This window comes from Leyella stercorea, from assembly GCF_019052365.1.
Classification (GTDB): domain Bacteria; phylum Bacteroidota; class Bacteroidia; order Bacteroidales; family Bacteroidaceae; genus Prevotella.
This window is the reverse complement of the sequence record NZ_JAHQUY010000008.1, coordinates 1-57,671: the sequence shown is the minus strand read 5'-3', so window position 1 is coordinate 57,671 and position 57,671 is coordinate 1. Positions and strand designations below refer to the sequence as shown.

Below are 57,671 nucleotides of genomic sequence, written 5' to 3'. Positions count from 1 at the left end.
ACTATGGTAGATTTCTATATCAGTGTCATTAAGCGTTACCGCAAGGAACTTCTTAAACTCTCAACCCTCATAGTTGCAGATGCTTACTTCTCTACAAGTACATTTGTTAATGGGATAAAGAAAGAAGGGTTCTCTTTGATAAGCCGCTTTCGTGACAATGCTTGTCTCTTTTATGTCTATGCTGGTCCACGTACTGGAAAACGTGGTCGCCCCAAGACCAAGGATGGCAAGATTGATATGAAGAATCTTGACCTCACTCGAATGGAGAAGATGGAGATGAAAGATATAGAAGGAACAGCTTATACTTTGATAGCCTATTCCAAGGCACTCAAGTGTAAAGTTAGACTTGTCATCTGGCAGATGCCGAATGGCAAGAAGAAACTATTCTTCTCTACAGACACCTCACTTTCGGGTGAAGAGATACTTCTTTATTATAGAACCAGGTTCCAGATCGAATTTTGCTTTCGTGACGCCAAAGGCTATACTGGTCTTATGGACTGCCAGGCTCGCGATAAGTGGAAACTCGATTTTGCTTTCAATGCTTCGTTCACATCACTAAATGTTGCCAAGGTAACTATGAAGGAGATGGGAATGGAATATTCTATGTCTTCATTCAAGTCACTGATGACCAACATTTATCTGGTGAAACGAATTTTTAAAGCAAGCGGGTACACCCCGAACCGAACTTTAATTAGCAAGATTTTCAAAGATCTCTCGTGCTTACAGCGTATAGCTGCTTAGCACATTATTGAATTATTAACGAACTATTGATATAGAAGTACTTTCGAATATCATGAATCTTCATTTGAAAAGCTAAAGGAAGCTGTCAATAATTACAGGCTAAAAAAAGTAGAACCTTATAATTATGATTTAACAGATGAAAACACTATACTTCGTTTGTATTGCGGTGATAAATTATCAACGTCTGTAGAGTGTTATAATAAAAGAACTAATATTATAGGAGACTTCAAAAAATTAATTTCTGAAATAAAGAAAATGATACCAGAATGGTCGTCTATAGTAGATTTGTGCAAGAAATCTGAGGCACTTAACGATTCACTTTCATCATTGCCTAATACAATTTGTACTACAATATCTTTAAGTGATAAGTTCCTTTCATTTAAAAGTAAAGGTGGTGAATATAAAAAAGTAAAAATAACTTGTAATAGAGATTGGGAATTGCTTGCATTTCCTAAATGGGTAATCGTTTCAAGAAATAATTATGATGAGATTGTCGTAGAGTCTACAAAAAATAATACCTCCCAAAAAAGAATTGGCGAGATAGAGGTTGGATGTTTAGGAGAAGTAAAGAAAATAACTATCTTGCAGAAATAGCCTTATTATTTTAGGCAAACAAAAAAATGAGCTAATAATATACGAAAAAAAATTAAGGACATACCATGCTGTTACCGAAATTCGATATATTAAATAAAATAAAAAAAGAAAGAACCATAACACTTGCAAATGCGATAATTATCGCATTTGCTGCTTTTGTTGTATTTACAGTTTTACAAACATTGGGAATAGTAAATTTATTTCTATTGGGATATACTGTTTGTTCGTGGATTGGCATTTTTATTTTTTCCGTTATGATAACCTGGTGTTTTAATGCTCAGCCTAATATAGTAAGATTTTGCATAACAATATTAATTTTAGGCTTGTTTTTATTTTTATACACCACATTAGCAAGAACAAAACCTAATGTAATTTCCTATATGAATGCATTTGGGCTTGCGATTTTTGTTTCTTTCATCATATGTTTCATCTATATATTTCCTTTTTCATCGAAAAACTCGAATGAAAAAACACAGAATAAAGAATTAGACAAACCTCAAAGTTTAATAATCGCCATCTATCAAGGACGATACAATACAAGAAATGATTTATTCAGATTCTATACAAACTACACAAGTAAAAAAGACACATTTATAGATTTATTGAATGTTATTTGCGAAGTGTGCATAGAATCAATAAACAATCAAGATTTGTCTCAGATAATAAAAGAGCGTTGCCAAAAGGTTTACTCTGTTGTCAAGCCCATATTGGAAGAAGAAAAGGAAGTTGAGTATCTTATGAATGTTACAGGAAAGGAACGAGATTCCCTCATGTATTTACATAATTCTTCCAAAAAATTAGACGTATCAAAGCAAGAGGCTGTTATTCGCCATCTCTCGATTATTGCAGATTCTATAATAATCACAAAAAATAAGTTAACTGAAGAGAACAACCGCAACACACAATCATTAACCCTATCAATGATAGGAATTATTTTAACCATACTATTTTCTTTGTTGTCTTTACTTTCTGCAGAAAATTTTTCTGCACTACATATTTATATGGATTACATAAAATAAATACCATCTATCACATATATATACGTGGTTTATTGTACAACAATGATAAAAAAATTTTTTCGTTCTTAAAAGTTATATACTCTCAATAATTTTCAAAAGGATGGTAGGATTGATACTCTTACCATCCTTTTTGCATGTAAGGTGTAAATGACTACCAGTACTACGACCGGTATCGCCAGTGACACCAACTATGATACCAGGATAAACATATTCTCCTTTACGAACTATGATAGAGGATAAATGGCAATAGCTGACACGATAATTGCCATGTCTCAATGTAACATAGTTGCCAGAACGATTGTCATACCCAACCTTTTCGACAATACCATCCATCATGGCATAGGCAGGTTCGTTCTTCGCACGAAGATCCAAACCGTTGTGCCATGATAGTTTACCTGTAAAAGGGTCACGACGATAGCCATAAGGGCTGGTGATTTTGATTGATATCAGTGGATAAGTGATGCTTGGATAGACGCTTATCCACTGTTTTTGTTTGCTATCCACAGAGTCTGTTTCCTGTTGAAGTAGATTTGCTTGTATAGAATCTACAGGTTGATTGGCAGGAAGTAGAAACTTCTCCTCCACTTTCCTGACTTTGTAACGGCATACGTTATTGCTGACGGTGTTGAACTGCGCCTTTGCACTCGATACCGCCAGACAACCTATTACCCATAATACCACTATTTTCTTTCTCATGGTGCAAAGTTAGGGAAAGAAATCAAGAGTGATTGTCGATGCTATAAAAGTATAACATAAAATAAGATTAAAGTATGATTGAGAGTATGAAATGATGATATAATCATAATAAAACGGAAAAGATTGGGCTGAAGAACGTAGGCTTTCTTGTATTCATTACTCTTGGGCTATCTTTGCATAAGACAAACTGCACTCGGCAATAAGAAAGTAAACTTTCATTGCGCTCGTTTGCATTGTCTTTGCATGGCTATATGCAAAGTATCATTCAAAATATAATCAGAATATGAAAAGAAACTCATTTGAAGAAAGTGAAGTGCCATATCAGACACTCGCTAAGTTTGGACTCACCCATGAGATGATTGAAGACCTTCCGATACATGCCTTGGATGACATCAGCAATGGTCGACCATCGCCAGTACTGCCTGTTAGCATGGAGGTAAACGAGGGTTACAGTATCAAGAGCAGAACCCGATTCGCCTTGATAAGAATGGCGGATGGAAACGTGGATGTGATGTTCTATCCTGTTTTGAAGTACGCCCCATTGGATAACTTCACCAAGGGGCAGCAGGAACTGTTGAAGCAGGGTAAGGCTGTGGTGGCAGATGTGGATATGCCAGATGGCGCACATGTCAAGGCATTCGTGCAGATTGACGGAGAGACCAACCAAGTGATGGCTGTGCCGACACCAGTGATAGGCAGAAACCTACAGGTGTTGTCAGACGAACTCTGTCTTGGAGGAACGGAGCTAAAGAGCATCCAGAATGGCGAGACTCTGACATTTGCCGTAGAAGACGAACCTTTGACCGTAGGCATCGACCTGAAGAGCGATACTGGCATCCGCTTCGCCAACGGCGATGGTGAGCAGTGGCGTAAGGAAGGCAAGCGAGAGTGGGACAAATACACCTTCGGCATCTATGGCTGTTGGGTAATGGATGTTGACGGTAATCTCGACTATGTTCCAGAGGAGGAATATACCGAAGAACTGTGGAATGAGCAAAAGAAAGCTGCCGGAAGACATGCTTCTGCTGTCGCAAGGAAGTAACGTGAAACATCAAATTTAGGGAAGAAATGAGAAAAGGACCATATTATACAGAAAACATCCTCGTGGAGAAGATGCAGAGCGGTGAATACGGTTGGCTTGACTATGTGAACCATTTCAGTGAGGAATGGCAGAACGAGTATCAAGAATACTGCAAGGAACACGCCCTGTGCATCGGCAACGAGAGTGCGGAACAGTTTGTGAAGTACAAAGACGAACTGTTAGAGCAAGGAATGGAAACAGAGAACGCTTAATACAATCATGCTATGGCGATAAGAAAGAACTTGAATCCAAGACAGATGGACATACAACCAGAGATGCGTGACATCCTGATGCGCAATGGCATGCAAGCCCATATCATAGCCAACGGTGATGGTTATCAACTGGCGGTACAGGGACATGACTCCCCACTGCTGACCTATAACCTCACCGAGAAACAGATGTTGGCATTGACCGATTGGGGAACCAACTCTGCCAATAAGAAGGCGTACAATGTCTTTACCAGCATCATCAGCAAAGACTTCTATATGCCGAGAAACCTTGTCCATGCAAGAAATGCCAATGGAAGAGTGGCTATGGGACTGCATGGATATAGGATTGGTACTGGAGAATACGGACGGTTAGGATGGAGTCCAGAGTTTTTAGGTTGGACACCGAGAATGCAGGACGGCTATCATCTACGCAGAGTCGGAGGACAGATGTTCTATGCAGGAGCACCAATGGTAGCGGAAAGACCAGACAGAAGGCTGAAACCTGGTGAGTTAACCTCTGGAGGTTATGGCTTTTACTATAAAGGACAGCAACAAGTAGCATCACAAGCAGATGTATTACAAAACCTGCAAGCCGTGGTGACACCTGTAGAGACACGTCCAAGAAGCAAAGAGCCAGCCAAACCCTACAAGGAACTGATAAGCTCACCTGTATATTTCTCCAACGATCAATGGCAGGAATGCCTGTCTTCACACGGTATCATCATCGATGAGAAGGCAAAGACACTCACCATCCAATCAGAAGGAACCAACAGTGATATGGTGTATGACTTGACTGACGAAGAATTGAAGGCTTTGACCAACAATTCTGTCAAGCAAGTATCTGTAGCCAAACGACTGGAGATACTGAACAATGTCATCAAGGATGATTTCGCAGACAAGATAACAATGGACATGCTCAACAGCAAGGAGCGCATCCAAATCAGTTTGCGTCCAGAGGTGCAGCAGGAGTTGGACGGCAAGATGCGGTTGCAATCTACCGTCGAGCCATTGCAAGTGCAGCAAGAACCTATGAACAATAAAGTAGGTATTGTGGATGGGCAGGACTTGGACGAGAGCAAGGGGTGGTTCCGTGAAGGCAAGCATGGCAGAGAAGTAACTGTTGGTGAGATACGAGTGGAGCCAGCGGAGCAGGAAGGCAAGTACCGCATGACCGCCGTCATCAACGGTGAGCGAGTAAGCCACGAGATAACGCAGAAGCAGTATGACAAGTTCATGGCAGTGGATGACTACCATCGCATGAAACTTTTTTCCAAGATATTCGGTGAGGTAGATATGAAAGACCGTACCAGTTTGGGAACCAAGATTGGAGCTGCACTGTTAGCAGGATTGGGTGTTGCTGCCGAAGTAGGCAGTGAGCTACATCGTCCACATGGCGCACCTGTAGTGATAGTTGACCACCATCATGGTGCAGCACCTGCGCCACCTCGTCCCTACTTCAAGCCAGGAGTAGATACGCCAATGGATGTGGCGGCGAGAAACTTTGAGGCTGCCATGAACAAAGAAGTATTGCATCCTCACATGGGGAAAGGACTATAACGGAATACGCTTATGGCAAACAACGAACTGACATATAATGATTTCTTACAGCGTCTGAACATACAAGAGTTGTTGGTGGACGCAGGCTATCAGTTGAACAAACGAGATGGCTTGCGCTATCCGTCGTATGTAAAGGTGGACAGTCATGGACAGCGAGTGAGGGGTGACAAGTTTATTGTCACTGGCAATGGCAAGTGCTGTTTTCAGCCACCAGAGCAGAAGAACTACAACGTGATAGGTTTCATCAAGGAGCATCCGACGCTGTTTGACGACTATAAGCCAGGGATGTCATTGGACAGACTGGTGAATGTGGTATGCAACAGACTGTTGAATAATCCCATTGATGTGCGTGAAAGCAGAGTGGCTGAACCCAAGCGAGATGCCAAGCCCTTCAACCTGTCAGACTATGACATCTTGCGTTTCAACCCAAGGGAAAAGGACACCCAACGGAAACACTATCCTTATTTCAAGGAAAGAGGCATCAACATGGGGACCCAGTTCGCCTTTTACAAGCATTTCTTCTTGGCGACCAAGCGTCGAAATGAAGGATTGAGTTTTGCCAATCTCGCCTTTCCACTATCCTTGCCGTCCAAGCCGGACAGCATCGTTGGATTGGAAGAGCGAGGTAAACCGAGACGAGAGGACGGCAAGGCATACAAGGGCAAGGCGGAAGGAAGCAACAGCAGTGAAGGATTGTGGATAGCCAACCTGACAGGTAAGCCATTGAAAGAAGCCACAAATATTCTATGGTTCGAGAGTGCCTACGATGCTATGGCAGAGTACCAAATCAATCCAGTGAAGAGCGTGTATGTCTCGACCGGAGGTACACCGACAAAGGGGCAAATAAAGGGAATGCTGGAAGAGACCCGACAAGCGAACCATTATTTGGGCTTTGACAAAGACGAGGCAGGACGTGGCTTTGTGAAGAACTTCAAAGCAATCGCCAAGGAAATGGGATTTGCAGACTTCACGGTGCAAGCCTTTCATCCTTTGGGACAATACAAAGACTGGAACGATGCCTTGCTTGGCAAACGAGACCAACGGTTGATAGACCAAGGAGAGATAGACTTCGACTATTTCGAGTTCGCCAAGGCGCAAGAGGCTGAGAGGCAACAAGAGCAAGCCAAACAGGAGGAAAAAGAGGAACAGACATCGGGCTTCCGCAGATAAAGCACGGTGTCATTATCAAAAAGGAGAATTATGCAGCAGACATATCGGTATAGAAACATCATCATCAAGCCCCATTGGATGCAGTTCGTCATCAACGAGCTGCACTTGCTTGTGCTTATAAGCGTAGGCTTTGTATATGCAGGTATTGATGATGCCGTTCTCTCCACTTTGGTGTTTATCCTCTCGCTCTTGTTTTCCCTATGTTTGGCATATCGAATGGTCTATCTATGCAGGATGCGGTACATCATCAGTAACGAACAATTGGTGTTTGAGCATGGCGTGTTTCATCGGGAAGTAGATTATCAGGAACTGTATCGTGTGGTGGATTTCAATGAGAGTCAGACATTCATGCAGCAACTATTCCGATTGAAAACCGTGAGCATATATTCTGGAGACAGAACGACACCAAGGCTTGACATTATCGGAGTACCGATGAAAGAAGAACTGGTGACAACCATCAGAGAACGAGTAGAAACCAGCAAACGCAGGAGGAGCATCTATGAGATTACAAATAGGTAAGATATGGTTGATGGCAATTATCGGCATAGCAACGGCATCGAAAGCCAAGGCACAATTGGTGTCATCCAATCCCTTGGAATGGATGGCACTGGCAGAAGGCAATGAACTTATCAACAGTGAGATTGAAAAGCAAATCAACGGACAGACCAAGACGGCGTTGTTGCAGAATACAATGGCTGCTGAGTTTAACCAGATACACAAATGGGAGAAGAAGTACAACAGCTACTTGAAATCAGTGAACGGCTATGCCTCTTCGCTGAAAGCATGTACCCATCTGTATGATGATGGCGTGAAGATTTTCATCACGCTCGCCAAGTTGAAGGCAGCTATTGCCAATAATCCACAGGGCATTGTGGCAAGCATGAGTATGAACAACCTGTATATCGAGACGGCAACGGAATTGGTATCGGTTTTCAATCTATTGAACGATGCCGTGGCGAATGGTGGCACAGAGAATATGCTGACAGGAGCAGACCGCTCCAAGACCTTGTGGGCATTAAACGACAAACTATCTGCTTTCAAAAAAAAGCTCAACAAACTGTATCTGAGCATCCGCTACTATACAATGAGTGATGTGTGGAACAATGTCACGGCAGGGATGATAGACAGAAGTAATGGTGAGATTGCTACGCAAGCATTGGGGCGGTGGCGGAGAGCTGCCAAAGTCAGTACACCATAATAATATAAAAACATTTGAGTATGAGAACATGTATATTTTGCTTTGGCATCATGTTGCTTTCCGTCTGCAAGGTGCAAGCCCAGAACGACCCTGTGTTGGCAGGAATGATATACGCCTATACAGACAAGGCTGAAAAGGAGTTGAAGAACCAGGAGAAGGTGATGCTGATGCAGACCACTGGTCATATATGGTTGAAAGAGGAAGTGGAAGGAACCACCAATCTGCAACGAGAGTTCAACAACTACTTGGACTCGTTCCGCTCCATCGTGGTGTATGCTGCACAGGTATATGGCTTCTATCACGAGATAGACCGACTGGTGGATAACTTGGGAGGATTCACCAAACAACTGGATAAACATCCGAGCAATGCCCTTGCTGTGGCACTGTCAGCCAAGCGCAACAAGATCTATCGGGAGTTGATTATGGGCAGCGTGGAGATAGTAAATGACATCAGGCTTGTATGCTTGTCAGGCAACAAGATGACCGAGAAAGAACGAGTGGAAATCGTTTTCGGCATCCGCCCCAAGCTGAAGGTAATGAACAAAAAGCTGCAACGGCTGACCAAGGCGGTGAAGTACACCTCGATGGCGGACATCTGGGCAGAGATAGAGGAAGGTAGCCACGACAAGGCAGACAAGAAAACCATCGTGAAGGACTGCATGAACAGATGGAAGCGAAACGGAAAGATCAAATAACAATAAAAAGATACGACTATGAGTATATGGGCAAAGATAGCAAAGTATGGCGGCAGTGCCTTGAAAGGTGCAGGTAGTGTCGCCAAGCAAGGACTGAAATCAGCAAGCAATACGGCTGTGCATCCCACCCAAGCACTAAAAGGCGCAGGAAGTGCGATGAAAACAGCCGCTGTGGGCAGCGCAGCAGGATATGTGGCATGGCAGAACCTTGTCAACGACAAGAGCATGGTGGAGATAGCCAGTGACGTGGTGGTCGGAAAAGACACCACAGAGAAAATATCCGAAGCCGTGGAAGATGTAAAAGGATTGAAGAACAAAGCAGGGGAAGCCGTGGATGCGGTGAATGGTGCCATGGGCGACATCAACAGCAAGTGGAGCGGTATGAGTAACTTCTTCCGTGGCATCTTCGGAGGCAACGGACTGGAGATGTTCGGCAATTTCTTCAAGAACTTAGGGAAAGGAAACGTGTCTGGACTGAGCCTTGCAGGACTGGTGACAGCAGCGTTTCTCACCTTCGGACGTTTCGGATGGCTTGGCAAGATAGCAGGAGCCATGCTAGGCCTGATGCTCATCGGCAACAATTCCAACATCAAGAACATCGTCAGTGGTGATGGCGGTCAAGGAAGAAATGTGAACGAAGCAGAAACGACCACACGCAGTGGCGGCATGAAACGATAAACATAAAAACGACAACAACATGAGATATACAGAAGAAATGATGCTGCAATCAAAAAGCGGCTTTTGCATGCCCTTTGAGGAGCGAGGCAAGGATGTGGAACTGACACTTGGCTATGGCAAACAGAAGCATCCTGTAACAGGAACCGTGTTCTTCCATCACGGACTGGACTTTGAGGCAAATCACTATCTGCTGTCTGCCTTGGCAAGCGGAACGGTATCGGGCATTGGCAATGATGCGACACACGGCATCTACCAAGTGATACGCTACGGCAAGTATGAAGTGACCTATTCCCATCTTGCCAACGTGTTCGTGAATTTCGGACAAACCGTGAAGGCAGGAAACATCGTGGCATTGAGCGGTGACAGACTGCATTTCGAGGTGAAGTTTGACGGCAAGGAAATCAATCCGATTGATTTCCTGACCATGCTATATGGCAATGTGAAGGCAATGGAACAGACCGGTAAGACAGGTTTTCCTGAGTTTGAGACCTACGACATGAATATAGCCACACAGTATGACAAAGACCAGAAAGAGATAGAAGAATTGATGCTGCGCTTCATGCCATCGTATATGGAAGACCTGTATAAAGGTATGTATGTGACACCGCAACATGCAGAGCAGTCGCTAAGGAACATCTTTACCTTGTCAGCGGCGAAACACTATTTCTATGAAGCTATGCCATCCATCAGCAATCCGTTAGGCATCGGGCAAAGAGCCATGCCATTGGCTTGTAAAGTGCAGAACCTGCTGATAGCAGATTTCTTGAACTATCTGGCATTGCGGCATGGCATCTATCTGTCCACATTGAGCGAAGTCCTAAAAAAAAACTCCATGACGAAGCCGTAAGGACAAGTGGTATCATCGACCCTCTCGCAGAATTGGACATCGATGTGCAGAGCTTCGACATTCCAAGGTTGGTGAGCGTATATCCCGACCGTGCAGGAGTGAGATGGTGGACAAAGGCATGGTTCAACAACCGAGAGGAAGGAGAATGCTCCGTGGAGACAGAACTGCAGCAAGCCATCCTCTTCATCCATGACAGAATAGAGAAAGACGCTTGGCTGGAGGAATACTTTCCAAAGCAGATGGAAGTGTATCACCAAGCCATCGAGCAGACAAGAGAACAGATATTAGGTCAACTAAACGTAACGCTATAATGAGTACTATCAAGAACCCGACACGTTTTGCCGAACTGGAGTATTGCCTTCAAGAATATTTTGACGGCAAGCTGGCACTTGTGATGAAACAGGTGCGAGACGACTTGACGCACAAGCAACTGGAGGAAAGAGGCAGGTACCAGAGCAGTTTGGCAGGAGTGCTTGCTTCTGCCAATCCGTATGCTGACAACACAGACTTTGTGCTGAAACAGACAGGCAAATGGAACAGCAAAACCACAGAGGACTATTTGGAGATGTGCAACCAGAAGATATGGAAGGACAAAAACATCGTGAAGGACTTGGCTCTTCTTGCTGGCGAGTGGCGCAATGCCGTGGTGAAGGAAATTGGACGAAACAAATATGACGCTTTGTCGAAAGCCTGTGGCGAGGACTTGGCATACGCATACGTTGTGCAAAGGATGGAAGACCTGATGATTGGGAAGCTCGTCAAGGACAATACGCCCAAGTCAACGATGGACTACATCTTGCGCAAAGCTGCACAAAACAGCATTTGGGGACTGCAAGAAGAGCTCCTGAAATCACCATTGACGGCAGAGATAGAGGCTCGTGGCGAGAAAGCCTACAAACCGAGCAAGACGGAGAAGTTTGCAGGAAGGGCCACCGCCTCGGTAGTGGATGCCGTGACCATGGGCGGTATCGGTAGTTGGAAGTCATTGGCAACCTTGGTGGGGAGCGACATGGCATTGGGCTATATCCTCGATTCCAAGAAGGGAAACGGCGAACAGCGGAAAGAGCAAGCCATGGAATTGAGCATCAGCAAGGGCGTATTCGGACAGAACGGCAATGCCTTCACTGGTTTTCGCTCACAAGCCAAGAAAGTGAATGCCACCGACAATGGCTATGTCAAGACGCTCAACAGCAAACTCCATAACAAGATACATATCCCACAAAAAGCATTTACACCTATGGCATGGACAGATAACAGTTTTAAGTTTCCTTTCCAAAAAGAGCAAGAGAAACGGAACGATCCGAAATACAAGAATGTACCGCTGATAGTGGCACCCGGCAAGGAAGATGCCTATCTGGAAGAGAAAGCCAAGCACGACGCAGCCAAGGTTGCAGAAGCTGAGCGTATCATCAAAGAAAGAAATGAAACAGAGGCTCTACAAGAAGATGCAGAACAGCAACAATCGGAAGCTACGCAGCAGGAACAGCCAGAGCGTGACAACAGCAACGGATGGGAAGGACTGTTGAAGAACTTCGGACTGGACGGTTTCAGCGACATCGGCAATAACCTCGGCTATGTGATAGCCATGTTGCCCGACATCCTTGTGGGTATGTTCACAGGCAAAACGCAATCATTGGGTTTGAAAGACAACATGATGCCGATAGCCGCCATCCTTGCAGGAATGTTTGTGAAAAATCCATTGCTGAAGATGACACTCGTCGGTATGGGCGGTGCCAATCTGCTGAACAAGGCAGGACATGAAGCATTGGCAAACAAACGGGAAAGCAATGATGGAAATGCTGTATCATACGGTAATACAACAGCACAAGCAGTGCAATATAAGTCCTATCCAGACGAACCGTTGAATCCCCGAATAGCCAACCCTGTGCTACAAGGCAACTGTTTAGTGGCAACCATTGACCGAGTGCCATACACCATCCAACTGCCAGAGCATGTGGTTGGAGCATATCAAGCAGGAGCCTTACCACTCAACACCCTTGCCAATGCCGTGCTTGCCAAGAGTGACCAGATGAGACAGATGGCAGAACGCAACTATGGCGAGCAAGAAGTGAGAAATGTGAGAAACGAGGCGATGGAAAACGCAGAGCTGCGAGAAGGTATCCAACGTTCAAGATAATAAAAGAAAACGTAAAACAATCATACAATGAAAGAGAAAAGTCCACAAGAGAAGAATGCGGCAGAGCGTCAAGTGTCACTGATTACCGAGGCCCTGTCGAAAGCAGCCGACAACAAGGGTGTCTGGCTGAATGAGCAAGGAAAGCAATATCCACGGTTTTACCCAAAGGGAGCGGCAGTGAGTCCGTTCAATGCCCTCGTGATGGGATTGAACTCCGACAAGAACGGATATGCCACCAATCTGTACACGCTGTTTAGTGAAGCCAAGAAGCGAGACGAGTCTGTGATGGCGCATGAGAGAGGTGTGCCGTTCAACTGGTATGCGTGGAACAAGTATGTGAACCGACATAATCCAGAGGACATCATCAGCAGAAAGGACTACCAGGAATTATCGGCTACCGATCAGACACAGTACAAGGGCATACATAATCGGGAAATACGAGTGCTGTTCAATATTGACCAGACCATGCTGCCATTGAAAGACAAGGAGAAATATGAAGATGTGGTGAAGGCGAATGTCGGTGCAAATGAAGATAAGGCATTGCGTAGCCAAGTAAATGACTTCATCCAGAAGATGAAGGAAAACCTGATGGCGGTGCGCAAAGACGGAAGCGGAGTGGCACACTATGACACAGAAAAAGATGCTGTGTATATGCCAAAGCAAGAAAACTTTGAGCATTATAGCGATTATGTGCAGGAAATGCTGCGCCAAGTGGTGAGTGCTACAGGACATCAACAGCGACTGGCAAGGGAGGGCATGGTGATGAAAAACGGCATTGCGCCATCGGAGGATGCCGTGAAGCAAGAGAAACTGGTTGTGGAACTGGCTTCGGGCATCAAGATGATGGAAATGAGTATGCCAGCCAAGATTTCCAAGGAGAATATGGGACTGGTGGACTACTGGAACCGCGAATTGAAGGAAAATCCATGTCTGATAGATGCCATAGAGAGTGATGTGAACAATGCCTTGGACGTTATTCACAAGGCAGAGCGTGGCGAGAAAATAGAATATTCATCCTTGAAGAACGAGCAGCAGACCACCGAGATGCAATCGAAGATGCCCAAGCATTACTTTGTAGCTGATGAGATAGCCAAGCATCCTGACAGCGAACAGAAATTTGTGGTGATAATAAGGGACAAAGAAAACAAGAGTGCCGATGTGGTGTTGCCTGCAGGAGCATCATTGGAAGTGAACAATGAGGTGTCGGGCATGAGCAAGCAGCGCATTGAACATGCCTTGCAGAAGGAAGGTTTTCTGTCTGTCAAGTTCTACAATCCCGATGGTGCATTAGGCTACCATCCTGATGACGGCTATTTTGCAGGAAAGGACATCACCGTTGCAAGACTGAAGAACTGGCAATTGGAAGACATATCCAATATAGACGTAAGCGATGCCGTGAGCCAGAGCAAGCAGGTGGGCTTCGACCGCATACAGATGGTGCAGGATGACAACAAGCGTTGGGCGATGTATATCAAGCCCGAAGGACAGAAGGCTTTTTCCATCTATCCAGACAAGGCAGACCTGAACCGCTTCTTCACAACATTGAAACAAGCGCAGGACACGATGGACAGCCTGAGGGTGGAACTGGCACAGAAATACTATGCGATGGCAGAGACAAAGCCTGACCTGAAGGTGGACTTGTTTGGCAGCGGTCAGCACAACGAGGTGGACATGAACCGCATACAGAAAGTGAACGTGTTCAAGGCAAAGAACGATGTCATTCTGTGTGCAGTCACCATTGATGGCGCAGACAAGTTGCAGCCTCGTGTGGTATCGCCAAGCCAATGGCAACGAATGTGGATTGCCGAAGACAAGAACGAGTACAAAAAGCATCTTGCTGCTACCCTGTTTGCTGACATCCTGCAGAAAGGACAGACGCAGGAGCAGACTGCATCTGAGAAGCAAGTTGAGGAAACCGAGGTGAAGCAAGAAACGCAAGTCTCCACCGATAAGAATGAGGAAGAGCATCGAGAATATCATGAGGAAGAGAACAAGCAAGCTTCCTCTGAGGAAAAGACAGATATTAGGGAAGAGAAGGATGTGACTGTTCAAAGAGATAATAACGCTACTGTGGAAAAGAAGGAAGAAACAAAGGGTAAGCAGAAGGAAGAGACCAAGGACTCTCCCATCATGAAGCAATGGAAGGAGTTGAAAGCCAAGCATCCAGATGCTTTGCTGCTGTTTCGTGTAGGTGATTTTTATGAGATGTATGAACAGGATGCCAAGCGAGGAGCGGAAGTGTTGGGGATAACATTGACAAAGAGAAACACCCAAGCAGGTCCCTACATGGCTGGCTTTCCACATCATGCCTTGGACACCTATCTGCCCAAGCTTATCCGAGCAGGAGAACGAGTAGCTATCTGTGACCAGTTGGAGGCACCCAAGCAGAAGCAAGAGGAGCAAAATACTGAGGAACAGCAGCGTTCTGGCGGTATGAAACGATAATAATGAGGATAAAGACATGAGCAAGAATCAGCAATATGCAGAAAGATATGCTGTCGAGGCGATGGAACAAATGAAGCGATATGGCATCCCTGCTTCCGTCACCTTGGCGCAAGGCATCTTAGAAAGCCGTAATGGACAGAGTGAACTGTCGCAGTTGGGCAACAACCACTTTGGCGTGAAGGCTTCGAAAAGTTGGTTGAAGAACGGTGGCGATTATCTTGTCTATACCGATGACAAGCCTAATGAGAAGTTCTGCAAGTATGCCACGGTGGGTGACTCATACGAGCACCATTCCAAGATATTGAAGAACAGCAGCCGCTACAGCCAATGCTTCAAACTCTCTCCCGATGATTACAAGGGATGGACAAACGGCATTGAGCGAGGCGGTTATGCCACCAGTGGAGGATATGCAGCCAGTTTGCAAAAGATTATCGAGATCAATGGATTACAGAAGTATGACCAACAGGTGATGCGAGAGATGAGGGCTGAGGGCAAGAAGTTCGGCGTAGAACAGAATGCAAGGACTTCAGCAACGGTATCGTCTTCGGTATCGACATCCAATAATGACGAAAAGAAGCAAACAGCATCTCAAACAACCAACGACAAATACTCATTCCCTGTGAAAAGGGACGAGTTCTTGTTTGTCACTTCTCCATTCGGTATGCGTCAAGACCCTATGGACAAAAGCAAACAGCAGATGCATAAGGGTATTGACATCAGAGCCAAGCATGATGCTGTGCTGGCTACAGAGAATGGCGGCAAGGTGGTAGCTGTGAGCCACAATGCCAATACTGGCGGTGGCAAGTCTGTAACAGTGGAATACGCAAGATCGGACGGAAGCAAGGTGCAGACCACATATATGCATTTGGACAGTATTGCCGTGAAGGTGGGTGACGAGGTAAAAGCAGGACAGAAATTGGGCGTATCTGGCAATACTGGAACGCGAACCACAGGTGAGCATCTGCATTTCGGGGTGAAGACCATATCGGCAGACGGCAAGACAAGGGACGTGGATCCTGCATCGTACTTGGCGGAGATAGCGCAGAAAGGCAATCTGAAGCAACAAGCATTGTATAACGGCAATGACCTGTTGGCAAAATACAAGGGAAATAGTTCGGCAGTGGACACGAGTCTGTCACCTGACGATTGGATGAAGAAATTGCTTTCATCCGAGGACGCAAGCACAGGATTGTCAAGTGCAGATCCTATTATGGGATTGGTGACTACCATGTATAGCAGTCTGCTTGCCCTCGCTGTGCAAATAGACAGTAAAAGCGAGGAAGAGCAAAAAGCGCAAATCTCAGAAGCTGTAAGCAAAAGGCAGGTGGACTTGAAACCGTTGATGCCGACTATGAAGGAGTGCGTGTTGAGTATTGGCGATAATGGAAAGGCTGTGTTGCAAGCGGACAATGGCACTACCAAAGTGACGAGAGAACTGACCAATGCGGAGTTCTGTAGATTGTCGCAAGTGTTGGGTGATACCAACCTGAGCAATGATGCCAAGAAAATGCGCATCGCTGGAATGGTGAATACTATCGTGCTGACGCAACAGGCATCGCAAAACTATGAGCAAGTCCTGGAACAGCAAGAAGGTCGAAGTCAGACAATGCAAAGAAAGTAAGATACTTGGAGGTTCCACATCTTGGTCAATAGAAAACGAATAAAAAAGTATTTGAGCTATGATTAAATGTAACGTAAGTGTGTGCGGAACCGTCAGCAAGGCTGCAGTGGTTCGCAATGGGAAGGACGGAATGCCTTTTACGACATATTCCATGGATGTAGTGGTGCCAGCCAAGAGTGGTATCAACAAGACCGTGATTGTCAGTTGTATCATGGATGGTGACGATGCGGAAGGCATTGTCGTGGGCAACCGCATTGAGTTGAAAGGTGTATTGACCTTCAAGAAGAAAGATGACAACCTGTATTTCAACTTGAAAGTATCGGAAGTGAACCTTTCGCCTGTATCGGAAAGCAAGGATGGCATCGTGGGCGACATGGAGTTCAAGGGCAAGGTCGGTAAGGACATTGATATGAAGAAAGGCAAAAATGGTAAGGCTTTCCTGATGTTTTCTGCTTTCAGTGCAGAGAAGATTGAAGAAGAATTTGTCTTTACCTGGGTGCGCTTTGTCCGGTTCTCGGAAGAAAAGGAAGAATGGCTGCAGTCGAAAGCCACCATCGAGGCAAAGGGCGAGTTGGAAATCTCGGTGTATAACGACAGACTCAACTTAGGCTGCAAGGTGGCGGAGTTGAACCAGTGGGAGAAGAAACCGTATCATCCTAACAATTAGCAAGTATGGCATATTACAATAAGAGTCCACAGAATAATGGCGATGGAAAGAATGCTGAGGACAGAGCCTTGGACACCTTCGCCAACATGATGATAGAGAAAATCGAGTCGTTGGGAAGCAAGGACGGATGGCAAAAGCCTTGGTTTACGGAAGGTACATTGAGTTGGCCGAAGAACCTGTCTGGCAGGGAGTATAACGGCATGAATGCCTTGTTGCTCACCATGCTCTGCGAGAAGAAAGGCTACGAGTTGCCAGTGTTCTGCACCTTTAACCGTGCAGTGGGTTTGAACTATCAGACCGACAAGCAAGGTAACAAGAAGCAGATGGTGGATGCCAATGGCGAGCCGTTGCCCAAGGTTGGCATCAATAAGGGAGAGAAGAGTTTTCCCGTGATGCTGACAAGTTTCACCATTGTACACAAGGAGACAAAAGAAAAGATACCCTATGACGACTACAAGCGAATGAGTGCTGAGGAGCAGAAGGAGTATAATGTCTATCCGAAGTTGAATGTGTACCAAGTCTTCAATGTGGCACAGACCAATTTGAAGGAGGCAAGACCCGAACTGTATGCCAAGTTAGAAGCCGAGAACAAGCCAGAGAAAGCATTGGTGCAGGAAGGTGACATGTACTCGTTTCCTGCCGTAGATAAGATGTTCAAGGAACAGAAGTGGATTTGCCCCATCAACATCGAACACCAGGACAATGCGTTCTACTCCATTTCCCGCAACCAGATAACCATTCCTGAGAAGGCACAGTTTAAAGACGGTGAGTCGTGGTATGGAACAGCGTTTCATGAGATGGTTCACTCGACAGGAGCAGAAAATCAGTTGAACCGTTTGCATCCTCAATCGGGCTTTGGCTCAGATGAATATGCAAGGGAGGAACTTGTTGCAGAGTTGGGCAGTGCGTTGGTGTGTCAGAAGTATGGCATGACCAAGAATCTGAAGGAAGACAGTGCCGCCTATCTGAAATCGTGGCTCGGCAGTCTGAAGGAGTCGCCAAGTTTCATCAAGACCACCTTGATGGATGTGAAAAAGGCAACGTCCATTCTCACGCAGAGAATAGACGAAGTGTCTTTGGAAATGAAGGAGCAACAGAGTGAGGATGTTGCAGCTTCAGTATCGGAAGAAAACAAGGATGCGAAGGACATGAAGCAATCTGCATCATCAAATGATAATGAGCAGACTGATGTAGAAGAGGAAAAAGTCGCACGGTCTGCGTTCCGTCGGTAACGGGTCAATCTGTGGCAAACATGCAAAAATCCAAGATGCGCACATATATAATAATGTGTAGGCATCTTGGATTTTTCGTTTTGGGAGTTTTATTCTTCCTCCTCATCATCTTCTTCGGGTGATAGCCATTTCTGCCAATCTTTCTCATCGATGGTGAGGTCGTCCATTTCCCAATCATATGCGAGTTCGGGCATTGGGTCACGAGAGTAAGGAAAATGGATGGTATAGCCGATTTGTCCATAGGAGACATGGAGCTGAGTGACGCAAAGGTCTCTGCCGAAATAGCTTCGGGTGGTAAGGTATTTGCGCCAGTCGAAACGCTCATTGAGAATGTTTCGACATAGGCGGTAAAGATATTGTTCTATTGTCATACGGCTTGAAGTTCCAACTGTGAATAATATTGTCTGAATGCCTCATAAAGGTCAGCCATCATGACTTCGGCTTCCTCCATGTCTTTGACTATATCGGCAATGTGGTAAGGTGCGCCATTTTTGCCGTGACCGTCTGAGCCAATCCAAATGTACGCTTCCTCGTCAACATCAAAGTTCTCATAATACTCATGGATATTGTCGATGAAGGCTTCCATATCATTGTCTTCAAGTTCCACGCTGAAATTGAAATCTTGACCATAGGAAGTATATTTGGCGAAGTTTACATCTGTCTTGCCATTTTGTGGCTCGGAGAAATCAACGCTCCATCCTAATATTTCGGCTATCTCCGTTATCTTTTGCTGTATCATATATTTTGATTTTTAGCAGCCATAGGCAAGAAGCCTACGGCTGATGAATGGTTTAAACTTCTTCCCTGTCATACATGTCAGACAGAAACGACTGCAATCTCTCGTCGGGAATGTTTCCGATTGGGCAAGGCTTGAAGCTCTTGTCCTGCAATATCGGTATCTTGGGAAGGTTATGTCCGACATCCACGCTGATACTTTCCATTTCCTTGATGGAAGCATAGCCATATTCTGTATCGGCAAGACCGACAACGATAGAGAACAGCGTGAAGTCATTGCCTTCCGGCTGACCTTCCAATACATACCAACGGACTTTGCCGATGAAGAAGACGCATTGGCAAATGGCATCCTTCTTCTTGCCGTCCTGTGAATAAAGCGGATATTGCTTGAACTGTTCCGCCAACTGTGGTGTAATCAATCTGCTTGTCATAACTGCATTATTTATTGGGTGAATACTCTGATGAAGATGGATAGTAGAGCTGCTGCTCACGCAAGGCTTCAATGGCTGCATGTGCCAAAGTGCAAGCCCATTCATTGCGAAGGTCATAATAGCCCTTCTGATAGTTTATTGCCAACTGCTCCATGAAAGCCATCATCACCTTGAACTTCTCGTTTACAAGAAAGCGGTGGTCATTGGCAAACTCTGCACCCACCTTGGATGCGGAACACATCTTGCCGTTCACGAAGCGTGAAAACTCATTGGCAAACTCCTTGTCTCTTTCGTTAATCATATCATTCATATCTGTTCGGATTAAATTGTGAAACTTCTTTTTCTTCCCTATTATAGAAGCCTTTACGACTTCATCAAAGGAATTGATTTTACGTGCAATCAAGAGTTCAGGCATGGAGACAGACAAGACAAGGAATTGGATGATTATTTCATTGGAATACCCCAATCTTTGATTGGCGGAAGGCTGCTAAGGAAATAACCAGCCAATAGCAAGGCGATACTTGACGGTCTGGTGGGCTGAACTAAATTTGCTAAGGAAAAACAAGGGAGGATGAAGGGGGTTGGGAGATGTGTAGTGACTAAAACTGGTAAGATTACCGCTTTTTGATAATAGAGAGATCTGTTAGAACCGGCATATACAGTTCGAGCATTCCCGTTTTTTGTCATTTGTGTCACTTTTCGGGAATTGTATTTCTGAAAATATCCCTGTTCAATCTTCGCACTATGTTAAATAGTATTGAACAAGATGAAATATTGAACAAAAAGTTCGTTCGTTTAAGTTTTGTTCATTATCTTTGCAACGTTCAATCAAATTGAACACAACTGATATATTGAACAAATAACATAAAATGATGGCAAACAATATCATAATAAACCAAGCATTGGATGCTCTTAGAGCAAGCCTTCCTATGGGGGATGTTGTGTCAACAACAGCCGTCAAAGTAAATTGTACCAATGAAAATGATGTCACTGTTAAGATAATGAATATAGATTTTGTGTGTCATGTAAGGGAAAACATAACCAAGGCCACATTAAATCCGACATTAGCGACTATGCAAACGATGAACAATGACAAGCAGCAAATCTTGCTTGTTACGCAATACGTCACGCCGCAGGTATCAACAGAATTGGCAAACAGAGGTATCAACTATCTGGACTGTGCAGGAAACTGCCTTGTCAGATATACAAAGGCAGGAAACTTGATTTTCCAAATATTTAATCAAGGAAGGAAAAATACAGAATCCAAGGTGAAAACCTATCCCGTGTTTCAAGATGCAGGATTGAAGGTCGTGTTTTATCTGTTGCAAGATGCAGACAATATAAAGAAGCCTTATCGAGAGATAAAAGAGCAAATTGGTGTATCTTTGGGAAGCGTAAAAAACGTTTTGGATGAACTTGCAAGACGTGGTTTTGTTTGTGACACTAAAAACGGGCGCATAATAAAAGACAAAAAACAACTGCTTGACTTATGGGTTAGCAATTACAATGAAGTATTGAAACCCAAATTGCTGGTAGGCGCAATGGCATTTCGAACAGAAGCGAATAAAAATGAGTGGAAAAACATAGCATTGCCAAAGGGCATGTCATGGGGAGGAGAACCTGCCGCAAACTTGACGGATGGCTACTTACAACCAGGAATTTTCGACATATACACGGAAATACCTGCAGCACATCTTATACGAACAGGTGTCGTCAAGCAAGATGCAAATGGGGAAATTCATCTGTACAACAAATTTTGGAATTGGGAAACAGACAACAGAACTGTTCCTGCTATATTAATCTATGCAGACTTGATGGGTAGTGGCAATAGTCGCTGCTTGGAGGCTGCGCAACGCATATTAAAGAATGAGCTTAAAGATTTCGAGTGAAAAGATAAACAATCCATTTCTTGTGGATTTGTTGGAGAAACTTACAGATAGCTTCCGTAGAATGGATCACGACTTCTTTATCATAGGAGCCACCGCTAGAGATATAGTCATGCAGCAGATGCTGAACACGTCATCACGTAGAAAGACAAGAGACTTGGATTTGGCTATAGCTGTTCCAAACTGGCAGGAATTTGACAAAATCAAAAATAGTTTGATTACGGATGGTTTCGAGAAGGACAAGGCAAAACACCAACGCTTCTATTATGGTGACTATGAGATAGATGTTGTTCCATACGGATATGTCGCCAAGGAAGATGACAACATCTATTGGCCACCCGAAGAAACAATTGCCATGTCCGTAAAAGGGTTTGACGAAGTGCTTTCTGATGCTATAACGGTTAGTATTGATGACAGATTCACTGTAAAGATAGCTTCTTTGCATGGATTATTCTTGCTGAAGTTCAATGCTTGGATGGACAGACATCTAACCACAAACAAGGATGCAGAGGATATGTCGTTCATATTGGACAACTACCTTATGGCAAACTTGGATCGAGAAGCGTATATGGAAGTGTATGATTGGGAAGATTTTGACGAATATGTAGCTGGTGGCTATTGGCTGGCAAACGATTTGGCAAAGTTATTGAACCGAGACCAACTTGTATATTATGCAGACAAAATTGACGAGGAATTGCAGTTGGAGGAGAGAAGCTATTTGATAAGCCAAACTCTCAATTCTCAATCGGGTTTGAATTATGACCAAGTAAGGAGAACATGGCAAGTCATTTCAGAAGTGTTTCGCTCTGCTACAGAAGAAAGGGATTTATAATGATAGATATAAATTATTGTAGTCAAAAAGGCTTATGTGATACAAACCAGGATTTTATCTTGTGCAAACAATTACAAGATGGGAGTTGCATCGCTATCCTTGCCGATGGTATGGGTGGCTTACAATATGGTGAGATCGCAGCTGCCACTGTTGCACAAAGTATTTATAAAATATTGGCAGAACATAATTCTGTGGATATAAGAGAGCTGTTAGTAAAGGCTTTTGAACAAGCAGACATTGCTGTTGCAGATAAATGCAAGGCTCTTTGTTGCAAAATGGGAGCAGCAGTTATCGTCTTATACATAAAAGATGATACTGCCTATTACGCATGGCAAGGAAATGTCCGTCTATATTACAAAAAAGAAAAAGGTATACATCAACTTACTGAAGACCACCAGAAGGAAGGTGATAATTGTACCTTTCTGACTCGTTGTGTGAATGGAAGAGGTTTCCGCAACCCTATATCCATTCAAGAAACGAAAATATCAGACATGGACTTGTTGTTTTTATGTACAGATGGATTTTATCAATCCAAGGATTGCATAGATTCTGTTATAGTAGAAAACAAATTGCCAAGTCGTATAGAATACTTGGAAGATGATGCATCCTGCATTCTCATACAGTTGCATAACCCTTGATAAGATAAGAGATATGGCAAAGAAGAAGCATAAAGGACATTACTGTAAGATTTGTGGTGAATACAAGTCGAACGAGTCATTTTCGGGGAAAGGTCATGTCCAACACATCTGTAAGGAGTGCATGGGTGAGATGAAGAAAAGCAACAAGAAGATTTTGGACTTGCCTTTCGGGGACAATGAGTTTGAGATTGTTGATGCCGATGAATATATCGATAATATTTTATATGGCAACAACGAAGAACGAGAAAACAAGACTTTCAAGAAACTCAGCCGTGAACAGAAAATGGTGTTGAAAGCGATAGTGCAAGATGAAGTTACGTTCTATTGGCAAGCCCATCGACAGATACCAGTAAATGACAAGTTAAAACAACTCAGAAGTTCTGTCAATACTGTAGTATATGAACAGTTGGACTTTGCCATAAAGGATGACACGATGTTCAAAGCTTATATACAAGAGCAAGTCATCACTGTCATAAACAAGATATTGCGACAGGAGAAAGAACAAAACAACCAATAGCAGAAAGAGCCCATTCATCACGAACGGACTCTTTCTTTTGATAATCATTGTTTTGCAGATTACCGCTTATCGTATGAATGATAGTAAAACACATTTACTGTGCAAATAGTCTGACAGCCGTATGACGGTTGACTGCAATTGGTGAATACTTATCAATACCGCCCTTACTTTTTGATATTATCATGGACTTGTCAATGCCTCTTGCCACAAGCTGTTGCGTGATATAATCCGCTCTTGACTTGCTGAGAGGATTGTTGATGCCATCGTTTCCTGTGGCACTGTCGGCAGCACCAACAACGGAAATTTTGAGATGATAAGCCTTTGCTACACGAGCAAGCTCATCCAAGTTTGCCATCTGTGAAACGTCAACCAACTGCGTGGTTCCAATCTTGAAAAAGAAGAACACTGGCGAACCGATGCACTTGGTTCCACCTGCCATTTCTGCAACGTATTTGTTCCAAGAAACAGAATCAGAAACGGAGAAACTATACTCCAGAGAGCGGCTTGTTTTTGGTTTTCCCATGCCATTCCAATCCTTGTGAGCCAATCTTGCACGGAGCGAGTTCAAACCGCTGTAGTCATTTTTCGGGTATATGCAATACTCCGTACTATCCGCATAATATGTCAGGCGGTCGGCATAGGCTTTCAGCAATCCTTCGATCTCCAAGATTTTTCTCATCTCAGCGATGACATTTGCATCCTCCGCATAAGCTTTGCTTAACTTTTGGTTGCGAGCCAACAATTCATTGGTGTAATCTGCCAGCCATTTGTTCTGGTTGATATAAGGAGCGGCATCTACAACCTTCTTCCAACCGACCTTTCCGATGTTGAAAGTCAGTCCGGCAGACAAGGTGAACAAATTGTCACCAAACTTATTGGATGCGCCCACGCCGTCATAGTCACGGAATGTGGTTGCACCACCCAATTCCATGTTGACTGCCAAACGCTTTGTTAAACGATATTGTCCAAGCACTCCATAGTTGATGACAAACGGACTCTTGCCGTTATCCTCGTTATGGATAATACCGCAACCAGCATACGGAATGAATCCCCATCTTTGTGTGGTGGCATGGTCTTTGACAAAACTATTGGTCACATTCCAAAGAAAATCCGCATGAACCATCTTGTAATCACGGACATTCTTGCTGGCATCCTTGAACTGAAAACCTTGGAAACTCAACCGCCCCCCAATCTCTGGCGTGAACCACTTTCCTGCCTTTATTGCCAGGGAAGGTTTCATCCTGTCGAACAAGTTTCCTTTACCATGCGGTTTTCCTACAAAAGCGGAAGTGCCACCCGATACACCAACGAACCAGTTGGAAGACCATGCAGAAGGAACTGCCACTTCTTTGAGGTATGTAGGCTCAATCTGTCGGAGCATATCCTCATTTATGCCAGACGGCACCAAATCATCCGTGCCATCATCCATAGTCTCTGCATTGACTTGCATTTGTCCGCATAGGCACAATGCCATCATAAATATTGCTTTTCTAATCATAAATTTCAATTTGTCGATTATTTTTTCTATTAACGCTTTCTACCCTTGCTGCCTTTCGGTCGCATCATCCTGTTTGCCATCGCAAGGCAGCGGTGCGCCCAACGCCTGTCATCCTCGTCATCGTTGCGCCCCCATTTCATGTCGTTGCTGCCACCGCCTCCGCCACCTTGTCCTTCGGCAAAAGTCGTGGCTTGGTCGATGTAGCCAAGATATAATAATGTGGCACAATGCAGAACTTCTGCGGTGTGCTCGGCTATGGTTTCCAATGGCGAACCGTCAAATGCTACTTTGATTTCAGGTGGCAACGATGCCATCTTGGAACGGTAGTCAGTGACCATGCTTTCCAACATAGCTGTCTTGATAAGTGTGCCAGCACCAGTCTGAGCTTCACGAGAGAACTGCATGGCATCCTGTCGAAGCGTCTCTGTCCGCTCCTTGACAAACTCCATGTCCTTGTTCAACTCATCCAACTGCCGGTCAGCTACAGCGAGCTTGTCTTTCTTGTCAGCCAGTTTCTCATCAACGGAAGCCAACTCATTTTGTAATTTTTCCAACTTCTGCGACAGGATGGAACTATCTCCTTCCTTGTTGGCAATCTGCATCTTCAACTTGTCAATCTCCAACATCTTCTGATGTTTCTCTTCTTCCAGATGTTCCACCATAGAAGAGAGACCTTTCACACGACGTTCTGCCAGTGCTATTTCCACCCGAAGGTCGCTTACAGCTTTGTTAAGGTTTTCCAGCTCCTCTTCCTTTGAAGAACATTCCTCAGACAGGTGTTTACGGTATTCCTCCGTAGGTCTGTGTCGTTGCCGAGTCTCCGTTTGGCTCGTTCCACGCACCAGTCCCCAAGGCTCATTGACCATCGCCAACTCGTCATGAAGTTTCGATGTACGTTGACTATATTCCCGATTGTTGGCACCTGCGAAGATTTCTTTGAAGGCAAACTTGCCGTCCTTGATTGGCAAAAGAACGCAATGGATGTGTGGTGAAGTCTCGTCCAAGTGTACATAGAAGGCAACGATATTCTCCTCACCATACTTTCCTGCGACAAAATTATAAATGTCCGTCGCCCATTGCTCAATCTCAGGCATACGCTTGACGGCATAATTTTCCTTGTTGTCACCAGGCTTAAATACAACCTTTTGTTCACCGAAGGCAAGTTCTCGCATCTTCCACAGTGAACCGCTAAAAATGAAATCCGCTACAGTTCTGAAGCGTGGCTCTGCCAACCCCTCATTCTTGTCTTTGATGCCACGAGCTGCCAAGTTCTCAGCCATCAACTGTGGAATAGACTTACTCTTGTCGATAGGTGCTATCTTTCCTCCCTTGGAAATCTGGAAGTTCAGATGCTGTCTACCGAGGTCATAGTTGCCTTTTGCAATAGCCACCTGCCATGCCCTGTCGCTCCAGTTGCGTTGGTATTCACGGCTGAGAGCGGCGGCGCATCCCTTACGTCCCCTGACGTTCAAAACCTGCTTTGCTATTCTTTCCATATCTCTGATATGCTTATATGTGTCAGTAAAAACAGTGTCCCAGCTTGCTGCCTTGGCGGACACTCTCCCGAAGACTGATAGGTCGTAGGGGTAATGAGTTACCACACTCCCTAAATTCGTGAACAGCGGGCAAGCCCGATGCGCTAAAAAAGGCAAGCCACGATGAGTGCGATATGCCAGTACCGAACCGTGAGGTCTTAAAAGGAGAATGTCCGTAAGGCAGCTATAATGGAACAGAATGAACTCTACTTATGGTTGTCCGCCTTGGCGGTTACAACTGGCTTAGCAGCTGTCTCAACTGTTGAGGTAGGACAGCAAACCTTATAAGCGGAACACAGGGATTGGAAAAGGCTCATGTCTTCAGCTGTGTTCAATTTGACGGAAGCAGCCTTTCCATGACTGGCGATGTCGGGCAGTTCCTTTATCAGAAGGAACAACTGGAGCCAGTCTCGATTGAGGACATGAGCAAAGAAGTTAAAGATTGCTTTACACAACTGGTGTTTGCTGCGTTCTTTCTCACCTATGAGTGAGATGCTATCCACGAGTCTGCCAATCATACAAGTGGCAATATCATCAGATGAAAGTTGGTTGTCAGATGATGTAGAAGCAGAGTTGTTTTCTTGCGATAATGCTACCGCACCCTTTATAATCTGCCTACATACAACGGCTGTCTCTTCTGTGGTGGAAGTGCCATTGAACCAACTGTCCATTGTGAAACGGATGATTGGTTCCAATATGTTATTTCGCATTGTTGGAACGTTACCGTCCTTCATGCCAATCATCGTGATGATGGTGTATTTCGTTTCAAACTCCTTGCAGTGTATCAGCCCATGTTCCGTTAATTTTTCGAGGAACTGACGCACGGTGGCACGATGCCAATGCCAGTCCTCCGCAAGTTGAGTTTTGGTTGTGATAAACTGAAAATCTTTCAATTCGTCTGCCACTTCCTTGCTTACGGCTTTCGGCATGTAGTGCTCACAAGCCTTGTCCAGCAGATAGCAGAACGCTTCGTGTTTGGAATACCGCTCGTTATGTCGGTCCTGGAGAGATGCCAGGAAGCCGACAGAGAGACTTACCTTTATATTTTCCTTTGGTATATGTTTCATTGAAAATGTCTTGTTGATATTGTGAAATAATGATTCTCATTTTAGACTGAGTGTTGTAGAATGTGCCAGTACCAAGTGGCATTTTCCAAGAATGGACTAAAAGTAGAAGTTTACGATGTCCTCATGACATTGCGCCAAGTGTCTGCCACTGTCAGGACACTGTGCCTTGAAGATGACCTTTGAGGACGGATAGTAGATGGATGCCACCAAGAGCAAGCCTACCATCACCCCCAATGTGTACAAATGGGGAGTGAACATGAACACCAATGAGGCTGTAAAAGCGATGGCACGTGATTTTCTGTTGTCATGCAACCTATGCAGCAGATTGTCTGCATAAGAGAACTTGAACAGCAACAATGCCAACAGTGCCGTTACATGAGCACCAATCTCGTTGGGCTGTACTTGATATGCCACGAAACTGAACATCAATATTGCCATCAGCAACAGCAATGTGTACAGTTTTCGAAAATTATGCGAAAACACCATGCGGAGATAAAATCCCTGCATCATCCGATTGTTCTTCCTGTAGCACATCGTTGATGCCAAGAGAAGAAACATAGGGAAGAAAAGAAAGATAATCTTGAATATCATAGATCAAATTGTAATGTAAAACGGTCAATAACCTTCGAATAGCTCCAACTCAATAATTCCATAGGTGACTTCCATGAAAAGTCGCTCGACATCCGCCATTGTCAAAGCATTTGAAGCAAGGCGTTTCTTGAAACCAGCATCCTTTCTCATAAGAATCTTGGCACTTCGGTCAATGTCAAGCAGGGGAATATGCCACTCTTGCCCACGGACATAATCATTGTTGGAATGACAGGCCCGAAGGGTAATACACCGACAGCAGACGGTCAGCACCATGCCATGCCGTGAAACTGCGGTGTCTTTCCAATGGAACGAACTGCCAACGTCTATCCATGTGTGGCATTTGTGGATGATGTCCACGATGTTCTGAAGCTGCATGTCGCTCATAAATGGAACGTAATGTCACATGAAACACATCAGCATGTCCGCCTTGTCACGCTTGTACTTGAAGAAGCCTGTCCTCGCTTGCAGTTCCATTTCGTGGCACAAGTCACCGTACATGAACTCCAAGGACTCATAGATTGTCACCATGACGGAGTGGACATTTCCATTGGCATCCGTACTGGCATTCATCTTGTACATCCGCCCGAAATTAGGGTTGGAGAAGGCACAGCAGAACTGTCCGAACTCTGTATGTATGGAAGTCACCTTGTGGTAAAGGATGACCAGTTCCATCTGGTCTTCGAACAGGTTCATCACCTCTTCGAGAGGACAAGGCTTTTCCAATTTGAAGTCAAGCAGGACATAGCCGTCTTCATAGACTGGCTGTTCCATGCGCTCCTGGTTGATAAGCTCTGGCAACTGCAATGGTGCAAGTGCCAGGAAGTCGTTGAGAAATTTATGCAGCATAACTATTGTGTTTATAATGAAGAAATGTATAGCTTGATGAACATATCTGGTAACCCGTCTGTCATATTCTTGTCCATCTGCAAGGAACGGCTAAGACAGGCGATTGTGCCTAAGGCATCTATTGACAGTTGCACCAAATCCTTTCGCTGATTCTCTGAAAGCATCGCCATTCCGAAGTCATCAATGGACAGGAATGGTTGCAGTATCATCCAAAAATAGGCAGTCCGTTGTTCAGCGGAAGTAACCTTTCCACTCTTAATATCAGCAACGCAAGTCTGCGCATTGGCGATGATTCTTCGATTGGTACGAACCGCCATATATGCCACGGCATCCCTTGCCGGTAAGTTTCCTTTCCTTGAAGATTGAGCAATCATCTTGCACACATCTTCTGTTCCACTTGTTATATGCGAAACCGACACGTCGCTCATCTCGTATAGATGAGATAGAAATGTCCTGAACAGCCTATCCTCCGTTTTCAGAAAGGCGAGGAACTGTGATTGGTTGGCAATGCCTTCCTTCTTCACCTTCTCCAAGAAGAAATGATAGGTGGTCAAGATCCTTGTCTTGTCACCTTTATTATATAATGGTATGGTGTCCATACTCTCAAAAAACTTTGAAGCCACCAAGGAAAGGCTGTCCGTTTCCTTCTTACTTTTATAAGGGGAGGCGTTCATCTTCAACAGGAGCACATCCTTAAATGTCCTTCGCTTGGCGGTAGCTATGCGCATAAACTCGTCACGGATGGAGTCATGGACATTGGAAAATTCTTCCATCGGAAACGAATGTGCCTTTTTGATGGTGTCTCGCATCAGACAAACAGAAACCGAGTCTTCTAAAGTACGCCATTTGGATATTTTGTCGGCAAGGTGTTCCATAGACAAATCCTTGTCTGATTTCATCCTTGAAAGGAACTCCTTTTGCGCATCCAATGCCTCCCTTGCATCATGGAAAGATGATTCACTGGCATTTTTTGAACAGGATGCCAGCAAAAGAATGGCAAGTATGATGGCAGACAACATGGACATATGCTTTCTACCTTCAAAGTATGATATGCGAAAACTTGAAGTGCAAGATTGTTTGCACTTCACCCTCAATCGGCTTTTTGCCGCAGATATGATAATATTTATACTTTCCATTTCGGACTTTGTTTGAAATTTGCAGTGCGAATTTACGACTATTTATCGGGTATTCATTCAAACTAAATCAAACTTTATGTTTTATTTTCATTCATACTTTATAGCATGATATGAAATGATAATATATCCAAGAAAGTGCAGTACATCAATCTTTAATTAACTATAATAATTATCAGAGTATGATTATACTTTGATGGAATATAAGTATCTTTGTCGGCAAATTACAAATCAGTGTATAATAGCTATGGCAAAAGTAGGTTACATATTTAACTCGGAGCAGTATGACACATTCACCTTTGACCGGGCTTGGATGGAGAAGTATGGCTGCTGCCGTATCATAGAAGATAGTGCAAGCCAAGAGAAGACACGCCCGGAATGGAAGCAGCTCATGGATTGTCTGGAACGAGGTGACGAACTGGTCATCTCGAAGTTCAGTAATGCGCTGCGTGGTGTTCGGGAATTAGCGATGTTCCTGGAGTTTTGCAGGGTGAAGGTGATAAGGATAATATCCATTCAGGATAAGATTGACTCAAAGGGGGAGTTGTTTCCAAGTACATCAATCGCCGATGTGCTTTTCATGTTCGGTTCGTTGTCCGAAGAGATAGTTGCCTTGCGCAAGGCTGCTACCCATGTGGAATATATAAAGTCGGGTATCAAACCTGCCAAGAGTTCAACTCCAAAGAAAGGCATTGACCGTGAGAGGAATATCGTCAATATGTATAACAACAACTACACTATCGATGACATCTGGAAGGTCAGCGGCTTCAGGAGCCGCAGCTCGGTGTTCCGCATACTCAACAAGTATGGGGTGAAGCTGAACCGTGGAAAATTCAGCGGACCGCTCGGCAAGAGGAAGCCAAAGAATGAAAGTGAAATATAAAAGGTGATTTTATGAAGAATATACTTTGTTTTGAGGGAGAATGGAAATTCAATACCCACAAAAAGCCTGAACGCTTTGATTTGAATAGCGAGCCTATTCTTAGAATGTTGAAAGAATATCATAAATGCGATGCTATTTATAGGCACATTTTGACAAAAGAGGATTTGAAACTCTACATAGAGTATTTCAACAGGAACAAACGTGAATGGAATAAAATAGACATTGTTTATATAGCTTGTCATGGTTGGTTTCATTCTATAAGTTTAGAGGGAGAGAATGGAAATGTTGATTTACAAGAATTGGCAGATATAGCCGGGGATTTCTTCCGTGATAAAATAGTTCACTTTAGTTGCTGTAAAACACTCGCTAACACCTCTGAAGTTGAGCACTTCAAGTCTATTACAGGCGCAAAATTGGTATGCGGATATAAGAAGAGCATAGATGCAATGAAATCAGCCATAGCTGACACGGCTTTACTGAATGAATTGATAACAAGCAACAAGCCAGGCAATATCAAAAATATTACCATTAGTAAGTTCCGCAAAACATACAAAACCTTATTGAACGAATTAGATTTTTGTGCAATATAGATAAATGATGAGCCATACTGCAACTGATGCTTGCAGTATGGCTTGCCCATAATACTTGGCAGATAAGGCAATTCCTTATCTGTCTCTTCTGAAATCATTCCGTTTGTCTCCGTGAAAAAGGCTTTTAAGCGTTCCGCCTAAAGCCTTGAACACGAAGAACACCACGAACAAAGATACGATGTCGTCCATACGCTATAGTTTTCGTTTGTTATACTTGTGACTTGTACAGATTGATGATGTCCATCCCCATCGACTTGGCTTTTCGGCAAGTGTAGAACGTGCCACCCTTGGGCTTGCCGTCGAAGAAAGCAATCAGTCCGCACGAATGAGAAAGCATATAATCATTTCGTCTGAGCAAGCATCCATTGAAATAGTACTTACTCAAAAGGATAGCATCGTCCGCTTTGTCAAGAATATCCCAATAGCGGTCTTGCTCCCTTGCGCTCCACCTCTCGTTCTGACCGTCATAGGGAATGACGGCAATAAGTTTCAGATTGGGAAGTTCCACTTTCAATGAAATCACCTCCTCGGCTGCCAACATATCGAAACCGAGTGCCATGCCACAATAGAAATTGGTGATGCCCATAGCATAGAGCAGCCTTATCTTGCCCCTCAGTTTCTTCCTTATCTCGTCCTTGCGGTCTTCCGCTATCGTGCGATGTCCCGAAAAAGCCACGGAATTGGCTTTGATGTACTTTGTCTTATCCATATCACTTTGCATATTTATAGTGTGTGCGTCCCAAGAAAAGACCGCCTAATACGTTTCCGCCAAACATTTCCAACTGATTGGCAAAAATGGCATAGCTTGCGCCGGTCGTTACCACATCATCAAAAACATAGATGTCCTTGCCTTTGAAGTAGGCTTCATCAAACTCAATCACTTGTGTCTTAGTGATGCTCTTTTCCTTGTCATGGCGGTGCTCGTGTACTGCCAAGCGGTCGCCTGAAACGGATATGTGCGAATAGCCGTTGATGATGCCGCAAAGCTCGCTCACACGATTACAGAAAGCCATGTATCGACTCTCGTTCTTGGCTTGGGTGCTGGCTGGCACACATACAAACACGATGTCCTTTATCTTCTCACCACAAACTTTGATAAGATGTGCTGCGGTCATTTGCGCCACCTTCTCAAAAGCGTTGTCCCTTGCATCCTTGAACGCCCAAATCAGTTGGCGTGCAGCCACTGCGTCCTCGCCCACATTGCGAACCCTCACAGGAAAATACTTCAAGAAGAAATCCATCCTCTTGCTCAGCTGTCTCTTGGTGTTGTCGTCTATCATTCTTGCCATAGTCGGAAAATTATTTGCGTTAAACTCGATTATTTATTTTCCCTATTTTCGGAAGCCTTTCGGCTTGCCCAAGGGATATTTTTCCGCCACGCAAAGGAGTTGGAAGGCAAAAAGACAAATCGGAAGCGAAAAATACGCTCTATATGCAAGGCACATAGAGGAAGATTTTTTGAAAAGCATCCATGAGGCCCAATTTGGCATTTGCCATGCAACTGGTACCTTTGCGGAAAATATCCGAAGCGGCAAAGACGATGGACGAAATGAAATGGCTATAAGTGCTACTACATAAGATTACAACTAGAAAAGGGTGGGTGTGGAACTGCGCCATTGGTGCAATTCCGCAAGGGAGGGACGAAGTGCTATAAAGAGAGAATGGCTTGCCGATTATAACAGAAGGACGGAACAAAGATGCGGCAGGAGTAATTGGGAAACTCTCTTGGCATCCATGCCGAGTGTGTTTCCGCTCCTGCCTTCATGCCATGTGGCTTATTGCAGTAGCGACAGTTGGTCGCCACAGTCAAGGAGCCTTTTGGCATAAAATCTTTGTGACGGCTATAAAAGGGTAAACCATGGATTATAAAAGGAAGACAAGAAGCGAATATAAAAGATATGGGTGGGAGTGAAACTGCGCAATAGCCAGACAAGCAACTTAACGAAAGGGATGGCATTGGTAGACAGCATGTAAGTGACGGTTGCGTTACGGATGCCGTTCGCCAATGCCATTCTGTTCGTGCTTGTCCTTCGGCAAATGGTCATTCTTCATCTTTCGGGATCTTACTCCCGATAAATAAAGAATGTCGCTTTGACGAACTGTTGGTGCGGTTTCGCAGATGGGTGGGGAAAAGTAATAAAAAGGGAAGACGGCTTGACGCTTATAATAGCAGTACGCATGCGGTTATAAGAGTAAACTTGCTAATAGTGGCTATAAAAGTAAACATGGTTGTATGAGCAAAACAAAAGCGACCGAAGCCGCTTTGTTTATTGGAGAGAATGAAGAAATCCTATTTCTTGCCTTTCTTGGTAGGCTTTTCAGGCTCTGCCGCTGGAGCTTCCTCCTTGTCTGGTGTAGGATAGAACTTGTTTGCGATGAAGACGATGCGGTTGTGCTTGGTGCCTTGCTGATCAACCCACTCGTCTGGCTTGAAGTAGCCCTCGACGGTGAGCATGGTTCCCTTCTGCAGCTTGTCGAAAGAATCAACATGCTCGTTCTTGCGCCATGCCTCCATGTTCATGAAAGCTGATACTCTGTTGGTTTCCTCACCATTCTTCTCCTGACGGCTGACTGCCAATGAGAAACGTGCTACAGAAGCGTTGGTGAACTGACGGATTTCTGCGTTGTTGCCTACGAATCCTGTTACAACGAAAGTGTTCTCGATCTTTTTCATATTGAATTACTTTTTGAAGTGAAACTTAATTTTTACATGCAATCCAAGAGCAGGGATGTGGCACATGAGGGCAGCACCATGAAAATCGACTATAATACTCGTTTTCTGTTGGCGGTGAGGAGAAAAAGGAAGATTATCGGCTATTTTATTGGTCACAGCGAAGCGACCGCACAAGACGGATTCCATCTGTCGAAGCATCACGCTACCTTTGCATAGGAAAAATAGTGGCTTCAAAAAATCGGTAATTCAAAAAAGGACGCAAGAATACCGTAACAGCATCGTATGGCTCAATCATTTGCAGTAACCATCACCAATGCAAAACACGTTTCCATGTCGTGTGCCGTCATAAACAATGGTAAACCAACAGGCAATACACTTTTCTGCATGGAGGGTGGTCGCATGAGCATATTGACAAAGACAAGCAGAAGGAGAACCAGCTTCGAAGGCTACTCCTATTTGTAGAGGAAGGTAAGCATGAGCAACCAACTACAATCGCAATGCTGCAAACAAGATCCATCCTCAGACAAAAGGCTTCATTGCACGAAAAGCTCCAAGAAAGGCGTAGTCGCAGATTTTATCTCATACAAAGAGGCAGGTCGCCATTTGGCGAATACAACCATCAAAGCATAGCCATATAAAAGTTTATCGGCAAACGATGAAGGGAGTTTGCCGTTACATACAAAAGGGCTTTTACTGGCGGAAAGAAAAAAGATGCCTGGCGAGTATAACCTTCACCAAGCATCCTTTTCGTCAGTCATAGACAAGAACGTCATCACGTCTTTCTACAATTTCCTTGCCATTGCGCAATTTCACTACGATGTCCTCACCATAGTCTGCAACCACGAAACCTTCTGTGCGTCCTCTGTAGGGTATCAGCAGTGTGCAACTGCAACCGATAATGTCGGTCAATTCTTCGTATTCAAACATAGCTCTATAAAGTTTGTGGGTTCTCCGAATGATAAATCACCTTGCAATCCTCAACCTCGGCAGGTAGTCCAAAGGCAGGATAGTGTGAGAATGATGCGTTTCCATCTTGGCTGAGTGGAGAAACAATCTCCACTTGCCATTTCTGCATGAAGCCATCAACCATCTTGATGTCTTCATCACTCAATCCCGTAGGGTCGCCATTGATGATGTAGCATAATGCCCATGTGGGGATTTTCTCTATCGTCTCAAATCTTTCCATCAGTCAAACGTGAACTTGTTTATATAATAATAGGTGTCCTCGTTCTCATACTCATAGCCGTTGATGAAGTCCATCATTTCATCTTCGGTTCTGTCACCTTGCGAGATACCCATCTTCTCACACCACTTGGCAATAGCATCTTGGCAAGTGTTAAAGATATCCTCACAAGCATCCTCGAAAGGCTCACCCGAAGAACTCACACAGCATTCCTCTGGGAAGAAGCCTTGCTCGTCATGGACATAGAAAATGTCGCATCCACATTCTATCTCACGATAACTGACGGAAAGTTCTCCACCAAGAACTTTGTTCAATTCATCAAAGAACTCCTCACAGGCAGACCATGCACTTTCGGTGTCAAAGGACAACAAGCAGATGTCCTCGTCTGCCTCAAACTCTGCCCAATAGATATATCCTCTTACCGATATGCCCATCTTCTCATAGTCGATGCCATAGTGTTCCGCCAACTTGTAGAGATGTACGTTCTTGGTGTTCACCTCCATTGTTTGGAGCGTGTTCCAAAGGTCGGCTACCGCCTTGCGTTCGCCCATCACCTTGTACTGAGTGTCACAAATGTTTGCCATAAGTCTTCATTTTTTTATTCCCTAATTTTGCATCTGCAATTTCGGGATTGATTTAAATTTTGTTGCCTCAAAAGGTGTCTGTGCTTTTCCTGCAAGGTTCTCTGCTAAAATACAACCTGCAAGGTGGAGATTTTAGCAAGAGACCATAGGCACTGACCTTGCAAGGAATATGGGTACAGACATTACCTTTGCAACCAAATTTATCAAAGCCCAGAAATGGTGATGAAGATTCAGGTAACGGAGTAACAATTAGAAAAGTTGAGATATGAGGATAAAAAGAGACAAGAACGACTTGAAACAAGCGATTACAAGTGGAAAGTAACAGAAATCATACAAGAGTTCTTACTGGCGGAAAGAAAGAGAGCGACAACCCAATACTGCACATGGCACGATTGGGCTATCGCTCCGCAATTCGTTCAGTTCATCCAATCCATTAGTATATATATCCTAAGATGAATGAATTTATATTTGTGTATTGGCTTTGGTTGGTAGCCATAGACAAGTAACACATCTTTTTTCTTTCCGCCAGTAAAAATGGTTCTTGAAGTAAAAGTAACAGGGAAAATGGTTGTTGGGTAGCAAAATTTGTTGCACAAGATTTGTTTTTCATTTTGTTGGTTCTTTCTTGTCACCCAATAAAATGATGCTTACGTTTGAGTTTTCCTGTACCTGCTGATAATCAAGTAGGTAACAAATAAGAAATATCGTCTTTCAATGTACAACGCTGAAAGCCCCACGTAGATGTATAAGTATGTGATAGCCTTATACCACTACACACAAAAATATGCATAGCAATATGATGGGCATGAATACAATACATCCCTTGGGGCGTTTCCGTTGCTTTGTTTTTGACAGACATTTGGGAAGTTGCGAAGTTCACGAATCGTCAAAACAAAAGCGTCAGTAACGCCTTATTATGTATATATGTCAATACCGAAATCCGATCATTATGGTGTTGTGTTACAGCATCTTTGGATGATGAAATCAGATCATGACTTTGCAAATTTAATGATTTCTTTTAACAAAACAAATATAAATGGATATTTTTTTATTCACCAGTCTAATTTTTAACTTAGAATGTAATTCTTATTACAGATGCCAAATGTTATGATGGCTGTAAGATGAACTTATCTGCCTGGCAGATGGCTGGTAGATAACCCCGTTTTTAGAGTTGTCTGCCAGCCTTTATTGCGCTTATATAGAGTGGGTTAGGGCAGGTGCTGGGAGATATGGTAGATTTTTTCACCAACAGCATTTATATATAGTCATACGATACGAAATTTATATATAGTCATACGATACGAAAAACGGGGATGCACCCTATGCAGGTACATCCCCGTGTGTTTGGTTTATGCTTATGGCTTATGCCGTCGAAGCAGAGGCTGCGAAGCCATACGCCGCGGCAAAAGACTGCTGCTTACTTCTGAAGCAATGCCATAGTGTCCTTAGCAATCATCAGCTCCTCGTCGGTCGGGATAACGCAAACCGTTACCTTTGACTCCGGTTTAGAGATGATAGCCTCCTCGCCGCGCACCTTGTTAGCCTCTGCGTCCATTTCTACGCCGAGGAACTCAAGGCCCGAGCAAGCCTCAAGACGAGTGCCAATCTGGTTCTCGCCTACACCGGCTGTCCATACGATGATGTCAACGCCACCCATAGCGGCAGCGTAAGCGCCGATGTACTTCTTGATGCGGTAGTTGTACATCTTCAGAGCGAGCTGTGCGCGCTTGTTGCCCTCAGCGGCAGCGCTCTCTACCTCGCGCATGTCAGAAGAGATGCCGGTGATGCCGAGCACACCGCTCTCCTTGTTGAGGAAGTCTGCCATCTCCTGCGGCTTCTTGCCGAGCTTCTCCATGAGGAATGTAACGGCAGACGGGTCGATGTCGCCAGAACGGCTGCCCATCATCACGCCAGCGAGCGGAGTGAGACCCATAGAGGTGTCGACGCACTTGCCGAACTTAACGGCTGACACAGAAGCGCCGTTGCCGATGTGGCAGGTGATGATGCGTTGTGTCTTGATGTCGCGGCCAAGGAACTCGCACACGCGCTGCGATACGTAGCGGTGGCTGGTGCCGTGGAAGCCGTAGCGGCGTACGTGATACTTCTCGTAGAGCTCGTAAGGCACGGCGTAGAGGTAAGCGTAGTCGGGCATGGTGCTGTGGAATGCGTTGTCGAACACGCATACCTGCGGCACCTCCGGCATCAGCTTGTCTACGGCGCGCAAGCCCTTCAGGTGGCCTGCGTTGTGTACAGGAGCGAGGTCGCAGAGGCTCTCGATGCCGTCCTCTACCGACTTGTCGACGATGACGCTCTTCTCGAAGAGGTCGCCACCCTGCACGATGCGATGACCTACGGCGTCGATCTCGCTGAGCGACTTGATAGCGCCGAACTCAGGGTCGAGCAAGCACTGGAACACGAAGTTGACGCCTTCCTTATGGTCGGGCATGTCGTGCATGATCTTCTTCTTCTCGCCGTTAGGCAGAGTGATTTTGATGAATGCCTCATCAAGACCGATACGCTCAACGCCGCCTGCTGCCAGCACTGAGTTGTCGTCCATATTGTACAGCTTGTACTTGATTGAAGAGCTGCCACAATTAAGAACCAATATCTTCATTACTTTGAGTTTTGAGTTTTGAATTATTACTTAGCGTCCATTGCCTGGCAAGCTGTGATAGCCACCATGTAGTAGATGTCCTCTATAGAGCAACCGCGAGAAAGGTCGTTCACCGGACGAGCGATACCCTGGAGGATCGGACCGATGGCGAGGGCGTTGCCCAGGCGCTGAACGAGCTTGTAAGAGATGTTGCCCACCTCGAGGTTCGGCACAACGAGCACGTTAGCGTGACCTGCGATGAGAGAGCCCGGAGCCTTCTTCTCGCCTACAGCCGGCACGAGAGCAGCGTCTGCCTGCAGCTCGCCGTCGAGCTTCAGCTCAGGAGCCAGCTCGTGAGCGAGGCGTGTAGCCTCAACAACCTTGTCTACCACCTCGTGCTTTGCAGAGCCCTTTGTAGAGAAGCTCAGCATAGCCACACGCGGGTCCTGAATGCCAGCCACCGAGCGTGCTGTCTGCGCTGTACAAACAGCGATCTGAGCCAGCTGCTCTGCTGTCGGAACCGGTGTAACGGCTACGTCGCCCATCACGATGATGCCGTCGTCGCCGTACTGGTGCTCGTGGGTGAGCATGAGCATTGCGCCGCTCACGCATGTCACGCCGGGAGCGCACTTGATAATCTGCAGTGCAGGGCGCAGAGTGTCGCCCGTTGTGCTCAGCGCACCAGAGATCTGGCCGTCGGCACCCTCGGTCTTGATGATCATGCAGCCGAGGTAGAGCGGGTTCTTCACGAGTTCGCGAGCCTGCTCAATGGTCATGCCCTTCTTCTTGCGAAGCTCGGCGAGGAGCTCTGCATACTCCTCAGCCTTCGGGTTGTTCAACGGGTCTACGATGGTAGCCTTGTCGATGTTGTGAAGGTCCCACTTTGCAGCGAGAGTCTTCAGCTCGTCGGGGTTGCCGATGAGGATAAGGTCAGCCAGGTCGTCAGCGAGGACGCGGTCGGCAGCCTTCAGAGTGCGCTCCTCTGTTGCTTCAGGGAGCACGATGCGTTGTTTGTTGCTCTTTGCGCGAGCTACAATGTGTTCAAGTAAGTTCATATATCTATGATTTAACTAAGTTCCGTATTCTTACAGTGTCTGCTTTACCTCAATCTCTGTGAAGGTCTCGAGCACGTCGCCCTGCTGTATGTCGTTGAAGTTGACGAGCGAGATACCGCACTCGAAGTTGGTAGCCACCTCCTTAACGTCGTCCTTGTAGCGCTTGAGGGCTGCGATGTCGGCTGTGTGAACCACGATACCGTCGCGGATGACACGAGCACGGTCGACACGATGTACCTTGCCTTCTGTTACGTAGCAGCCGGCAACGGTGCCCACCTTCGAGATCTTGTAGACCTCGCGCACCTCTACCTGACCGGTGATAACCTCCTTCTTCACCTTGTCGAGCATACCGATCATAGCCGACTTTACGTCGTCGATAGCGTCGTAGATGACAGAGTAGGTGTTGATTTCAACGCCTTCCTGCTCAGCCAGCTTGCGTGCTGCGGCAGACGGGCGCACCTGGAAGCCCACGATGATGGCGTCTGAAGCGTCGGCGAGCGTTACGTCGCTCTCCGAGATCTGACCTACTGCCTTGTAGATGACGTCCACCTTGATCTTCTCTGTAGACATCTTGATGAACGAGTCGGAGAGAGCCTCGATAGAACCGTCGGTGTCACCCTTGACAATGATGTTAAGCTCCTTGAACGAACCGAGAGCGATGCGGTGAGAGATGTCAGAGAGGGTGAGACGCTTCTGTGTGCGAAGGCCCTGCTCGCGCTGCAGCTGCAGACGCTTGTTGGCGATGTCGCGTGCCTCCTGCTCTGTCTCGAGCACGTGGAACGAGTCGCCGGCTGTCGGCGCGCCGTTCAAGCCGAGGATGATTGCAGGTTCAGCCGGACCTGCCGACTGTATGCGCTGGTTGCGCTCGTTGAACATAGCCTTGATGCGTCCCCATGATGTGCCGGCGATGATGTTGTCGCCCACGCGCAGCGTACCGTTGCTTACGAGCACCGTAGAAACGTAGCCGCGGCCCTTGTCGAGCGACGACTCGATGATAGAACCCGTTGCCTTGCGGTTAGGGTTGGCCTTCAGGTCGAGCATCTCTGCCTCGAGGAGCACTTTCTCCATGAGGTCGCTGATGCCGATGCCCTTCTTGGCGCTTATCTCCTGGCACTGGTACTTGCCGCCCCATTCCTCTACGAGGAGGTTCATGCCTGCCAGTTCCTCACGTACGCGGTCGGGGTTAGCGCCCGGCTTGTCGATCTTGTTGATTGCGAACACCATCGGCACGTTGGCAGCCTGAGCGTGTGCGATAGCCTCCTTGGTGGTAGGCATCACGGCGTCGTCGGCAGCGATGATGATGATGGCGATATCCGTCACCTGAGCACCACGGGCACGCATAGCGGTGAACGCCTCGTGACCCGGAGTGTCGAGGAACGTAATCTTACGTCCGTCCTCCAACTGCACGTTGTATGCACCGATGTGCTGTGTGATGCCGCCAGCCTCGCCAGCGATGACGTTTGTCTTGCGTATATAGTCGAGCAAAGAGGTCTTACCGTGGTCTACGTGACCCATCACGGTTACGATCGGAGCGCGCGGAACGAGGTCGTTCTCGTCGTCCTCCACCTCGGTGATTGCCTCCTGCACTTCTGCACTTACGTATTCTGTCTTGAAGTCGAACTCCTCAGCAACGAGGTTGATGGTCTCGGCGTCGAGGCGCTGGTTGATAGACACCATGATGCCCACGCTCATGAGCGTACCGATAACCTGGTTCACGCTCACGTTCATCATCGTAGCGAGTTCCGATACGGTAACGAACTCCGTCAGCTTCAGTGTCTTGCTCTCCTTCTTCTCCTCGCGCAGCTCCTCGTTCATCTTCTCTTGAGCAGCCTCGCGCTTCTCCTTACGATACTTGGCGCCCTTCTTGTTCTGGTTCTGCTTGTTAGTAAGGCGTGCGAGCGTCTCCTTTACCTGGCGTGCTACGTCCTCATCGTTCACCTCAGCCGGCTTTTGCTGTCCGCCGCGGTTGCGGTTCTTCTTCTTGTTCTTGTTGCTTGTGCCGGCATTGCCGCCACCGTTCTGCTTGCCGCCGTTGTTGCCTCCGCCGTTGGGCTGGTTAGACGCAGCGTTGATGTCTACGCGCACCTTGTTGATGCGTTCGCGCTTCTTCTTGTCGCCGCGCTGCTGCTGCGCCTTGTCCTCACGCTCCTTGCGCTTCTCCTCCTTCGACTTCTTCTTCGGACGAGTGCTCTGGTTGAGCGTAGAGAGGTCGATCTTGCCCAATACGTTCACCTTCGGCGCGTTGAGTATCTTCTTCTCGCTCTTTGTGGTGAAGATGCCTGTCTCTGTCTTCGGTGCTTCTGCCGGCTTCTCTGCGGCTTCCACCTTCTTCGGGGCGCTTGCTGTGTTGTTTACAACAGTCTTTGCTGCTTCCTGTTTCTTTTCCTGCTTGTGCTCTTTGTTCTGACCCACAGTGTTCTGATTTTTGTTTTGATTGTCCACTTTAGCCTCTGTGCTTGCTTTCTGTGGTGCTTCGGAATTTGTTGCCGGCTTCTGACTTACGGCATTAGTCTTTGCCTGCGGCTCTTTATGAGTCTCAGGTGTTGCTGGCTTTTTCTGTGCCGGTTTCTTGTTCAGACTGTCCAGATCTATCTTGCCCAGCGGCTTGTACTGCTGCTGAGTAGACGATTTGAGGAGCGGCTCAGCCTGGGTCTCCTCGCTGCGTTTCTTCTCTTTCGGCTTCTTCTGCAAGAGTTTCTCGGCTTGAGAACGAACCTCCTTGTCCTGCTGGAAGGCTCCAGCGAGTGCGGCGTACTGTGCGTCGCTCAGCTTGAAGCTGGGCTCAGCCTTTACCTCTCCAAGGTCACTTCTTTTCTCAAGGAACTCCACTGCCGTCTGGAGCCCGATGTTCAACTCTCGTAATGCTTTGTTTAACCTGATGCTCATATTTTGCTGTTTTAAAAGTAAAAGAGTAAAGGAGTAAAAAAGTAAAACGTCTGCCTACCTCTGCTTCGGCCTCGTGCCCTTTTTCGGGGCGTTGCGTGGAGAAAGCTACCCGCTTTACGTCTTTCCTTTTCCTTATAAAATTTGTTTATAAATATGTTAGTGTGTAGATACTCGCTAAGGGAGCTTCAAAAACCATGCGGTTTTGAGACTCCCTTATATGTGTATCTTGATTACTCGAATTCGGCGCGCAACACCTTCAGCACGTTGTCGACAGTCTCCTCTTCGAGGTCTGCCTTCTCAACGAGCATGTCGCGCGGAGCGTTGAGCACTGCCTTGGCTGTATCGAGACCGATGCCCTTGATGGCGTCGATAACCCACTGGTCGATCTCGTCTGCGAACTCGTCGAGGTAGATGTCCTCGTCGGCGTCCTCTTCAGACACTTCGCGGAATACGTCGATGGTGTACTCTGTGAGCAGCGATGCGAGCTTGATGTTCAGACCGCTGCGGCCGATGGCGAGGCTCACTTCCTCTGGCTTCAGATATACCTCTGCCTTCTTGTTCTCCTCATCAATCTTGATGCTCGACACCTTAGCCGGTGAGAGCGCACGCTGGATGAAGAGCTTTGTGTTGCCGGTGTAGCAGATGACGTCGATGTTCTCGTTGCAGAGCTCGCGTACGATGCCATGAACGCGGCTACCCTTTACGCCGACGCATGCACCTACCGGGTCGATGCGGTCGTCGAAGCTCTCTACTGCTATCTTGGCGCGCTCGCCGGGGATGCGTGCGATGCGGCGGATGGCGATGAGACCCTCTGCGATCTCGGGCACTTCTGCCTCAAGCAGGCGCTGGAGGAACATCGGGCTGGTGCGCGAGAGGATAATCTTCGGGTTGTTGTTCTCGTTGTCAACGCGCTCGATGACGGCGCGTATTGTCTCGCCCTTGCGGTATACGTCTGCCGGAATCTGCTCTGCCTTCGGGAGAATAAGCTCGTTGTTCTCGTCGTCTACCACGAGCACCTCGCGCTTCCATACCTGGTAAACCTCGGCTGCGATAACCTGGCCTACGCGGTCCTTGTATTTGTTGTAGAGCGAGTCGTGCTCGAGCTCAAGAATCTTCGAAGCGAGAGTCTGGCGCAAGTTGAGGATGGCGCGGCGACCGAACTTGGCAAAGTCGACACGCTCCGACACGTCTTCGCCCACCTCGTAGTCGGGCTCTATCTTGCGTGCCTCCTTGAGCGACACCTGCTTGTTCTCGTCCTCTACCTCTCCGTCAGCCACTACCACACGGTTGCGGTATATCTCGAAGTCGCCTTTGTCAGGGTTTACGATAACGTCGAAGTTCTCGTCGCTTCCGAATATCTTTGCGAGAACGTTGCGGAAGCTCTCCTCCAAAACGCTTACCAAAGTAGTGCGGTCGATGTTCTTTGTCTCCTTAAACTCCTTGAAAGAGTCGAACATGCTCACCACGTCGTCTTTTTTAACTGCTGCCATAGCTTATTTGAAATTTATTAAGTATTTTGTATATTTCACTTTGTCCATCTGGAAGGTGTGGTCTGTGTCTACGAGCTGCGGGCGCTTCTTGCCTTCCACCTTCTGCTTCTCCTGCACCGTCACAGTGAAGTCGTTGCCTTCAACGGCTTTGAGCACACCTTTGTACTTCTTTCCGTCTGCGTCGAGCACTTCCACGTCCTTGCCTACGAAGCAGTGGTACTGCTGAGCCACCTTGAAAGGCTGTCCCAGTCCGGCTGATCCTACTTCAAGTTCATAGTCCTCTTCGTCGCGGCTGAGGTGGTCTTCGATGAAACGGCTCAATTCTACGCAGTCTTCAATCCACACGCCGTCGGCATGGTCAATTTCTACTACGATACGGTCGTCGGGGCTTATCTCGATGTCAACAAGGAAATACTCCTTGCCGTCAAGCCACTCTTCTACGATACTTCTTACGGTGTCTTTGTTTATCATATATTGCATTTATAAATAAAAATGAGGAGCTCTCTCGGAGCCCCTCATTCCACTGAACGATGCAAAATTACTAATTTTTCGCAACGTTTGCAAATATTTACTGAGTTTTCTACCCTGTTTCGGGCGTTTTATCGTCTAAGCCACGGCTCTGGGTTGAGTCGGCTGCTGTTCTTGTGCAGCTGGAACTGCAGTATGCCTTCGCCGCCGACTGCTCCGAGCGCCTGACCGGTCGACACCTTCTGGTCTTTATGCACGCTTACCGACGTGAGGTTGCAGTAGACCGAGATGTAAACGCCGTGGCGCACCATCACGAGCCACTGTCCGCCGATGCCGTACACCGCACTTACTATGCCGTCGTATACGGCGCGTGCCTGGCAGCCTGGCTGTCCCTTGATGTTGATGCCCTTGTTGTCGAGCGTCACGCCGTGCAGACCCTCGATGGTGTTCTGTCCGTAGTGCGACACGATGCGGTAGCCGCCCGATACAGGCATGGGCAGACGTCCGCGGTTTGCCTCGAAGCCGCCCGACATCATGCGGTCTACCGACGACACGGTGTAGGTCTGTTCCACTTCGCGCTTGGCGTTGGCAATTTCTTTCGTAGAGCGGCGCTCGTCTGCCTTTGCCTTGCGCTCTATAGCCTCGCGCTGAGCCTCTGCCTCGCGAGCCTGCTGCTCGGCGCGTGCCTTCTGCTGTGCTGTGGCTTCGCGAGCACGCTGCTTGGCGCGTTCCTCAGCCTCGCGAGCTTCGCGCAGTCGGCGTTCGTTCTCGGCGCGTGCTCTTTCTGCCTCGGCACGCTTACGAGCCAATTCTGCCTCGCGACGCTTCTTCGCAGCGGCGGCTTCGGCAGCCTTGCGACGTGCCTCCTCCTCGGCACGCTTGCGCGCCTTCTCCACTTCTATAGCGACGAGTCGGTCGATTTGCGCATTGAGGGCGCTGGCGTCCTTACGCTGCTTAGCTATTACGCTCTGTATAGTCTTCTGCTGCTTCTGCAGCGAGTTGACCATAGTCTGCTGTTCGCTCTGCTTGCTCTCAAGCGCGCGGTGCTCCTGTCTGCCCTTGTTGAGCATCACGTTTTTCTGTCCGCGCACCTGCTGCAGCTGCTTATGCTTCTCGTTCACCTGCAGCTGCTTCGACTTCACCATCTCGCCCTGAGCTTTCTGCCACGACGAGTATTCGCGCACGAAGCGCAGACGGCGATACATCTCGGTGAGACTCTTCGCCGAGAAGATGAACATCAGGCGGTCCTGCATGGTGTGTTGTCTTGAGATGTAGCGCATCGACTTCACGTACTTCGCCTTACGCTCCTTCAACTGCTGCTGCAGTGTGGCGAGCTGGGCGTTGAGCAGTCCGATGTTGCCGTCGAGGTGTGTTATGTCGCGCTGTATGCCGTCGATGTTCTGCTTGTGGCGGTCTATCTCGCTGTTGAGGATGAGCAGGTCGTTGAGGCGCTTCTTCACGTCGGCTTTGTTGGCGCGCAGAGCCGCCTCCTGTTTCTTTATCTCCTTTTGAATGCCCGAGCGCTTGCTCTGCAGTCCGCGAATCTCGGCTGTAGAATACTTTGCGTTGTTCTGCTTTGTGCCTCTCTTCTTCTTTGTAGCGGTCTTCTTGCGCTGCGTTGTTTTCTTTTTTGCAGCGGTGGCGTGTTTTCTTGCCGTCGTTGTCTTCTTGCGCTGAGTGGTTGTCTTCTTTGCGGCGGTTGTCTTGCGCTGCTGTTGCTCGGCGTTGACGCCGTTCGCCGTGCAGGGTAGGGCGAGAGCTATCAGGGCGGCGAGCATTATGTTTATTAACTTCTTCATTCTTGCGACGTGTTTATTGCATCAATTGCGCTGCGTTTTTTTACTGCAGCGATGTTATCTTGCGGAGCAGTTCGTCTACCTCCACCTTGCGATACTTCGACGACACCTCGGTCTTGGCGTCCCAGTCGGCGCTGGTCTTCGGCGCAGACATCTGTAGCGTCACCTGCGCTGCATGGTTCTTGCCGCCGTAGTTGGTGTTGAAGCCGAACTGCTGCATCATCGGGAACTTCTTTGCGCCTACGGTCTTGAAGTCGTCGTAGCTCCAGGCGAGCGACGATGTGCCGTGCGCAGCGCTGCGATACGAGATGTCGGCGTTCTTGATGAGCGCTGTGGCTGCGTCTACGCTCCACTTGAATGTCATGTTGCCGCTTGAGAGCGACACGGGTACACGCGAACCTGCGGCAGTTATGTCAGCTGCGAACTTCTTCAGGTCGGCGGCAGACAGGTGCTTGGCGCCGGGCGCCGTGAGCTGGTTCCAGAACAGCGACTGCAGGCTGTAGAACGAGATGCCGTTGTTGGCGAGGAAACTCACCTCCGAATACGAAGCCTTTATGTACTCCTTATGGTAGCGGTCGATGAGCAGCACATAGTCGGGCGTGAACTCGATGCGGGCGAGTTCGCTGCGCAGGATAGGCATGAGCAGCTGGATGCGTATGCACTCGTCCTTGCGCATGCTGAGCTTGGCGGGCACCGTAATCTCCTTGCTGCCCGTCTTCAGCGTGAAGTCGCCACTGGCGAGTATGTTCGCTGTGGTGGTGGCGTTGTCGGCAATGCGCTGCACGAACTGCAGCGACTGCTTCTCAGCCGACTTCTCGGTCTGTGCGTGTGGCAGCGAAGGCAGTTTTGTGCCGTCGGTGATGGTCTTCTTGCTCGCACACGAAGCCATGAGCAACATAGCCATGGCTATCGGGGCGTATCTTGATATCTTCTTCATCTTATTATTGTTTTCTGTTTCGTTTCGTGGACTTTTCTGTTTTGTTCGGTGTATGCATGCCACGGCAGCATCGTTGCACTACTTCAGCTTGCGTGTCTTTATCTTGCGTTCGAGCTGAGTCTTGTCGCCTCCGCTCTCAATCGCCTTCTGCCAGTATTCTACGGCTTTCTGCTTGTCGCCCGTCATCAGATAGATGTCGCCGGCGTGTTCCCAAAGCACGTTGCTCGGGTCCTTGTCGTTGGCGAGAGTGAGGTCGATGTACGCCTTCGCCTCGTCGTAGCGCTTCTGCAGGAACAGGATCCAGGCGTAGGTGTCGAGGAATGTGGCGTTCGTAGGTTCCTCCTTCAGCGTCTTCAGACTCATCTCTGCCGCACTGTCGAGGCGTGTGTTCTGCATCGAGAGATAGTAGGCGTAGTTGTTGAGCACCTGCACGTTGTCAGCCTTCATCTTCAGTGCCTCCTCGTATGCGCCGAACGCCTCGTCGTACTTGCCGTTGCTGTAGCTGATGTCGCCGATGAGTCCGTACATGTCGGACGCCATAGTGCGCTGTGTCTCGTCGGCGTTGCTGAGGTCGACGGCGCTGAGTCCGCGTTTGAAAGCGTCGTAAGCCTCAGCGTCCTTGTCCTGCTGCACGTAGGCGAGTCCCATAAAGTAGTAGAACATAAGCTCCTCGGGTGTGTATTGTATGCCCTTGTCGCAGAGGTCGACCACCTCGTTCCACTTCTTCTCCTCCCACAAGTTCTGCGTCAGCGTGAGTCGTGCCGACAGGTTGTCGGGCTCGAAGGAGAGCGTGTGGGCGTATGCGGCGTTGATGCTGTCCTGCGGCATCTTTTTCAGACGCATGTACACAGCCTTGAGGTTAGACAGGTCGGCGTTGTGCGGCGCTGTGCGCATCACGCGGTCGAAGATGTCGAGCACGATGGTCGAGTCGCCGCCCTGCTCCTGCTCGTTCTCGCGAATGGCCTGCTGCAGCATAGACAGCTTCGTCTTTATGTCGGTCTGCTTGCTGAACAGTATGTCGTCGCGCAACTGTCGTGCCTTTGCGTCGTCGCCCGTGTTGCGGTAGTAGTCGTAAAGCGAGTTCAGTGCGAACTCGTTCTGCTTGTCGTCCTGCAGCGCACTCTCGAACCACTTGAACGCCTCGCTCTTGCGGTCGTGCTGCATGAGCCAGTTGCCGAGCATCACCTTGTACGACGGTTCGTTGGGATGGTCGTCGGTGAGCGCTTTCAGTATGCGGTAGGCGTTCTTCTTGTCGCCCTGCTGCTCGTAGATGCCCATGCGCATGAACGAGATGTCCTCGCTCGGTCCGTCTGCCTGCTCCATGCGGTCTACGGTGGAGAGCATCTTCGCATAGTCTTTCTTCGCATCGTAAAGGCGAACGAGAATCTCGAGCACGTCGCTGCGGTCGCGGTGGTGGGCGTAGAGCTGTTCGTAGGCTTCGATGGCGCGGTCGTACTCACGCTGGTGTATGTATGTCTCGGCTACGTTCTCCAGATAGTTGTCGTTGTCGGGCTGCAGCTCGGCAGCTCGGCGCATATACTCGATTGAAAGCGAGTCGTTGCCGCGTTTGGCGTATGCTATAGCCTGCGAGTAGTAGACCTCGGCGGCGTCGGGCCGCATCTTGCGGCATTGCTCCAGCAGGTCGAAGGCAGTGGAGTCGCTGTCTATCTGTCGGCACACGGCGTCGAGATAGAGTCGGTCGAAGAGTGGCGTCTCCTTCAGCAGCGAGTCGGCTGAGATGCTCATCGTGTCGCACTTCTGGTCTACTGCTGCTCCCGTGCGCGCTCCGCCTATTGCGAAGAGATGGGCGATGGCTGCCAAAGCTATTGCAAAGAGTATGATTTTCTTCATTTTTCTTCTTCTTTAATTGTTTGGAAGTGAGTTGCCGATGGAGGGCTAACCGTAGGAGGCTTACTTCACTCCGGTATGTCCGTATCCGCCCTCGCCGCGCTCGGTCTCGTCGAGTTCCTCAACGAGGCAGAACTCGCCCTGCTCGTGGCGTGCGATTACCATCTGTGCGATGCGCTCGCCGGCTTCAATAACGAAAGGCTCGGTAGAGAGGTTGATGAGCAGCACGCCCAGCTCGCCACGATAGTCGGCGTCGATGGTGCCGGGCGAGTTGAGCACGGTGATGCCGTGCTTGAAGGCCAAGCCCGAACGGGGACGCACCTGCGCCTCGTAGCCTTCGGGCAGCGCAATGTGCAGTCCGGTGGGGATGATGCGGCGCTCCATAGGCTGCAGGGTGATGGGCTCGGTGATGTTGGCACGCAGATCCATGCCTGCGCTCTGCGGTGTGGCGTACGCCGGAAGCTGCTGCGTTCCGCGGTTCACTATCTTTATCTTTACCATTATGTGTTTCTATTTTAGTTTATGACGTAATGTTTCAAACTGCAAAAGTACTTAATTATAACGAGATAACGCCGTTTTGGAGTATTAAAAAACTGGAAATGGCGACGCCGACTGCGCAATCTTCTTGTCTATTCGGAATAATAGTTTTAATTTTGTGCTATAAACGATAAAACAAAACCACTATGGCAATGAACTGGCAACAACTCATATCTAACAAGCGTCTCGGACAGGAGCTGCGCCACCCTGAGCGCCACGACGACCGCTCGGAGTTCAAGCGCGACTACGACCGCCTTATCTTCTCGGCGCCCTTCCGCCGCATGCAGAACAAGACACAGGTGTTCCCGCTGCCGGGCAGCATCTTCGTGCACAACCGACTGACTCACTCGCTCGAAGTGGCGAGCGTGGGCATGTCGCTTGGCAACGACGTGGCGCGAGCCTTGAAGCGTGTTCGTCCCGAACTCTCTGGTACGCTCTTCGAGGAGCTTGGCACCATCGTGAGCACGGCGTGTCTGGCGCACGACATGGGCAATCCGCCGTTTGGTCACTCCGGCGAGAAGGCTATACAGGCGTTCTTCCGCGAGGGTAGGGGACTGGCGCTGAAGTCTCGTGTGTCGGCGCAGATGTGGGAGGACCTCACGCACTTCGAGGGTAACGCCAACGCCTTCCGACTGCTCACGCACCGCTTCCACGGACGCCGCGACGGCGGTTTCGTGATGACTTACTCTACGCTGGCTTCCATCGTGAAGTATCCTTACTCGAGCGAGTGCGCTGGCAAGAAGGGCAAGTTCGGCTTCTTCTGCTTCGAGCAGGAGGCGTTCCAGCGCATCGCCGACGACCTCGGCATGCTGCGCCTCTCGGCTGAGGGCGAACCGCTGCGCTATGCACGCCATCCGCTGGTGTATCTTGTTGAGGCTGCCGACGACATCTGCTACGAGATAATGGACATCGAGGACGCTCACAAGCTGCGCATCCTCTCCTACGACGAGGCAAGCGGTCTGCTGCTGGGCTTCTTCGGCGACGACGCACGCCGCCATATCCTCAACCGCATCGACGAGGAGGGCATCACCGACAACAACGAGAAGATTGTGTATATGCGTGCTTGCGCCATCGGACTGCTCGAGAGCGAGTGTGCGAAGGCGTTCGTGCAGCACGAACAGGAGATTTTTGAAGGCTCGCTGCAGGGCTCGCTCATTGACCATGTGTCTCCGCTCGTGAGCGCCGCCTACCGCCATTGCATCGAGGTGAGCGTGCAGCGCATCTACAACTCTAAGCCGGTGCTCGACGTGGAGTTGTCGGGTTATAAGATTATGGAGACGCTGATGGATACGCTCATCGAGGCTGCCACCGAGCCCGGCAAGTTCCACTCGGAGCAGTTGCGCAAGCGCTTCAGCAGTCAGTACGACATCAACAGCGACGACTTCGAGACGCGTGTCATGGCTGTCATCGACTTCATCTCGGGCATGACCGACATCTTCGCGCTCGATATCTATCAGAAGATACAGGGCATCTCGCTGCCGATCGTATAGGGTGCGGCATGCTGCGGTGTTCTCCCACAGATTTCACACAGATTGTTCGGGTGCCTTCAAGGGGGTGCACTTGTCTCCGCTCGGCTTTGCCGCTTGCCAGAGCAAGAAGTGCACCAACCAAGCAAACAGTGCCCTCTGTATCTATTTTGTAGTTTTGACCACCCTCCACGCTGTTTTCTGCTGCGGTGTTCTCCCACGGATTTCACAGATGCACACAGATGGTTCGGGTGCGTAGAATCAACAACGGATTTATCGGATTAAACGGATTTTTTTGGTGCCTTCAAGGGGGTGCACTTGTCTCAAGTGCACCAACCGAGTACATGAATGCCGTTTGCTTTGTTGGTGCAGCTGAGACAGCTGCACCCCCTGGAGGTTAGTGGCTGCGTGGGTACGGCAGGAATGCCGTATCCTCCTACATTAGCATCCGTTTAATCCGATAATTACGCCGCCAACGAATCCGTTTAATCCGAAAACTACGCCGCAAGTGAATCCGTTTAATCCGATAAATCCGTTGTTAATATAACGCAAGCAGCGATGTTTTCCCACGAATTTCAGATGGTTCGGGTGCGTAGAATCAACAACGGATTTATCGGATTAAACGGATTTTTTTTGGTGTCTTCAAGGGGGTGCACTTGTCTCCGCTCGGCTTTGCCGCTTGCCAGAGCAAGAAGTGCACCAACCGAGCAAGCAGTGCACCAACCGGCAGCACATGAATGCCGTTTGCTTTGTTGGTGCAGCTGAGACAGCTGCACCCCCTGAAGAGTGTCATCAGCTTTGTTGGTGCAGCTGCACCCCCTGAAGAATGCCGTCTGTTTTGTTGGTGCAGCTGAGACAGCTGCACCCCCTGAAGAATGCCGTCTGCTTTGTTGGTGCAGCTGAGACAGCTGCACCCCCTGGATGGTACGTTTAAAGCAAAAAAGAGGAGTCTCGGTGTTTGCCGAGGCTCCTCTTTGTCTTTATTATATGCTTGTCCGAGTGTCAGACTTAGCGTACTATGAATTTCTTGTTGTTACTTACGAGCACGCCGTGCTTGCTTGTGGCTTTGCGACCGCTCAGGTCGTAAAGAGTGGTGTCGGCGAGCGTTTTTTTTTCATTCTTGCTGTTCACAACGCCATTGATGGCAGAAGACGGGTCGGCATCTACGCCGCCGAACATGAACACGCTGTTAGCAGGCAGAGTGAGTGTGAGCTGCTGGTCGATGTCGATAGCCTCGCCCTCGGTGAGACCCTCCAAAGCTGCCTGGTCGTCGAACGGCTTTGTGAGGACGATCTTGCCAGAGATGTTAGCCGGAATCTCCAGAGCCTCACGCAGAGTGAGAGTGATTGACTTCGCCTTTGTGTCGCCGTTGCGCAGGGTGAGTGTCGACTTCTTGCCGTTCCATGCTGCCCAGCCGTATATCTCGTGGCTGTAGCCGTTCCACGGATTGCCACCTACCCAGTGAGCGTCCATCAGCACGTCAGCGTTGTCCTTCTGCCACTTGATGAGGTCGGCGAGGTCAGACCACAGCTTGCCGTTGTTGATGTTGTCCATGAGCTTATAGTCGTTGTAGAGCTCTACCATACCGCTACCGCAAGCGAATGCGCAGCGCAGCTCGTTGAGAGCGTTCTCGTAGTTCATGTTCTTGCTCACGTCGCCGTGCTCGGTGAGGATGAAACCGTGAGTCATCAGCGTGTTGATCGGGCAGAGCGGAGAGTCGGTAACGTAGATGTTATATACCTGCATGTCGCGATATGTGATCCATGCTTCGCGGTCGTTCGGGTTGGTGCCGATCTTCTTCCAGTCGGCGTCCTGACGCCATGTAGCGTCGGTGATCTTGTACCAGAACGGCGAAGCCCATGTGCCTACGGTAGTGTTGAAGAAGATGTCCTCCTTGAGGTTATCGCGGATGTACTGCTCCATACGGATGATGCCCTCAGCGTTCTCGTTGCCGGTGTCGCCCGGGTCGGGGCCAACGGCTGTACCCTGTGCAGAGATGCCGTCGAACTTGAAGAAGCCGAACGAGCCCTTGCCGTTCTCGTCGTGCTGGTTCTTCACGAGGTTTGTTGCTGCTGCGAGGAATGTGTCGTAGTATTTAGGGTTAGAGAGCTGCATGCCGCCGTTGTTCTTCCAGTAGTTGCGACGATATTCGCCGCTCTGTCCGTAGCCGCCTACCGGACCGAGCCAAGCACCTACGCTTGCGCCCATGTCGGCAGCCTGCGAAGCAATGTCGCGCATCTCTCTTGGGAAACCGCTATGGAATGTCCATGTGCCGTAGTTGTCCCATCCGTCGTCGATAACGAAGTTCTTCGGAGCCACGTTGTAGCGGTCCCAGAGGCTGCTCTTCCAGTGTGCCAATACGTCGAGCACGCCGTCGGCAGTCATGTTTGTGTACTCTCTGCCAGGAGCAGCGTTGTTGCGGTCGATGTTAAGCTCATACCAGCTGATGTAGCAGGGATTAGCACGCCAAGGCACAGCACGCTCGCGCTCAGAGTAAGCCAGGAACGAACGGCGCTTCTGTGTCTCGCGGATGTTCTTCGAGCTCTGCTTGCCGTCCTGTGCGATGAGGCCCACAACGGCAGACACCTTCCATGTGTCGCCCTTCTTCAGAGTGGTGTGGCGGCTCCACATACCCTGAATTACAGAGTAGTCGGTGTTAGCCACGTCTTCTACGGTGTTGAAAGCGGTAGGAGTCTCAAGACCAGCGAATATCTTGTCGTTCAGAACCACCTTGCCGCGTGTGTTGCCGATGGCGCTCGGCTTGCTGCCAGCAGCCTTGGTGTCCACCTTGTACGACATCGGTATGATGCTGAACATATCCACGTCGTCTACGCCAGTGAGTTCCATCTCGGTGCGCAGGTAGTGGCTGCCCGAGCGCAGCACGGCGCGCCATACGATGCTGATTTGCTGTCCGTTGTACGAGTATGTGTAGTTAGCCTGTAGGGCCTTGCCGGCATAGTGCTTGGCGCCGCGGATGGCGTTCGGCTCGGCAGCGAGGTCTACCAGCTCTACCTTTCCGAGAGTCATCTGGCTTGCTGCCACGCTCACGCCCGAACCGAAGCTCACGTAGAAAGGCTCTGTGCCAGCTACGAGGTTCATAGCCTTAGAGCCGAGGAAGTAGATAGCCTTCTCGGTGTTGAGGAAGCTTGCCTGGAGCACGTTGTTGCCCAATGTGTATACGTTGTTCTCATGCCATGCAGACGCGTCGCCCACCTTGTCCTGCTGAATAGGGTAGAGCCATGCGTTGGTGTACGGCTCGCTGTCCTCGAGTGTGGGCAGGTCGTAGTATGCTACGGTGATGGTCTTTGTCTCGGGATCGATCTGTACGGTGGCGAACTTGCCTTCCTTCTCGGGAGCGGTGACGTCGCTCGGCAGCAGCGAACCGCTTACGGTGATGGTCTCGCCGTCGTTGTATGTCTTGCCGTTGATTGTGACGCTTGCACCGCTAACGGTGTACGTGTTCGACACCATCTCCTGCAGCACCCATGCGCTGCCGTTGTCCTGCTTGCCGTTGTCCTGCCACAGGCCCACGGTGATGGTTTTGTTGTCGAGCGGGTTGAAGTCGACGCCGCCGTGCCAGTTCATGTACTTGTCAGCCTTGCCGGTAGAGGTGATAGGCTGGAACTCGTAGGCAGCCGAGCCGTTCTGCGCGGTTGTCTTTGTAGCCTTCCACGGCTGGGCACTCGCCTTGTCGCTGATGAGCTTAGCCTTGCTCGGACCGTTGCTGTAGCTGTAAGCCTGGTCGTAAGAGACCCACACCTTGCTGTCGACGTTATAGATGAGATACTGGCCTTCTGTGCTTGTGGCATAGAAAGCGAACTTGCCTGCGTTCTCGCTCTTTTGTGTAGGCGAGGTGTACGGTGTCATCGTCAGCCCGTTGCAGTTGCTGATGGTGTACACTCTCTCGGGGTTGTTTACATTCGCCGAGGCAGTGATGTCACTGGTCTGTGCCCATGCTGAAGATACCCCCCCCAGCAGCAGCGAACAGCGCCAATGAAAGAAGATAACGAATACTCATTGTCTTTGGTTTTGCAACACTTTTAGTTAGTAATAAATAATAAAGTAGCCTGTGTAACAGAAGATAGTAGTTAGTTCTTGAAGTATAGTCTGTCATTCCACGCCTTGTCATGTTGTAGAGTCAGCTTGCTTCAGTGTTGCAAAAATCAAGTAGCTATGATTCTACAATAGACGCTGCAAAGTTACGAATAATTTCTGATATGTTGGTTGTTTTTCTATGATATTTCAAGGGTGCACTTGTCTCCGCTCGGCTTTACCGCTTGCCAAAGCAAGAAGTGCACCGACCGAACAAGCAGGGCCCAATTCAAGGGGGTGCACTTGTCTCAAGTGCACCGACCATGAAGTGCACCAACCAAGCACATGAATGCCGTCTGCTTTGTTGGTGCAGCTGAGACAGCTGCACCCCCTGGAGGTTTGTGGCTGCGTGGGTACGGCAGGAATGCCGTACCCTCCTACATTAGCATTGGTACACTCAACATTTTCAATAAATCTGCGTAAGCAGAATTGTAAATTATATTTCAGCAATACAATAAAACGGCAATAACAGTCATAAGAAACAAAATCAGCAAGTTGGTCTTAATTGATTTAATGCCGTTTTGTTTCCATGTGATTATTGTATCACGAATTACCATAAAGTATGCAAGTGATACAATAATAATATCAAACGGGAACTGTTTAAATAACTCTTTCATGAAGCACATCTTGCAAATTCGATAGTAAATATCAGTACCCCGATTGGTCCGTACATTTTCTTAGCAACTGTCTTGAATACTCTTTTTAATACTGCCTTACTCCAATTTTTAGCTGTTGATTGTGATAGTGCATATATAGCATCAACTCCTAAGGCATCTCCTAGACATCTAACATAGGGTTTAATGTTTTCCCAAGAGTTATTGACTGTGTTTTGTGAGAATTTCTGTTGTGCATATTCTTCTTTTATTAATGCAGTAACAAAAGGAACTATTTCAGATTCATCGGCATCATTTTCCTGTAACATATCTTGGATTTCGTCCTCAGTAAAACCTTTTTCATAGAGATATTGCTTGCTACTGGAAATTAATGGATTCAGTGCTTGTTTTGTTTCAATATCAGATATCAATAACATCCCATCACACGATTCGTCTTTTATGAGACTTAATTTTGCTCCAGTATTTCCTACTAATTCAACAATTTGTTTGGGAGTTTTTAAGTCTTTAAAATTTATCGGTGTATCTTTAAATTTAAGATTTACATAAATTGGTTTTATGTTTTCGGATGTAGGAACGGTATGTGTTTCTAAGGTTGCACGGGTTTGGGTATAGAAATTAGCTCCGTTCACTCCTTCTATCAGATCTTGATTAAGAAACTCGTTCATATTTTTGCAGAGAAGGCGTACAAAGGCGTTGGAAGATTCGTCAGAGTAATGCTCAATGTTTTCTGTTGAATCATTTTGGCATGACGAAAACGTAGCAACGAAACTTGCTATTATAATTCCGATAAATACTATAAATTTAGTTTTGGACATAATTAATTAGGGTTAAGTTTTTTTCTCTACTCACATAGCTTTTCGATTCCGCTCCTTTATTCACGTGGGTGAGCTGTATGGTCAGCACAAAAAATAGCACTTAGGTTTGTTGATGCAAAGTTAATAGTAATTAAATGAAATTACAAATTTATTTGCAATAAAATTGCATTTTGTTGATTAAATAGTTAGCTCACGAATTTAATAAGATACTAATGTACGAGGATACAGTTCTGTGGAAGCTGACTTCTGCGCTCTGAAAATTTCTCAAAAAAACTTTGTGACCCTCCGCCAAACCCCATGCAAATATAGTACAAGTGAGTGCAGCGAAAAAGTTCATTCTGGAGAAATGGAAGTCGTGTTTTGGGGTTTAAAAAGGCGAAAGTAGGACGAAAGACAATAAAATCTGAGGGTTTTTAGTGGAAAAACATAGAAAAACCAAACTTTTCGTGAGACTTTACATGGTAATAGCTATGCTTTTACACGGTAATAGCTATGCTTTTACATGGTAAGAGCTATGCTTTTACATGGTAAAGTCTCACGAAAAGTTCGGTTTTGCTGAAGCGAAAACTGCACACTTTGGCGTCTAACGTTGTAAGGTGTTGTGCGCCATGTGTTTATGCTTGCACACTCCGAACGTGCTCAAAACTCGCGAAAAACCGACGACGGATTTTGTTTTTGATTTTTCGCGAAATATGGAGGGTCAAAAACGACAAATATCGTCTTGGCAAAAAGCGTGCCAATGCGGAGCGCTCCCACAGATTCCATTCTGCTGAGATGTTCTCCCACAGATTTCACTCTGCTGAGATATACTCCCACAGATTTCACTCTAAGTTTGCAGAAGAATGCGACGCAGTCGCATAAACG

General features: G+C 47.5%; 55 protein-coding genes and 1 pseudogene (1 of these 56 running past the window's edge). 26 read left to right on the top strand and 30 right to left on the bottom strand.

Annotation, left to right across the window (positions count from 1 at the left end):
* The 3 genes from KTQ90_RS02820 to KTQ90_RS02810 form a co-directional block, all read left to right on the top strand.
* On the top strand, positions 1-741 hold the 3' portion of the coding sequence (locus tag KTQ90_RS02820) for a transposase (protein WP_217317126.1). 483 nt of this gene lie to the left of the window's left edge; only the last 741 of its 1,224 coding nucleotides appear in the window; its start codon lies off the left edge, out of view; the stop codon is at positions 739-741.
* 156 nt (positions 742-897) lie between these two features.
* Positions 898-1,335, top strand: a complete 438-nt coding sequence (locus KTQ90_RS02815) for a BACON domain-containing protein (RefSeq protein ID WP_217317125.1) — start codon at positions 898-900, stop codon at positions 1,333-1,335.
* 65 nt (positions 1,336-1,400) lie between these two features.
* Positions 1,401-2,354, top strand: coding sequence for a hypothetical protein (locus tag KTQ90_RS02810; protein WP_153139608.1), 954 nt, complete (start codon positions 1,401-1,403; stop codon positions 2,352-2,354).
* Positions 2,355-2,426: 72 nt separating this feature from the next.
* Here the strand turns inward: KTQ90_RS02810 and KTQ90_RS02805 are convergent, their stop codons facing one another.
* Positions 2,427-3,050, bottom strand: a complete 624-nt coding sequence (locus KTQ90_RS02805; protein ID WP_022121745.1) for a M23 family metallopeptidase — start codon at positions 3,048-3,050, stop codon at positions 2,427-2,429.
* 283 nt (positions 3,051-3,333) lie between these two features.
* Between KTQ90_RS02805 and KTQ90_RS02800 the strand changes: the two genes are divergently transcribed.
* The 15 genes and pseudogenes from KTQ90_RS02800 to KTQ90_RS02730 all read left to right on the top strand — a co-directional run.
* Positions 3,334-4,092, top strand: coding sequence for a DUF4099 domain-containing protein (locus tag KTQ90_RS02800; RefSeq protein WP_022121744.1), 759 nt, complete (start codon positions 3,334-3,336; stop codon positions 4,090-4,092).
* Between the two features lie 26 nt (positions 4,093-4,118).
* A complete protein-coding gene (locus tag KTQ90_RS02795) occupies positions 4,119-4,343 on the top strand; it encodes a hypothetical protein (RefSeq protein WP_022121743.1) in 225 nt (74 codons plus the stop codon).
* 12 nt (positions 4,344-4,355) lie between these two features.
* Positions 4,356-5,897, top strand: a complete 1,542-nt coding sequence (locus KTQ90_RS02790; RefSeq protein ID WP_022121742.1) for a hypothetical protein — start codon at positions 4,356-4,358, stop codon at positions 5,895-5,897.
* A gap of 12 nt (positions 5,898-5,909) precedes the next feature.
* Positions 5,910-7,067: a toprim domain-containing protein gene (locus KTQ90_RS02785; RefSeq protein ID WP_022121741.1), complete on the top strand. Its 1,158-nt coding sequence runs from the start codon at positions 5,910-5,912 to the stop codon at positions 7,065-7,067.
* Positions 7,068-7,097: 30 nt separating this feature from the next.
* Positions 7,098-7,586, top strand: coding sequence for a PH domain-containing protein (locus tag KTQ90_RS02780; RefSeq protein WP_022121740.1), 489 nt, complete (start codon positions 7,098-7,100; stop codon positions 7,584-7,586).
* A complete protein-coding gene (locus KTQ90_RS02775) occupies positions 7,567-8,265 on the top strand; it encodes a hypothetical protein (RefSeq protein WP_153137218.1) in 699 nt (232 codons plus the stop codon). Before KTQ90_RS02780 ends, KTQ90_RS02775 begins: the two co-directional genes overlap by 20 nt.
* A 20-nt stretch (positions 8,266-8,285) precedes the next feature.
* Positions 8,286-8,960, top strand: coding sequence for a hypothetical protein (locus tag KTQ90_RS02770; protein WP_022121738.1), 675 nt, complete (start codon positions 8,286-8,288; stop codon positions 8,958-8,960).
* A gap of 18 nt (positions 8,961-8,978) precedes the next feature.
* Positions 8,979-9,638: a hypothetical protein gene (locus KTQ90_RS02765; RefSeq protein ID WP_022121737.1), complete on the top strand. Its 660-nt coding sequence runs from the start codon at positions 8,979-8,981 to the stop codon at positions 9,636-9,638.
* A gap of 19 nt (positions 9,639-9,657) precedes the next feature.
* Positions 9,658-10,485 carry a M23 family metallopeptidase gene (locus KTQ90_RS02760; protein WP_153137221.1) on the top strand — a complete coding sequence of 276 codons (828 nt, stop codon included), beginning with the start codon at positions 9,658-9,660 and terminating at the stop codon, positions 10,483-10,485.
* Positions 10,486-10,496: 11 nt separating this feature from the next.
* The gene (locus KTQ90_RS02755) at positions 10,497-10,796 is read left to right on the top strand and encodes a hypothetical protein (protein WP_217317129.1); all 300 of its coding nucleotides are present in this window, start codon (positions 10,497-10,499) and stop codon (positions 10,794-10,796) included.
* On the top strand, positions 10,796-12,622 hold the full coding sequence (locus KTQ90_RS02750; RefSeq protein WP_022121735.1) for a hypothetical protein: 1,827 nt from the start codon (positions 10,796-10,798) through the stop codon (positions 12,620-12,622). The genes KTQ90_RS02755 and KTQ90_RS02750 overlap by 1 nt, the downstream gene beginning before the upstream one ends.
* A gap of 27 nt (positions 12,623-12,649) precedes the next feature.
* Positions 12,650-15,067, top strand: a complete 2,418-nt coding sequence (locus KTQ90_RS02745) for a MutS N-terminal domain-containing protein (RefSeq protein WP_022121734.1) — start codon at positions 12,650-12,652, stop codon at positions 15,065-15,067.
* 16 nt (positions 15,068-15,083) lie between these two features.
* A complete protein-coding gene (locus KTQ90_RS02740) occupies positions 15,084-16,688 on the top strand; it encodes a glucosaminidase domain-containing protein (protein ID WP_022121733.1) in 1,605 nt (534 codons plus the stop codon).
* Between the two features lie 58 nt (positions 16,689-16,746).
* Entirely contained in the window at positions 16,747-17,355 is a 609-nt protein-coding gene (locus KTQ90_RS02735; RefSeq protein WP_022121732.1) for a hypothetical protein, read from the top strand.
* A gap of 5 nt (positions 17,356-17,360) precedes the next feature.
* Positions 17,361-18,560: pseudogene (locus KTQ90_RS02730) on the top strand (ArdC family protein); the annotation flags it as partial.
* Between the two features lie 116 nt (positions 18,561-18,676).
* Here KTQ90_RS02730 and KTQ90_RS02725 read toward each other — a convergent pair.
* The 4 genes from KTQ90_RS02725 to KTQ90_RS02710 are packed head-to-tail and all read right to left on the bottom strand — an operon-like array spanning position 18,677 to position 20,063.
* The gene (locus KTQ90_RS02725; protein ID WP_153136894.1) at positions 18,677-18,958 is read right to left on the bottom strand and encodes a hypothetical protein; all 282 of its coding nucleotides are present in this window, start codon (positions 18,956-18,958) and stop codon (positions 18,677-18,679) included.
* On the bottom strand, positions 18,955-19,326 hold the full coding sequence (locus KTQ90_RS02720) for a hypothetical protein (RefSeq protein ID WP_022121730.1): 372 nt from the start codon (positions 19,324-19,326) through the stop codon (positions 18,955-18,957). Before KTQ90_RS02720 ends, KTQ90_RS02725 begins: the two co-directional genes overlap by 4 nt.
* Positions 19,327-19,378: 52 nt before the next feature.
* Entirely contained in the window at positions 19,379-19,753 is a 375-nt protein-coding gene (locus tag KTQ90_RS02715; protein WP_010537185.1) for a DUF2958 domain-containing protein, read from the bottom strand.
* 7 nt (positions 19,754-19,760) lie between these two features.
* On the bottom strand, positions 19,761-20,063 hold the full coding sequence (locus tag KTQ90_RS02710; protein ID WP_022121729.1) for a hypothetical protein: 303 nt from the start codon (positions 20,061-20,063) through the stop codon (positions 19,761-19,763).
* Positions 20,064-20,622: 559 nt separating this feature from the next.
* Between KTQ90_RS02710 and KTQ90_RS02705 the strand changes: the two genes are divergently transcribed.
* From KTQ90_RS02705 to KTQ90_RS02690, 4 genes are read left to right on the top strand one after another with little or no spacing between them, the layout of a single operon-like run.
* Positions 20,623-21,642, top strand: coding sequence for a type IV toxin-antitoxin system AbiEi family antitoxin (locus KTQ90_RS02705; protein WP_022121728.1), 1,020 nt, complete (start codon positions 20,623-20,625; stop codon positions 21,640-21,642).
* Complete coding sequence (locus KTQ90_RS02700) at positions 21,620-22,471, top strand: nucleotidyl transferase AbiEii/AbiGii toxin family protein (protein ID WP_153136897.1); 852 nt, start codon at positions 21,620-21,622, stop codon at positions 22,469-22,471. The genes KTQ90_RS02705 and KTQ90_RS02700 overlap by 23 nt, the downstream gene beginning before the upstream one ends.
* Positions 22,471-23,109, top strand: a complete 639-nt coding sequence (locus KTQ90_RS02695; RefSeq protein WP_194257123.1) for a PP2C family protein-serine/threonine phosphatase — start codon at positions 22,471-22,473, stop codon at positions 23,107-23,109. Before KTQ90_RS02700 ends, KTQ90_RS02695 begins: the two co-directional genes overlap by 1 nt.
* 13 nt (positions 23,110-23,122) lie before the next feature.
* A complete protein-coding gene (locus KTQ90_RS02690; RefSeq protein WP_153136902.1) occupies positions 23,123-23,626 on the top strand; it encodes a hypothetical protein in 504 nt (167 codons plus the stop codon).
* A gap of 94 nt (positions 23,627-23,720) precedes the next feature.
* On the opposite strand, the gene KTQ90_RS02685 is transcribed toward KTQ90_RS02690, so the two are convergent.
* The 7 genes from KTQ90_RS02685 to KTQ90_RS02655 all read right to left on the bottom strand — a co-directional run bounded on the left by KTQ90_RS02685 (position 23,721) and on the right by KTQ90_RS02655 (position 30,299).
* The gene (locus tag KTQ90_RS02685) at positions 23,721-25,124 is read right to left on the bottom strand and encodes an OmpA family protein (RefSeq protein ID WP_153136904.1); all 1,404 of its coding nucleotides are present in this window, start codon (positions 25,122-25,124) and stop codon (positions 23,721-23,723) included.
* Between the two features lie 29 nt (positions 25,125-25,153).
* Entirely contained in the window at positions 25,154-26,620 is a 1,467-nt protein-coding gene (gene mobV / locus KTQ90_RS02680) for a MobV family relaxase (protein ID WP_217317124.1), read from the bottom strand.
* 245 nt (positions 26,621-26,865) lie between these two features.
* Complete coding sequence (locus tag KTQ90_RS02675) at positions 26,866-27,726, bottom strand: hypothetical protein (RefSeq protein WP_022121722.1); 861 nt, start codon at positions 27,724-27,726, stop codon at positions 26,866-26,868.
* 96 nt (positions 27,727-27,822) lie between these two features.
* Entirely contained in the window at positions 27,823-28,164 is a 342-nt protein-coding gene (locus KTQ90_RS02670) for a hypothetical protein (protein WP_143033325.1), read from the bottom strand.
* A gap of 177 nt (positions 28,165-28,341) precedes the next feature.
* Positions 28,342-28,701, bottom strand: a complete 360-nt coding sequence (locus tag KTQ90_RS02665) for a hypothetical protein (protein WP_022121720.1) — start codon at positions 28,699-28,701, stop codon at positions 28,342-28,344.
* A gap of 15 nt (positions 28,702-28,716) precedes the next feature.
* A complete protein-coding gene (locus KTQ90_RS02660) occupies positions 28,717-29,163 on the bottom strand; it encodes a hypothetical protein (RefSeq protein ID WP_022121719.1) in 447 nt (148 codons plus the stop codon).
* An 11-nt stretch (positions 29,164-29,174) separates the two neighbouring features.
* Positions 29,175-30,299: a hypothetical protein gene (locus tag KTQ90_RS02655; RefSeq protein WP_143033324.1), complete on the bottom strand. Its 1,125-nt coding sequence runs from the start codon at positions 30,297-30,299 to the stop codon at positions 29,175-29,177.
* 244 nt (positions 30,300-30,543) lie between these two features.
* On the opposite strand from KTQ90_RS02655, the gene KTQ90_RS02650 reads away from it, so the two are divergent.
* A complete protein-coding gene (locus tag KTQ90_RS02650; RefSeq protein ID WP_022121717.1) occupies positions 30,544-31,179 on the top strand; it encodes a recombinase family protein in 636 nt (211 codons plus the stop codon).
* Positions 31,180-31,190: 11 nt separating this feature from the next.
* Positions 31,191-31,769 carry a DUF6642 family protein gene (locus KTQ90_RS02645; RefSeq protein WP_022121716.1) on the top strand — a complete coding sequence of 193 codons (579 nt, stop codon included), beginning with the start codon at positions 31,191-31,193 and terminating at the stop codon, positions 31,767-31,769.
* Between the two features lie 208 nt (positions 31,770-31,977).
* Here KTQ90_RS02645 and KTQ90_RS02640 read toward each other — a convergent pair whose 3' ends face one another.
* The 3 genes from KTQ90_RS02640 to KTQ90_RS02630 all read right to left on the bottom strand — a co-directional run bounded on the left by KTQ90_RS02640 (position 31,978) and on the right by KTQ90_RS02630 (position 34,443).
* Positions 31,978-32,478: an SLOG family protein gene (locus KTQ90_RS02640; RefSeq protein WP_022121714.1), complete on the bottom strand. Its 501-nt coding sequence runs from the start codon at positions 32,476-32,478 to the stop codon at positions 31,978-31,980.
* A 1-nt stretch (position 32,479) separates the two neighbouring features.
* Positions 32,480-33,058, bottom strand: a complete 579-nt coding sequence (locus tag KTQ90_RS02635) for a hypothetical protein (RefSeq protein WP_022121713.1) — start codon at positions 33,056-33,058, stop codon at positions 32,480-32,482.
* Positions 33,059-34,059: 1,001 nt separating this feature from the next.
* Positions 34,060-34,443 (bottom strand): single-stranded DNA-binding protein, encoded by a 384-nt coding sequence (locus KTQ90_RS02630; protein ID WP_022121712.1) that lies wholly within the window; start codon positions 34,441-34,443, stop codon positions 34,060-34,062.
* Positions 34,444-34,725: 282 nt separating this feature from the next.
* Between KTQ90_RS02630 and KTQ90_RS02625 the strand changes: the two genes are divergently transcribed.
* On the top strand, positions 34,726-34,905 hold the full coding sequence (locus tag KTQ90_RS02625) for a hypothetical protein (protein WP_022121710.1): 180 nt from the start codon (positions 34,726-34,728) through the stop codon (positions 34,903-34,905).
* Positions 34,906-35,193: 288 nt separating this feature from the next.
* On the opposite strand, the gene KTQ90_RS02620 is transcribed toward KTQ90_RS02625, so the two are convergent.
* The 12 genes from KTQ90_RS02620 to dut form a co-directional block, all read right to left on the bottom strand.
* Positions 35,194-35,370, bottom strand: coding sequence for a hypothetical protein (locus tag KTQ90_RS02620; protein WP_010537206.1), 177 nt, complete (start codon positions 35,368-35,370; stop codon positions 35,194-35,196).
* 4 nt (positions 35,371-35,374) lie between these two features.
* The gene (locus KTQ90_RS02615; protein WP_010537207.1) at positions 35,375-35,629 is read right to left on the bottom strand and encodes a DUF6926 domain-containing protein; all 255 of its coding nucleotides are present in this window, start codon (positions 35,627-35,629) and stop codon (positions 35,375-35,377) included.
* Positions 35,629-36,210, bottom strand: coding sequence for a hypothetical protein (locus KTQ90_RS02610; RefSeq protein WP_022121709.1), 582 nt, complete (start codon positions 36,208-36,210; stop codon positions 35,629-35,631). Before KTQ90_RS02610 ends, KTQ90_RS02615 begins: the two co-directional genes overlap by 1 nt.
* A 1,417-nt stretch (positions 36,211-37,627) precedes the next feature.
* Positions 37,628-38,824 carry an acetate kinase gene (locus tag KTQ90_RS02605; RefSeq protein WP_217317123.1) on the bottom strand — a complete coding sequence of 399 codons (1,197 nt, stop codon included), beginning with the start codon at positions 38,822-38,824 and terminating at the stop codon, positions 37,628-37,630.
* Positions 38,825-38,850: 26 nt separating this feature from the next.
* The gene (gene pta / locus KTQ90_RS02600) at positions 38,851-39,858 is read right to left on the bottom strand and encodes a phosphate acetyltransferase (protein ID WP_022158952.1); all 1,008 of its coding nucleotides are present in this window, start codon (positions 39,856-39,858) and stop codon (positions 38,851-38,853) included.
* A 30-nt stretch (positions 39,859-39,888) separates the two neighbouring features.
* Complete coding sequence (infB, locus tag KTQ90_RS02595) at positions 39,889-42,744, bottom strand: translation initiation factor IF-2 (protein WP_217317122.1); 2,856 nt, start codon at positions 42,742-42,744, stop codon at positions 39,889-39,891.
* Between the two features lie 230 nt (positions 42,745-42,974).
* Entirely contained in the window at positions 42,975-44,234 is a 1,260-nt protein-coding gene (nusA, locus tag KTQ90_RS02590; protein ID WP_217317121.1) for a transcription termination factor NusA, read from the bottom strand.
* A 3-nt stretch (positions 44,235-44,237) separates the two neighbouring features.
* The gene (gene rimP, locus KTQ90_RS02585; RefSeq protein WP_022158949.1) at positions 44,238-44,705 is read right to left on the bottom strand and encodes a ribosome assembly cofactor RimP; all 468 of its coding nucleotides are present in this window, start codon (positions 44,703-44,705) and stop codon (positions 44,238-44,240) included.
* A 128-nt stretch (positions 44,706-44,833) separates the two neighbouring features.
* Positions 44,834-46,501 carry a murein hydrolase activator EnvC family protein gene (locus KTQ90_RS02580; protein ID WP_217317120.1) on the bottom strand — a complete coding sequence of 556 codons (1,668 nt, stop codon included), beginning with the start codon at positions 46,499-46,501 and terminating at the stop codon, positions 44,834-44,836.
* Positions 46,502-46,541: 40 nt separating this feature from the next.
* Complete coding sequence (gene lolB1, locus KTQ90_RS02575; protein WP_217317119.1) at positions 46,542-47,435, bottom strand: lipoprotein insertase outer membrane protein LolB1; 894 nt, start codon at positions 47,433-47,435, stop codon at positions 46,542-46,544.
* Positions 47,436-47,513: 78 nt separating this feature from the next.
* The gene (locus tag KTQ90_RS02570; RefSeq protein WP_217317118.1) at positions 47,514-49,286 is read right to left on the bottom strand and encodes a tetratricopeptide repeat protein; all 1,773 of its coding nucleotides are present in this window, start codon (positions 49,284-49,286) and stop codon (positions 47,514-47,516) included.
* Positions 49,287-49,346: 60 nt separating this feature from the next.
* The gene (gene dut / locus KTQ90_RS02565) at positions 49,347-49,784 is read right to left on the bottom strand and encodes a dUTP diphosphatase (protein WP_022158945.1); all 438 of its coding nucleotides are present in this window, start codon (positions 49,782-49,784) and stop codon (positions 49,347-49,349) included.
* A 188-nt stretch (positions 49,785-49,972) separates the two neighbouring features.
* Between dut and dgt the strand changes: the two genes are divergently transcribed.
* On the top strand, positions 49,973-51,310 hold the full coding sequence (gene dgt / locus KTQ90_RS02560; protein WP_217317128.1) for a dGTP triphosphohydrolase: 1,338 nt from the start codon (positions 49,973-49,975) through the stop codon (positions 51,308-51,310).
* Between the two features lie 984 nt (positions 51,311-52,294).
* On the opposite strand, the gene KTQ90_RS02555 is transcribed toward dgt, so the two are convergent.
* From KTQ90_RS02555 to KTQ90_RS02545, 3 genes are all read right to left on the bottom strand, one after another.
* Positions 52,295-55,186 carry an alpha-galactosidase gene (locus tag KTQ90_RS02555; RefSeq protein WP_217317117.1) on the bottom strand — a complete coding sequence of 964 codons (2,892 nt, stop codon included), beginning with the start codon at positions 55,184-55,186 and terminating at the stop codon, positions 52,295-52,297.
* An 805-nt stretch (positions 55,187-55,991) separates the two neighbouring features.
* Positions 55,992-56,657 carry a hypothetical protein gene (locus KTQ90_RS02550; protein WP_217317116.1) on the bottom strand — a complete coding sequence of 222 codons (666 nt, stop codon included), beginning with the start codon at positions 56,655-56,657 and terminating at the stop codon, positions 55,992-55,994.
* A 789-nt stretch (positions 56,658-57,446) separates the two neighbouring features.
* On the bottom strand, positions 57,447-57,671 hold a 225-nt coding region (locus KTQ90_RS02545; protein WP_217317115.1), incomplete at its 5' end, for a hypothetical protein.

What these genes read in the sequence shown, in the direction of transcription:
- KTQ90_RS02645 (WP_022121716.1), top strand. Translation starts at nt 31,191, where the DNA reads ATGAAGAATATACTTTGTTTTGAGGGAGAATGGAAATTCAATACCCAC.
- KTQ90_RS02635 (WP_022121713.1), bottom strand. Translation starts at nt 33,058, where the DNA reads ATGGCAAGAATGATAGACGACAACACCAAGAGACAGCTGAGCAAGAGG.
- KTQ90_RS02805 (WP_022121745.1), bottom strand. Translation starts at nt 3,050, where the DNA reads ATGAGAAAGAAAATAGTGGTATTATGGGTAATAGGTTGTCTGGCGGTA.
- KTQ90_RS02670 (WP_143033325.1), bottom strand. Translation starts at nt 28,164, where the DNA reads ATGGCAATATTGATGTTCAGTTTCGTGGCATATCAAGTACAGCCCAAC.
- KTQ90_RS02615 (WP_010537207.1), bottom strand. Translation starts at nt 35,629, where the DNA reads ATGGAAAGATTTGAGACGATAGAGAAAATCCCCACATGGGCATTATGC.
- KTQ90_RS02790 (WP_022121742.1), top strand. Translation starts at nt 4,356, where the DNA reads ATGGCGATAAGAAAGAACTTGAATCCAAGACAGATGGACATACAACCA.
- infB (WP_217317122.1), bottom strand. Translation starts at nt 42,744, where the DNA reads ATGAGCATCAGGTTAAACAAAGCATTACGAGAGTTGAACATCGGGCTC.
- KTQ90_RS02695 (WP_194257123.1), top strand. Translation starts at nt 22,471, where the DNA reads ATGATAGATATAAATTATTGTAGTCAAAAAGGCTTATGTGATACAAAC.
- KTQ90_RS02780 (WP_022121740.1), top strand. Translation starts at nt 7,098, where the DNA reads ATGCAGCAGACATATCGGTATAGAAACATCATCATCAAGCCCCATTGG.
- KTQ90_RS02650 (WP_022121717.1), top strand. Translation starts at nt 30,544, where the DNA reads ATGGCAAAAGTAGGTTACATATTTAACTCGGAGCAGTATGACACATTC.
- KTQ90_RS02720 (WP_022121730.1), bottom strand. Translation starts at nt 19,326, where the DNA reads ATGATACAGCAAAAGATAACGGAGATAGCCGAAATATTAGGATGGAGC.
- rimP (WP_022158949.1), bottom strand. Translation starts at nt 44,705, where the DNA reads ATGATAAACAAAGACACCGTAAGAAGTATCGTAGAAGAGTGGCTTGAC.
- KTQ90_RS02630 (WP_022121712.1), bottom strand. Translation starts at nt 34,443, where the DNA reads ATGAAAAAGATCGAGAACACTTTCGTTGTAACAGGATTCGTAGGCAAC.
- KTQ90_RS02610 (WP_022121709.1), bottom strand. Translation starts at nt 36,210, where the DNA reads ATGGCAAACATTTGTGACACTCAGTACAAGGTGATGGGCGAACGCAAG.
- KTQ90_RS02795 (WP_022121743.1), top strand. Translation starts at nt 4,119, where the DNA reads ATGAGAAAAGGACCATATTATACAGAAAACATCCTCGTGGAGAAGATG.
- KTQ90_RS02735 (WP_022121732.1), top strand. Translation starts at nt 16,747, where the DNA reads ATGATTAAATGTAACGTAAGTGTGTGCGGAACCGTCAGCAAGGCTGCA.
- KTQ90_RS02640 (WP_022121714.1), bottom strand. Translation starts at nt 32,478, where the DNA reads ATGGATAAGACAAAGTACATCAAAGCCAATTCCGTGGCTTTTTCGGGA.
- KTQ90_RS02715 (WP_010537185.1), bottom strand. Translation starts at nt 19,753, where the DNA reads ATGACAAGCAGATTGATTACACCACAGTTGGCGGAACAGTTCAAGCAA.
- KTQ90_RS02690 (WP_153136902.1), top strand. Translation starts at nt 23,123, where the DNA reads ATGGCAAAGAAGAAGCATAAAGGACATTACTGTAAGATTTGTGGTGAA.
- KTQ90_RS02700 (WP_153136897.1), top strand. Translation starts at nt 21,620, where the DNA reads ATGAGCTTAAAGATTTCGAGTGAAAAGATAAACAATCCATTTCTTGTG.
- KTQ90_RS02705 (WP_022121728.1), top strand. Translation starts at nt 20,623, where the DNA reads ATGATGGCAAACAATATCATAATAAACCAAGCATTGGATGCTCTTAGA.
- pta (WP_022158952.1), bottom strand. Translation starts at nt 39,858, where the DNA reads ATGAACTTACTTGAACACATTGTAGCTCGCGCAAAGAGCAACAAACAA.
- KTQ90_RS02685 (WP_153136904.1), bottom strand. Translation starts at nt 25,124, where the DNA reads ATGATTAGAAAAGCAATATTTATGATGGCATTGTGCCTATGCGGACAA.
- KTQ90_RS02580 (WP_217317120.1), bottom strand. Translation starts at nt 46,501, where the DNA reads ATGAAGAAGTTAATAAACATAATGCTCGCCGCCCTGATAGCTCTCGCC.
- KTQ90_RS02710 (WP_022121729.1), bottom strand. Translation starts at nt 20,063, where the DNA reads ATGAATGATATGATTAACGAAAGAGACAAGGAGTTTGCCAATGAGTTT.
- KTQ90_RS02655 (WP_143033324.1), bottom strand. Translation starts at nt 30,299, where the DNA reads ATGGAAAGTATAAATATTATCATATCTGCGGCAAAAAGCCGATTGAGG.
- KTQ90_RS02760 (WP_153137221.1), top strand. Translation starts at nt 9,658, where the DNA reads ATGAGATATACAGAAGAAATGATGCTGCAATCAAAAAGCGGCTTTTGC.
- mobV (WP_217317124.1), bottom strand. Translation starts at nt 26,620, where the DNA reads ATGGAAAGAATAGCAAAGCAGGTTTTGAACGTCAGGGGACGTAAGGGA.
- KTQ90_RS02775 (WP_153137218.1), top strand. Translation starts at nt 7,567, where the DNA reads ATGAGATTACAAATAGGTAAGATATGGTTGATGGCAATTATCGGCATA.
- KTQ90_RS02605 (WP_217317123.1), bottom strand. Translation starts at nt 38,824, where the DNA reads ATGAAGATATTGGTTCTTAATTGTGGCAGCTCTTCAATCAAGTACAAG.
- lolB1 (WP_217317119.1), bottom strand. Translation starts at nt 47,435, where the DNA reads ATGAAGAAGATATCAAGATACGCCCCGATAGCCATGGCTATGTTGCTC.
- nusA (WP_217317121.1), bottom strand. Translation starts at nt 44,234, where the DNA reads ATGGCAGCAGTTAAAAAAGACGACGTGGTGAGCATGTTCGACTCTTTC.
- KTQ90_RS02770 (WP_022121738.1), top strand. Translation starts at nt 8,286, where the DNA reads ATGAGAACATGTATATTTTGCTTTGGCATCATGTTGCTTTCCGTCTGC.
- KTQ90_RS02810 (WP_153139608.1), top strand. Translation starts at nt 1,401, where the DNA reads ATGCTGTTACCGAAATTCGATATATTAAATAAAATAAAAAAAGAAAGA.
- KTQ90_RS02800 (WP_022121744.1), top strand. Translation starts at nt 3,334, where the DNA reads ATGAAAAGAAACTCATTTGAAGAAAGTGAAGTGCCATATCAGACACTC.
- KTQ90_RS02725 (WP_153136894.1), bottom strand. Translation starts at nt 18,958, where the DNA reads ATGACAATAGAACAATATCTTTACCGCCTATGTCGAAACATTCTCAAT.
- KTQ90_RS02675 (WP_022121722.1), bottom strand. Translation starts at nt 27,726, where the DNA reads ATGAAACATATACCAAAGGAAAATATAAAGGTAAGTCTCTCTGTCGGC.
- KTQ90_RS02740 (WP_022121733.1), top strand. Translation starts at nt 15,084, where the DNA reads ATGAGCAAGAATCAGCAATATGCAGAAAGATATGCTGTCGAGGCGATG.
- KTQ90_RS02785 (WP_022121741.1), top strand. Translation starts at nt 5,910, where the DNA reads ATGGCAAACAACGAACTGACATATAATGATTTCTTACAGCGTCTGAAC.
- dgt (WP_217317128.1), top strand. Translation starts at nt 49,973, where the DNA reads ATGAACTGGCAACAACTCATATCTAACAAGCGTCTCGGACAGGAGCTG.
- KTQ90_RS02745 (WP_022121734.1), top strand. Translation starts at nt 12,650, where the DNA reads ATGAAAGAGAAAAGTCCACAAGAGAAGAATGCGGCAGAGCGTCAAGTG.
- KTQ90_RS02750 (WP_022121735.1), top strand. Translation starts at nt 10,796, where the DNA reads ATGAGTACTATCAAGAACCCGACACGTTTTGCCGAACTGGAGTATTGC.
- KTQ90_RS02765 (WP_022121737.1), top strand. Translation starts at nt 8,979, where the DNA reads ATGAGTATATGGGCAAAGATAGCAAAGTATGGCGGCAGTGCCTTGAAA.
- KTQ90_RS02620 (WP_010537206.1), bottom strand. Translation starts at nt 35,370, where the DNA reads ATGTTTGAATACGAAGAATTGACCGACATTATCGGTTGCAGTTGCACA.
- KTQ90_RS02665 (WP_022121720.1), bottom strand. Translation starts at nt 28,701, where the DNA reads ATGAGCGACATGCAGCTTCAGAACATCGTGGACATCATCCACAAATGC.
- KTQ90_RS02625 (WP_022121710.1), top strand. Translation starts at nt 34,726, where the DNA reads ATGGCTCAATCATTTGCAGTAACCATCACCAATGCAAAACACGTTTCC.
- KTQ90_RS02660 (WP_022121719.1), bottom strand. Translation starts at nt 29,163, where the DNA reads ATGCTGCATAAATTTCTCAACGACTTCCTGGCACTTGCACCATTGCAG.
- KTQ90_RS02570 (WP_217317118.1), bottom strand. Translation starts at nt 49,286, where the DNA reads ATGAAGAAAATCATACTCTTTGCAATAGCTTTGGCAGCCATCGCCCAT.
- KTQ90_RS02550 (WP_217317116.1), bottom strand. Translation starts at nt 56,657, where the DNA reads ATGAACGAGTTTCTTAATCAAGATCTGATAGAAGGAGTGAACGGAGCT.
- dut (WP_022158945.1), bottom strand. Translation starts at nt 49,784, where the DNA reads ATGGTAAAGATAAAGATAGTGAACCGCGGAACGCAGCAGCTTCCGGCG.